General features: G+C 43.7%; 39 protein-coding genes and 1 pseudogene (2 of these 40 running past the window's edge). 22 read left to right on the plus strand and 18 right to left on the minus strand.

Annotation, left to right across the window (positions count from 1 at the left end):
* The 8 genes from BLW31_RS07205 to BLW31_RS07245 form a co-directional block, all read left to right on the plus strand.
* Nucleotides 1–3,580: the 3' portion of an alpha-2-macroglobulin family protein gene (locus tag BLW31_RS07205; RefSeq protein WP_010537463.1), read on the plus strand. Its footprint begins 2,069 nt before the window's first position; 3,580 of the gene's 5,649 nt are visible here — the last part of the coding sequence; its start codon lies beyond the left edge, outside the window; its stop codon occupies nt 3,578–3,580.
* A gap of 45 nt (nt 3,581–3,625) precedes the next feature.
* The gene (pbpC, locus tag BLW31_RS07215) at nt 3,626–5,944 is read left to right on the plus strand and encodes a penicillin-binding protein 1C (protein ID WP_010537462.1); all 2,319 of its coding nucleotides are present in this window, start codon (nt 3,626–3,628) and stop codon (nt 5,942–5,944) included.
* A 19-nt stretch (nt 5,945–5,963) separates the two neighbouring features.
* A complete protein-coding gene (locus BLW31_RS07220) occupies nt 5,964–7,139 on the plus strand; it encodes an MFS transporter (RefSeq protein WP_008766719.1) in 1,176 nt (391 codons plus the stop codon).
* A gap of 47 nt (nt 7,140–7,186) precedes the next feature.
* On the plus strand, nt 7,187–7,621 hold the full coding sequence (locus tag BLW31_RS07225) for a hypothetical protein (RefSeq protein WP_029425467.1): 435 nt from the start codon (nt 7,187–7,189) through the stop codon (nt 7,619–7,621).
* Between the two features lie 121 nt (nt 7,622–7,742).
* Nucleotides 7,743–8,615: a VIT1/CCC1 transporter family protein gene (locus BLW31_RS07230; RefSeq protein ID WP_008760477.1), complete on the plus strand. Its 873-nt coding sequence runs from the start codon at nt 7,743–7,745 to the stop codon at nt 8,613–8,615.
* Between the two features lie 94 nt (nt 8,616–8,709).
* On the plus strand, nt 8,710–10,137 hold the full coding sequence (locus BLW31_RS07235) for a Na+/H+ antiporter NhaC family protein (protein WP_010537461.1): 1,428 nt from the start codon (nt 8,710–8,712) through the stop codon (nt 10,135–10,137).
* Between the two features lie 67 nt (nt 10,138–10,204).
* A complete protein-coding gene (locus BLW31_RS07240) occupies nt 10,205–10,795 on the plus strand; it encodes a DUF4251 domain-containing protein (protein ID WP_010537460.1) in 591 nt (196 codons plus the stop codon).
* An 87-nt stretch (nt 10,796–10,882) separates the two neighbouring features.
* The gene (locus BLW31_RS07245) at nt 10,883–11,545 is read left to right on the plus strand and encodes a response regulator transcription factor (RefSeq protein ID WP_010537459.1); all 663 of its coding nucleotides are present in this window, start codon (nt 10,883–10,885) and stop codon (nt 11,543–11,545) included.
* A gap of 36 nt (nt 11,546–11,581) precedes the next feature.
* Here BLW31_RS07245 and mnmA read toward each other — a convergent pair whose 3' ends face one another.
* Nucleotides 11,582–12,649, minus strand: a complete 1,068-nt coding sequence (gene mnmA / locus BLW31_RS07250; RefSeq protein ID WP_010537458.1) for a tRNA 2-thiouridine(34) synthase MnmA — start codon at nt 12,647–12,649, stop codon at nt 11,582–11,584.
* Between the two features lie 338 nt (nt 12,650–12,987).
* Between mnmA and BLW31_RS07255 the strand changes: the two genes are divergently transcribed.
* On the plus strand, nt 12,988–14,445 hold the full coding sequence (locus BLW31_RS07255; protein ID WP_010537457.1) for a S41 family peptidase: 1,458 nt from the start codon (nt 12,988–12,990) through the stop codon (nt 14,443–14,445).
* 6 nt (nt 14,446–14,451) lie between these two features.
* Complete coding sequence (locus tag BLW31_RS07260) at nt 14,452–15,333, plus strand: DUF4595 domain-containing protein (protein WP_029425465.1); 882 nt, start codon at nt 14,452–14,454, stop codon at nt 15,331–15,333.
* Nucleotides 15,334–15,677: 344 nt separating this feature from the next.
* Here the strand turns inward: BLW31_RS07260 and BLW31_RS07265 are convergent, their stop codons facing one another.
* Nucleotides 15,678–16,496 carry an alpha/beta hydrolase gene (locus BLW31_RS07265; protein ID WP_010537455.1) on the minus strand — a complete coding sequence of 273 codons (819 nt, stop codon included), beginning with the start codon at nt 16,494–16,496 and terminating at the stop codon, nt 15,678–15,680.
* A gap of 26 nt (nt 16,497–16,522) precedes the next feature.
* The gene (locus tag BLW31_RS07270; RefSeq protein ID WP_010537454.1) at nt 16,523–16,957 is read right to left on the minus strand and encodes a putative signal transducing protein; all 435 of its coding nucleotides are present in this window, start codon (nt 16,955–16,957) and stop codon (nt 16,523–16,525) included.
* Nucleotides 16,958–17,053: 96 nt separating this feature from the next.
* On the opposite strand from BLW31_RS07270, the gene BLW31_RS07275 reads away from it, so the two are divergent.
* From BLW31_RS07275 to BLW31_RS07290, 4 genes are all read left to right on the plus strand, one after another.
* On the plus strand, nt 17,054–19,432 hold the full coding sequence (locus BLW31_RS07275; protein ID WP_029425464.1) for a TonB-dependent receptor: 2,379 nt from the start codon (nt 17,054–17,056) through the stop codon (nt 19,430–19,432).
* Between the two features lie 36 nt (nt 19,433–19,468).
* Complete coding sequence (locus BLW31_RS07280; RefSeq protein WP_022302112.1) at nt 19,469–20,254, plus strand: M48 family metallopeptidase; 786 nt, start codon at nt 19,469–19,471, stop codon at nt 20,252–20,254.
* 218 nt (nt 20,255–20,472) lie between these two features.
* Nucleotides 20,473–21,762: a hemolysin family protein gene (locus BLW31_RS07285; protein WP_010537451.1), complete on the plus strand. Its 1,290-nt coding sequence runs from the start codon at nt 20,473–20,475 to the stop codon at nt 21,760–21,762.
* A 62-nt stretch (nt 21,763–21,824) separates the two neighbouring features.
* On the plus strand, nt 21,825–22,301 hold the full coding sequence (locus BLW31_RS07290; RefSeq protein ID WP_010537450.1) for a copper resistance protein NlpE: 477 nt from the start codon (nt 21,825–21,827) through the stop codon (nt 22,299–22,301).
* Between the two features lie 69 nt (nt 22,302–22,370).
* Here the strand turns inward: BLW31_RS07290 and BLW31_RS07295 are convergent, their stop codons facing one another.
* Nucleotides 22,371–23,591: a glycoside hydrolase family 88 protein gene (locus BLW31_RS07295; protein WP_010537449.1), complete on the minus strand. Its 1,221-nt coding sequence runs from the start codon at nt 23,589–23,591 to the stop codon at nt 22,371–22,373.
* Between the two features lie 46 nt (nt 23,592–23,637).
* Entirely contained in the window at nt 23,638–25,290 is a 1,653-nt protein-coding gene (locus tag BLW31_RS07300) for a glycoside hydrolase family 43 protein (protein ID WP_010537448.1), read from the minus strand.
* Nucleotides 25,291–25,632: 342 nt separating this feature from the next.
* On the opposite strand from BLW31_RS07300, the gene BLW31_RS07305 reads away from it, so the two are divergent.
* A complete protein-coding gene (locus tag BLW31_RS07305) occupies nt 25,633–26,901 on the plus strand; it encodes an ATP-binding protein (protein ID WP_010537447.1) in 1,269 nt (422 codons plus the stop codon).
* 74 nt (nt 26,902–26,975) lie between these two features.
* On the opposite strand, the gene BLW31_RS07310 is transcribed toward BLW31_RS07305, so the two are convergent.
* The 6 genes from BLW31_RS07310 to BLW31_RS07335 form a co-directional block, all read right to left on the minus strand.
* Entirely contained in the window at nt 26,976–28,364 is a 1,389-nt protein-coding gene (locus tag BLW31_RS07310; protein ID WP_010537446.1) for an alginate lyase family protein, read from the minus strand.
* A gap of 29 nt (nt 28,365–28,393) precedes the next feature.
* Nucleotides 28,394–29,818 (minus strand): Ig-like domain-containing protein, encoded by a 1,425-nt coding sequence (locus tag BLW31_RS07315; RefSeq protein ID WP_010537445.1) that lies wholly within the window; start codon nt 29,816–29,818, stop codon nt 28,394–28,396.
* Nucleotides 29,819–29,849: 31 nt separating this feature from the next.
* On the minus strand, nt 29,850–31,565 hold the full coding sequence (locus BLW31_RS07320; protein WP_010537444.1) for a RagB/SusD family nutrient uptake outer membrane protein: 1,716 nt from the start codon (nt 31,563–31,565) through the stop codon (nt 29,850–29,852).
* Between the two features lie 12 nt (nt 31,566–31,577).
* Nucleotides 31,578–34,805, minus strand: a complete 3,228-nt coding sequence (locus BLW31_RS07325) for a SusC/RagA family TonB-linked outer membrane protein (RefSeq protein ID WP_010537443.1) — start codon at nt 34,803–34,805, stop codon at nt 31,578–31,580.
* Between the two features lie 150 nt (nt 34,806–34,955).
* On the minus strand, nt 34,956–35,471 hold the full coding sequence (locus tag BLW31_RS07330; RefSeq protein WP_010537442.1) for a sigma-70 family RNA polymerase sigma factor: 516 nt from the start codon (nt 35,469–35,471) through the stop codon (nt 34,956–34,958).
* A 1,081-nt stretch (nt 35,472–36,552) separates the two neighbouring features.
* Nucleotides 36,553–39,369: a two-component regulator propeller domain-containing protein gene (locus BLW31_RS07335; RefSeq protein ID WP_029425463.1), complete on the minus strand. Its 2,817-nt coding sequence runs from the start codon at nt 39,367–39,369 to the stop codon at nt 36,553–36,555.
* A 336-nt stretch (nt 39,370–39,705) separates the two neighbouring features.
* Between BLW31_RS07335 and BLW31_RS07340 the strand changes: the two genes are divergently transcribed.
* From BLW31_RS07340 to murQ, 3 genes are read left to right on the plus strand one after another with little or no spacing between them, the layout of a single operon-like run.
* Nucleotides 39,706–40,488, plus strand: coding sequence for a HipA family kinase (locus BLW31_RS07340; RefSeq protein ID WP_010537440.1), 783 nt, complete (start codon nt 39,706–39,708; stop codon nt 40,486–40,488).
* Nucleotides 40,466–40,849, plus strand: a complete 384-nt coding sequence (locus BLW31_RS07345) for a DUF3037 domain-containing protein (protein ID WP_010537439.1) — start codon at nt 40,466–40,468, stop codon at nt 40,847–40,849. Before BLW31_RS07340 ends, BLW31_RS07345 begins: the two co-directional genes overlap by 23 nt.
* A gap of 36 nt (nt 40,850–40,885) precedes the next feature.
* A complete protein-coding gene (gene murQ / locus BLW31_RS07350) occupies nt 40,886–41,713 on the plus strand; it encodes an N-acetylmuramic acid 6-phosphate etherase (protein ID WP_022302122.1) in 828 nt (275 codons plus the stop codon).
* A 16-nt stretch (nt 41,714–41,729) separates the two neighbouring features.
* Here murQ and BLW31_RS07355 read toward each other — a convergent pair.
* Nucleotides 41,730–41,915: pseudogene (locus tag BLW31_RS07355) on the minus strand (hypothetical protein); the annotation flags it as partial.
* Between the two features lie 379 nt (nt 41,916–42,294).
* Between BLW31_RS07355 and BLW31_RS07360 the strand changes: the two are divergent.
* On the plus strand, nt 42,295–43,137 hold the full coding sequence (locus BLW31_RS07360) for an aldo/keto reductase (RefSeq protein ID WP_010537436.1): 843 nt from the start codon (nt 42,295–42,297) through the stop codon (nt 43,135–43,137).
* 86 nt (nt 43,138–43,223) lie between these two features.
* On the opposite strand, the gene BLW31_RS07365 is transcribed toward BLW31_RS07360, so the two are convergent.
* Nucleotides 43,224–45,176, minus strand: a complete 1,953-nt coding sequence (locus BLW31_RS07365) for a glycoside hydrolase family 97 protein (protein WP_029425461.1) — start codon at nt 45,174–45,176, stop codon at nt 43,224–43,226.
* A 171-nt stretch (nt 45,177–45,347) separates the two neighbouring features.
* On the opposite strand from BLW31_RS07365, the gene BLW31_RS07370 reads away from it, so the two are divergent.
* Both BLW31_RS07370 and uxuA read left to right on the plus strand, forming a co-directional pair.
* Nucleotides 45,348–46,163 carry an SDR family oxidoreductase gene (locus tag BLW31_RS07370; protein ID WP_010537434.1) on the plus strand — a complete coding sequence of 272 codons (816 nt, stop codon included), beginning with the start codon at nt 45,348–45,350 and terminating at the stop codon, nt 46,161–46,163.
* Between the two features lie 49 nt (nt 46,164–46,212).
* Entirely contained in the window at nt 46,213–47,400 is a 1,188-nt protein-coding gene (uxuA, locus tag BLW31_RS07375) for a mannonate dehydratase (RefSeq protein ID WP_010537433.1), read from the plus strand.
* A 110-nt stretch (nt 47,401–47,510) separates the two neighbouring features.
* Here uxuA and BLW31_RS07380 read toward each other — a convergent pair whose 3' ends face one another.
* The 5 genes from BLW31_RS07380 to BLW31_RS07405 all read right to left on the minus strand — a co-directional run bounded on the left by BLW31_RS07380 (nt 47,511) and on the right by BLW31_RS07405 (nt 55,837).
* Complete coding sequence (locus tag BLW31_RS07380) at nt 47,511–47,882, minus strand: hypothetical protein (protein WP_010537432.1); 372 nt, start codon at nt 47,880–47,882, stop codon at nt 47,511–47,513.
* A 938-nt stretch (nt 47,883–48,820) separates the two neighbouring features.
* Nucleotides 48,821–50,257 (minus strand): glycosyl hydrolase family 28 protein, encoded by a 1,437-nt coding sequence (locus tag BLW31_RS07390; RefSeq protein ID WP_010537430.1) that lies wholly within the window; start codon nt 50,255–50,257, stop codon nt 48,821–48,823.
* A gap of 85 nt (nt 50,258–50,342) precedes the next feature.
* Nucleotides 50,343–51,494 (minus strand): OprO/OprP family phosphate-selective porin, encoded by a 1,152-nt coding sequence (locus BLW31_RS07395; protein ID WP_022302127.1) that lies wholly within the window; start codon nt 51,492–51,494, stop codon nt 50,343–50,345.
* A gap of 12 nt (nt 51,495–51,506) precedes the next feature.
* Complete coding sequence (locus tag BLW31_RS07400; RefSeq protein ID WP_010537428.1) at nt 51,507–52,874, minus strand: DUF5690 family protein; 1,368 nt, start codon at nt 52,872–52,874, stop codon at nt 51,507–51,509.
* Nucleotides 52,875–53,080: 206 nt separating this feature from the next.
* Nucleotides 53,081–55,837, minus strand: coding sequence for an endo-acting ulvan lysase-like protein (locus BLW31_RS07405; RefSeq protein WP_022302128.1), 2,757 nt, complete (start codon nt 55,835–55,837; stop codon nt 53,081–53,083).
* Nucleotides 55,838–56,417: 580 nt separating this feature from the next.
* Here BLW31_RS07405 and BLW31_RS07410 point away from each other — a divergent pair.
* A protein-coding gene (locus BLW31_RS07410; protein ID WP_022302129.1) for an NADH-quinone oxidoreductase subunit NuoF crosses the window boundary here: on the plus strand, nt 56,418–57,671 show its 5' portion. Its footprint extends 654 nt past the window's final position; 1,254 of the gene's 1,908 nt are visible here — the first part of the coding sequence; its start codon is at nt 56,418–56,420; its stop codon lies beyond the right edge, outside the window.

Here is a 57,671-nt window from a genome sequence, read left to right on the forward strand (position 1 = left end):
CTCTACGCAGGGTACAAACGGATTTTATACATTTGCCGTGCCCACACAAGCCGACGATCCCACCGGATTATGGAATGCCTACGTGAAAGTAGGAGGAACTGCCTTCCACAAGAGTCTGCGCATCGAAACCATCAAGCCGAACCGTCTGAAGATTACACTAGCTTTACCAACCATCCTTCAGGCTTCGAGCAAAGACGTATATGCCCCGCTTACTTCTTCATGGCTGACGGGAGCCACCGCATCGCGACTGAAAGCCAAGGTCGAAATGTCCTTATCAAAGGTCAATACGCAGTTCAAGAACTACGGGCAATACCTGTTCAACAATCCGGCAACGGACTTTACGACCGTCCGGGCGGATGTGTTCAACGGGGTGCTGGATGCGGAAGGAAGAGCAGGCGTCAATATACAGCTTCCGGTAGCAACGGGTGCTCCGGGCATGCTGAATGCAACGCTCACCACCCGTGTTTTCGAACCGGGAGGAGATGCAAGCATTTACTCGCAAACTGTTCCCTTCTCTCCGTTCACATCGTATGTGGGCATCAATCTGAACCAGCCGAAAGGAAAGTATATCGAAACAGACAAAGATCATGTGTTTGACATCGTGACGGTCAACGATCAGGGACAGCCGGTGAACCGTTCCAATCTGGAATATAAAATCTACCGGATCAGCTGGAGCTGGTGGTGGGAAAACGGTGAAGAGTCTTTCGGAACCTACATCAACAACAGTTCCATCACTCCCGTTGCCAGTGGTAACCTGCAGACCACAGGAGGAAAAGCCTCCTTCAAGTTCCGCATCAATTATCCGGATTGGGGACGCTATCTGGTGTACGTGAAAGACCGTGAAAGCGGACACGCCACCGGAGGAACCGTCTACATCGACTGGCCCGACTGGCGCGGACGTTCGAACAAGACAGACCCGAGCGGCATCAAGATGCTTGCTTTCTCACTGGACAAAGATTCTTATGAGATAGGAGAAACAGCCACGGCAATCATTCCCGCAGCCGCCGGAGGACGTGCGCTGGTATCCCTCGAAAACGGTTCGACCGTCTTGCAGCAGCAATGGCTCGAAGTGTCCGATCAGGGAGATACGAAACTCACCTTCAAGATTACACCGGAAATGGCTCCGAATGTTTATCTGCATATCAGCCTGTTGCAGCCTCATGCGCAGACAGTCAATGATCTGCCGATCCGTATGTACGGCATTGCTCCGGTATTTGTGACCAACCGTCAGACGATTCTGCAACCGCAGATCAAGATGCCGGAAGTGCTGCGTCCGGAAACTGACTTTAACGTGACTGTCAGCGAGAAAAGCGGAAAACCGATGACTTATACACTGGCGATTGTGGATGACGGTCTGCTCGATCTGACTAACTTCAAGACGCCCGACCCGTGGAACGAGTTTTATGCACGCGAGGCTCTCGGCATCCGTACATGGGATATGTACGACGATGTGCTGGGTGCTTCCGGCGGACGTTACAGTTCATTGTTCAGCACAGGTGGAGATGCCTCGCTGAAACCGGCAGATGCCAAAGCCAACCGTTTCAAACCGGTGGTCAAATTCATCGGTCCTTTCTATCTTGCGAAAGGCAAGCAACAGACACATACGTTGAAGCTTCCGATGTATGTGGGTTCTGTACGTGCGATGGTAGTTGCCGGACAGGACGGTGCTTACGGAAATGCGGAAAAGACTGCATTTGTGCGGACACCGCTCATGCTGTTGTCTACTCTGCCCCGTGTATTGAGTACGCAGGAAGAAATTACCGTTCCGGTAAATGTATTCGCTATGGAGAACCAAGTGAAGAACGTGACCGTATCGCTGGAAGCATCCGGCGCAGGCGTACAGATCACGGGCAATCGCCAGCAGTCACTCACTTTTGACCAGCCGGGTGACCAACTGGCATACTTCACTCTGAAAACAGGCAGCAAAACCGGAAAGGCAACCATCCACCTGACGGCAAGCGGCAACGGACAGCAGACCAAAGAAACGATCGAAATAGAAGTCCGGAATCCGAATCCGGTGGTTACCTTACGCAACAGCCAATGGATAGAAGCCGGTCAGGAGGCCGAACTGTCATACACACTGGCAGGTTCTTCTTCGGCTAACAATCAGGTGCAACTGGAAATCTCCCGCATTCCGTCGGTAGACATCAGCCGTAGATTCGACTTCTTATACAACTATCAACATCATTGCACAGAGCAACTGACTTCCAAAGCATTACCTCTCTTATTCGTCTCCCAGTTCAAGGCAGTGGACGAACAGGAGGCCGAGAAAATAAAGACGAATGTACAGGAAGCTATCCGGCAGATATATGCCCGCCAGCTTCCCAACGGCGGATTTGTATACTGGCCGGGCAACGCCGTCGCCGATGAATGGATCACTTCTTACACGGGTATGTTCCTGACACTGGCACAAGAAAAAGGGTATGCCGTTCATCCGAACGTACTGAACAAATGGAAACGCTTCCAGCGTGCCGCCGCCCAAAACTGGCGTATGCCGCAGGAAGCAAGCAACTGGCAGATATGGCAATCGGAATTGCAGCAGGCCTTCCGCCTCTATACCCTTGCACTGGCCGGTGCACCGGAATACGGAGTCATGAACCGCATGAAGGAACAGCCGGGACTCTCCATCCAAGCCAAATGGAGACTGGCAGCCGCCTACGCGCTGACCGGTAAGATGAAACCTGCCGGAGAATTAGTATACAACGCAGAAACGACCGTCATTCCTTACTCTTCCATGAATCTGATTTACGGTTCGTCCGACCGGGATGAAGCAATGATTCTGGAAACGCTCATTCTGATGAAACGGGATCGGGATGCGTTGCAACAGGCAAAGAAGGTATCACAGAATCTGGCACAGGAAAACTGGTTCAGCACGCAGTCTACCGCCTTTGCCCTGATGGCAATGGGACGACTTGCGGAGCAATTATCCGGTACACTGGATTTCACATGGAGCTGGAACGGCAAGCAACAGCCCGCCGTGAAATCTGCTAAAGCCGTATTTGAGAAGGAGATAGCTACTTCTCCGAAATCGGGAACAGTCTCTGTGAAGAATCAAGGCAAAGGAGCATTGAGCGTAGACCTGATTACACGTACCCAATTGCTGAATGATACGCTGCCAGCCATTGCCGATAATATCCGGCTGGATGTGAAATACACAGATATGGCAGGTTCACCGATTTCCGTGGAAGACATCAGACAGGGAACAGACTTTATGTCTGCGGTCACCCTATCCAATATCAGCGGTACTTCCGATTACGGCAATCTGGCACTGACCCATATTATACCGTCCGGATGGGAAATATATAATGAACGGATGATTGTTCCGGAAGCGTCCTCTTCCAATTCTAATGAAGCGAATACTCCGGAAAGTTCAGCCGATAAGTACACCTATAAAGATATTCGTGACGACCGGGTATTGACTTATTTCGATCTGCGACGGGGTGAATCGAAAACATTTACCGTAAGGTTGCAGGCAACTTATGCAGGTAACTTCATTCTTCCGGCCATTCAGTGCGAAGCTATGTATGATGCAGTGGTACAGGCACGCACCAAAGCGGGAAGAACGACTGTCAGCCGCTGACAAGACTCTGAACAATAAAACAGCATTGACAGATAGCATAAGTGCATGGGAAGCAAAATCTTGAATTTCTTCAAACGATTGTCCGTCACCCAAAAAGTAATACTTTGTATTCTTGCTTTTTTGGTGACAGGATATATCTTTTGTCTTCCCCGCCACCTGTTTCATGTCCCCTACTCCACAGTAGTGACGGACCGGAACGAGGAACTGCTGGGTGCACGCATCGCCTCCGACGGCCAATGGAGATTCCCTCCCCGAAACACGACTCCGGAAAAGATCAAGGAATGCCTCATCACTTTCGAAGACAAACATTTCTACCACCATTGGGGAGTCAATCCGTTCGCTATCGGAAGAGCTTTCTATCAGAATGTGAAGAATAAACGCATCGTAAGCGGAGGCAGCACGCTGACCATGCAGACCATCCGCCTGGCACGAAACGAATCGCGCACCTTCCGTGAGAAACTGATTGAAATGATCTGGGCCACCCGCCTGGAATTTCGCGCTTCCAAAGAGGAGATTCTTTCCATGTATATCTCCCATGCCCCTTTCGGGGGAAATGTAGTGGGACTGGATGCCGCCGCATGGCGCTACTTCGGACATTCTGCCGATGACTTATCGTGGGCGGAGTCTGCCATGCTTGCCGTTCTTCCCAACGCGCCCGCCATGATTCATCTGTCCAAAGGACGGAAAACGTTGCTTGACAAACGAAACCGCCTGCTGAAACAGCTTCTCGAAAAGAAAACCATCGATTCGTCTACCTACGAACTGGCTATCAGCGAGCCACTTCCCGATGAACCTCATGCGCTCCCACAAATCGCACCGTACCTGGTCAGCCGGTTCTATCAGGAACGAAACGGCGAATACTCCCGTTCGACCATCAACAAGGGCATTCAAACCCAAGTAGAAGATCTGGCGGAACGATGGAGCAACGAGTTCGGACGAAGCGATATCCGCAATCTGGCTATTCTGGTGATTGACATTCCGAGCAATCAAGTGGTGGCATACTGCGGCAACGTCCATTTCGACCGGAAACAAGGAGGAAATCAAGTGGACGTCATTCAGGCTCCGAGAAGTACGGGCAGTATTCTCAAACCTTTCTTATATTACGCAATGTTACAAGAAGGAAGTTTACTGCCGGATATGTTGCTGCCGGACGTACCCGTCAATATCAACGGATTTACGCCACAGAATTTCAGTATGCAGTTCGAAGGAGCTGTTCCCGCTTCGGAAGCTCTCGCGCGTTCATTAAATATTCCCGCAGTCACGATGCTGCAAAGATACGGAGTCCCGAAGTTTCATAGCTTCCTGCAACAGATCGGGCTAAAAACCATCAACCGTTCTTCTTCCCACTATGGTTTATCACTTATTCTGGGAGGAGCGGAAGCCACTTTATGGGATGTAACAAACGCATATGCAATGATGGGACGCAGTTTGTTGCAACTGCCGCAAACATCATGCAGCCTGTTGCTCCCGACAAGCCGAATCACAGAATCAACCGATCCTTTTCAGCCAGGCGCCGTATGGCAGACATTCGATGCCTTGAAAGAAGTCAACCGTCCCGAAGAGATTGACTGGAAATCCATTCCTTCCATGCAGACCATTGCATGGAAAACCGGAACAAGCTACGGATTCCGGGATGCTTGGGCGGTGGGTGTTACGCCCCGCTATGCAGTCGGCGTATGGGTAGGAAATGCCACCGGAGAAGGAAAACCCGGGCTGGTAGGTGCACAGACAGCCGGTCCCGTACTATTCGATATTTTTAATCTGCTCCCCTCTTCTTCGTGGTTTACACGTCCTGCGGGCATCTTTGTCGAAGCAGAGGTCTGCCGGAAATCGGGACATCTAAAAGGACGGTTCTGTGATGAAACGGACACACTTCTTGTTTTACCGGCAGGACTGCGGACAGAGGCATGCCCCTATCACCATCTTGTCACTTTATCAGCCGATGAAAGCCAGCGTATTTATGAAAATTGCGCCAACACGGAGCCTACGCTTCGAAAAAGCTGGTTCACACTGCCCCCCGTATGGGAATGGTATTACAAGCAACATCATCCGGAGTATAAACCGCTGCCTCCTTTTAAAGCCGGATGCGGAGAAGATACTTTCCAGCCGATGCAATTTATATATCCTCCGATGAACGCACGCATCAAACTGCCCAAGCAACTGGATGGCAGCAAAGGTTTCCTGACTGTAGAACTGGCGCACAACAATCCTAACGCTACCGTTTTCTGGCATCTTGACGAGACCTACCAAGCGCAGACACAGGACTTTCACAAAATCTCCCTGCAACCCGCCGCCGGCAAACATTCGCTGACGGCAGTAGACGGTGAAGGAAATACCATCTCCACCACTTTCTTTGTTGAGTGATATTCATTATCTTTGCGGCATGAAACAGTCATTGAAAGAAAACGGAGGGCTGCCGGCATCCATCCTGTGGACGCTCGCCATTGTGGCAGGAGTCTCGGTAGCCAACATCTATTATATCCAACCGCTGCTAAATATGATACGCCATGAACTTGGCATATCAGAATTCCGTACCAACCTGATTGCCATGGTCACACAGATAGGCTATGCAGCGGGACTCTTGTTTATCACTCCCTTAGGTGATTTGTATCAGCGGAAAAAGATTATCCTTGTCAATTTCTTTGTCCTGATATTCTCCCTGCTGACGATTGCTTTGGCAGATAATATCCATCTGATACTCCTTGCTTCGTTCTTCACGGGAGCCTGCTCCATGATTCCGCAGATATTCATTCCCATAGCCGCCCAGTTCTCCCGTCCGGAAAACAAAGGCAGGAATGTCGGGATCGTCCTATCGGGCTTGCTGACCGGAATCCTTGCTTCACGGGTGGTCAGCGGATTCGTCGGCGAACTGTTCGGATGGCGCGAAATGTATTACATCGCCGCAGCCATGATGTTCGTCTGCGCGATTGTCGTGCTCAAAGTCCTTCCCGATATTCAGACCAACTTCCGGGGCAAGTACGGCGACCTGATGAAATCCCTGCTGGCTTTGGTGAAAGAGTTTCCGCAGCTACGTATTTATTCCATCCGTGCGGCGTTAAACTTCGGTTCCCTTCTTGCCATGTGGTCCTGCCTTGCCTTCAAGATGGGGCAAGCCCCCTTTCATGCCAACAGCGACATCATCGGTTTGCTGGGATTATGCGGTGTGGCGGGAGCATTAACCGCCTCCTTTGTGGGGAAATACGTAAAGAGAGTGGGTGTCCGCCGCTTCAACTTCATCGGTTGCGGGCTGATCCTCTTTTCATGGCTACTCTTCTTCGTCGGAGAAAACACCTACCTTGGTATCATTCTGGGAATTATCATCATCGACATAGGTATGCAGTGTATCCAGCTCAGTAATCAGACCAGTATCTTCGAACTGTCACCCCGGGCCTCCAACCGCATCAATACAATTTTCATGACGACCTACTTCGTCGGCGGTTCCCTGGGAACCTTCCTCGCGGGTACATTCTGGCAATTGTACGGATGGCATGGTGTTATCGGAATTGGAGCTACACTGACCTGCATTTCTTTACTAATTACAACTTTGTCGAAGAAGTGAGTCAACAAAACGGAGCAGTAAACCGTTTAATACAAAAAAAGGGAAACATGAAATACGGAGTTAACAAAGAAATCTTACTTATCACAGCAGGCACCGTCTGGATTATCGCCGGTGCCAATATCTTGCGAATAGGCATCGTTACATGGCTTAATAACTCCGAAGGCTGGATGTTCAAGATAGGAGAAGCAACCATCGTCTTTCTGCTGTTCTTCGTATTAATCTTCAAAAGACTCTATTACAAGCATACCCAAAGGATCGAACGGAAAAAGGAACAGAAGAGCTGCCCTTTCTCCTTCTTCGATGTCAAAAGCTGGATCGTCATGATCTTTATGATCTGCCTTGGCATCACCATCCGCAGCTTCCACCTGTTGCCCGAAAGTTTTATATCTGTCTTCTACACAGGACTGTCCATCGCACTGATCCTGACCGGCGTACTCTTCATCCGTTACTGGTGGCTGAGGCGCAAGACGAATCCGGTGTAACAGGAGAGCATCTATATTCCAATAAAATATAAACTTATAATAAATTTTATTGTGCTGTCCGGCAAGGTAAAAAGAATTCTGTCTTTTTATTGTATCTTTGCGCGACCAAAAAAATAAAGAAATGATTCCAACCCAACAGGATATTGCCGAATTCACCCGCTTTCAACGAAACGAGATAACAGAAAGCATCTTATATGAACGGCTCGCATCTATCGAAAAAGACGAGAATAACCGCAAAACGCTCCGACTGATAGCAGCAGAAGAAAAGTCGCATTACGCTATCCTCAAGAAATATACAGGAAAAGAAATCGGTCCGGACTATAAGCGTATCGCCCGTTTCTACTTTCTGGCACGCATACTAGGTATCACATTCGCCATCAAATTAATGGAGTCCAGTGAGGAAAATGCCCATAATAATTATGATAAATATGCCCATATACCAGACCTGCAACGTCTGGCACATGAAGAAGAAGTGCACGAACAGAAGTTGATTTCACTTATCAATGAAGAACGGCTGGAATATATGGGATCGGTCGTACTAGGACTTAATGATGCGCTGGTTGAGTTTACAGGTGCACTGGCAGGTTTCACACTTGCCTTGAGTGACAGTAAACTGATAGCACTGACCGGCAGTATCACAGGGATAGCCGCTGCACTGTCAATGGCATCTTCCGAATATCTTTCTACCAAATCGGAAGGGGATGATAAGAAACATCCGGTAAAAGCTGCTGTATATACAGGAATCGCCTATCTGATCACGGTAGTGTCACTGGTTACTCCGTTTATACTGATCAGCAATGTAATCGTAGCTTTGGGAGTGATGCTGACCATGGCACTTATCATCATTGCCCTTTTCAACTACTATTATTCCGTAGCCCGTGGAGAAAGCTTCCGAAAGAGGTTTACGGAAATGGCTGTACTCAGTTTCAGTGTGGCAGGTATCAGTTTCCTGATAGGATACGCTCTAAAGACATTTACCGGAATCGATGCCTGAAATCAATAAAGCATCCGACATCATTGAAGGTCCGGTAGTTACATAATAAAGAAACCTAAACCACCAGATTAAATAATAAAGCGTTATATTTAGAATGAAGAAAGCTCCATCTCCCCTCGTATCACTATTGCCCATTGTCGTATTAGTGATATTACTATTCGCCACCATTCGTGTATTTGGCAGTGATGCCCTCAATGGTGGAAGTCAGGTATCGCTGCTTACTACCACCTCCATTTGTATCCTTATCGGCATGGCTTTCTACAAAATCCCCTGGAAAGACTACGAACTGGCAATCACGAACAATGTGGCAGGAGTGACAACAGCCATCATCATCTTACTGATTATCGGCGCATTAAGCGGTATCTGGATGATTAGCGGAGTAGTGCCCACTTTGATTTATTACGGAATGCAGATTATCCATCCCAGTTTCTTCCTGACATCCGCCTGTATTATTTGCGTATTGATCTCCGTTATGACCGGAAGTTCATGGACAACGATCGCCACCATCGGTATTGCCCTCATGGGCATCGGAAAGGCACAGGGATTTGAAGAAGGCTGGATTGCGGGAGCTATCATCTCCGGTGCCTATTTCGGCGATAAGGTTTCTCCCTTGTCCGAAACGACCATATTGGCGGCATCCGTCACGGACACGCCCCTCTTCCGTCATATCCGCTATATGATGATTACTACGGTGCCCTCACTGATCATTACACTGATTATATTTACGGTAGCAGGTCTGTCTCATGACGCCAGCAACACCCAGCACATCGCGGAAGTGGCAGCTGCCCTGAACGAAAAGTTCCATATCACCCCGTGGCTGCTGATTATACCGATAGCAACAGGCATATTGATTGCACGGAAAGTGCCTTCCATCATTACCCTGTTTCTGTCCACTCTATTGGCGGGCATTTTCGCTCTGATCTTCCAACCGGATTTGTTGCGGGAAATTTCGGGGGCTGCCGTTTCCAACTTCGACTCCCTGTTTAAAGGACTGATGATGACCATCTACGGCAAGACAAGCCTGCAGACCGACAATGCCGTTTTGACAGATTTAATTGCCACCCGTGGTATGTCGGGAATGATGAATACAATCTGGCTGATTTTATGTGCGATGTGTTTCGGCGGAGCTATGACTGCCAGCGGTATGCTGGGAAGCATCACATCGCTCTTCGTACGCTTCATGAAGAAAACGGTCAGCGTCGTATCGGCTACGGTTTGTTCCGGGCTTTTCCTCAACCTGGCAACTGCCGATCAATATATCAGCATTATCCTGACCGGGAATATGTTTCGCGATATTTATGCTAAAAAAGGTTACGAAAGTTGCCTGCTCAGCCGGACCACCGAGGATTCAGTAACCATTACATCCGTACTGATTCCGTGGAATACCTGCGGGATGACACAAGCCACTATTCTGAGCGTGCCTACGCTGGTGTACCTCCCCTATTGCTTTTTCAACATTATCAGTCCTTTAATGAGTATTGCCGTGGCAGCCATCGGATATAAAATTGTAAAACGCTCGTGAACAATCTGGCATACACTTTGTTTTTGCAATAAACGAACAACGTATTAAACCTAAACAAAAAAAAGTTATGAAAAAGTTTATTGCATTATTAGCATTAGTTTTAGTAAGTGCGAGCACAATGATGTATGCACAGGAAAGTAACGCAGCCATCCGCCGCGCAGACAGAAAAGCAGAAAGAGACGCAGAAAGAGCAAAACTTCGCGCAGAAGAACAAGTACAGGACATGGCAGCTTACCAGCAGGCTGTTCAGGCTTTGAAAAACAAACAGTTTGTTCTGGAAGCCAATCAGGTAATCTTCCGTAACGGTATGAGTGCTTTCGTGACTTCCAACACTAACTTCGTCCTGATGAACGGAAACAGAGCCACTGTACAGACAGCTTTCAACACTCCTTATCCCGGCCCTAACGGTATCGGCGGTGTGACTGTAGACGGTAACTCTTCGGACATGAAGATGAACATCGATAAGAAAGGAAATGTAAACTGCTCATTCAGTGTACAGGGTATCGGTATCTCAGCTCAGGTATTTATCAACATGAGCAGCGGTAACAACAATGCTTCGGTATCAATCAGCCCGAACTTCAATAACAACAACCTGACATTGAACGGTAACATCGTCCCACTGGATCAATCCAACATCTTCAAAGGACGCGCCTGGTAATCCGAACAGAAGAATATGATAGCAACTCCGCTACAAATCGCGCAAAATGCGTACATTTGTAGCGGAGTTTTTAATTTATCAATTCTTATGAGGGAATATATCATCGCAGACAACCAGGATATCAGTAAAGCAGGAATGATGTTTCTGCTAAGCCGCCAAAAGGATGTATCTGTTCTTTTAGAAGCCGACAACAAGGCTGAGCTGATTCAGCAACTGCGTCTGTATCCGCAAGCGGTGGTTATTCTGGATTATACTTTATTTGATTTCGCCGGAGCAGACGAACTGATTGTCTTGCAGGAGCGATTCAAAGAAGCCGACTGGATTCTGTTTTCCGATGAGTTGAGCATTCATTTTCTCCGGCAGGTATTGTTCAGCAGTATGGCTTTCGGAGTAGTCATGAAGGACAATTCGAAAGAAGAGATCATGACCGCCCTGCAATGCACTTCACGCAAACAGCGGTATATCTGCAATCATGTCAGCAATCTGCTGCTTTCGGGATCGGTCCCTTCTGCCCCATCCCCTGCCACCACAGAAGATCATCTGCTGACACAAACAGAGAAAAACATCCTCAAAGAGATCGCGTTGGGAAAGACAACCAAAGAAATAGCCGCAGAAAAGAATCTCAGTTTCCATACGATAAACAGCCACCGAAAGAATATCTTCCGGAAGCTGGGAGTCAACAATGTACACGAGGCTACCAAGTATGCGATGCGTGCAGGGATTGTCGACTTGGCGGAATATTATATTTGAGACAGCCGGCTAAAGATCGATCCCGGCGGAAAGCTGCTAACGGACAATCTCACCACTTCCCACACAAACTCCCGCTTCCTGATCATAAACGACCCCGAACTGACCGGGCGCAATGCCCTGCAACTTCTCGGAAGACAAGATACGGAACCGATTGCCCTCTTCCTGAATCAGCCTTCCCCTTGTAAATTCGGGAGTGTGACGAATCTTGAACGTAATATCAACCTCCTTTCCCGCATCTTTCCACGGATTATCCGTAATAAAGTGGAAATCATTGATCCGGAATTCATGCCCAAACTGCGTCTCTACTCCATATCCATGAGAGACATAGATGATATTTTCCTGCACATCCTTCTTTATCACAAACCAGGGACCGCCACTCAGTCCAAGACCTTTCCGCTGCCCGATCGTATGAAACCAGTAGCCGCGATGTGTGCCCACTCTCTTTCCGGTCTCCAGTTCTATAATCGCCCCTTCCTGTTCTCCCAAAAAGCGACGCACGAAATCATTATAGTTAATCTTCCCCAAAAAGCAAATCCCCTGACTATCCTTTCTCCGGGCACTGGGCAGTCCTGTATTGCGTGCAATCTCGCGTACTTCCTGCTTCATCAGCCCGCCAACAGGAAACATCAGTTTGGATACTTGCAGATAGTCTATCTGTGCAAGGAAATCTGTCTGGTCTTTAACAGGGTCTTTAGCTGTCCCCAGCCAGGTCTTACCGTCCCGCTGGACGGTAGTGGCATAATGCCCTGTCGCTGTAAAATCGAAATCCTTTCCGACACGCTGCTCAAAACAACCGAACTTGATGAGTTTGTTGCACATCACGTCCGGGTTCGGCGTCAGTCCTTTTCTGATTTTATCAATCGCATAAGCAGCCACGTTCTCCCAGTACTCTTTATGCAAATCAACCACTTCCAACGACAAGCCATACTTACGGGCAATGGCGGCAGACATTTCAATATCTTCTTCAGCCGAGCAATCCATATACTCCGCTCCATCCATACCTATCTTGATATAGAAAAGAGTCGGACGGTATCCTTGCTCACAAAGAAGGTGAACGACGACAGAGCTATCGACACCTCCGGATAATAATGCAGCTATATTCATCATAATTATTCATTTAACACCAAAGAAGTGCTAATATGCCAATGTATTATGATCATAATCATCGACAAATTAGCACACAGGCAAATCTGTTTCATCAAATCTTTGTCAAAGTCAGGTTGTGGTCCATCCAAAAATCATTAACTCTATATCACTCTCTTCGGATTCTAATTATTCTCTTTATTCTCTCTCTATTATATTAATACCTGTCATTCATTTCCGATGTTGCAAAGATAAGGCGGGATTTGCTAACAGCCTATCACATATTGAAGGCATTTTTATACCATAAATGTGGTAGATAAGCAAAGTATTTCCTACATTTGCACACTGAAAAGCTTTTTATGATGACGAATTTACGTAAAATACTACTCATACCTGCTCTGATCGTCGTATCTGTCAGCAGTTTCTTTTCTTGTGGTGTAGACCGCTGGCCGGAATATGCCCACCTGACCGAACTGGATAGCTGGATGTATGACATTATGCAAGAGAACTATCTGTGGTATCAGAATATGCCTTCCTACAATGACGTTAATCTATTTCTGGACCCCGCTTCCTTTCTATCCAAAGCGAAATGGGACCAAGACAGCTATTCTTTTGTAGACTCTGTGATGGAAGCTCCATTGCCAACCTATGGATTCGACTATTCACTTGTAAAAAGCCAAGATAACGATACGGCATACAATGCCCTGATTACCTATGTTATCCCCGAATCGCCCGCAGCAAAGGCCGGTCTTCAACGTGGCGACTGGATTATGAAAGTAGATACTTCCTACATCAGTAAGAAGTATGAAACACAACTGCTGCAAGGCACGATAGCGAGAGAGCTTTCTATGGGGATATGGAAGGAAGTTGAAGTAGAGCCCGAAGAAGGAGAAGAAGTTCCGGAAGAGCCGGTAATGGTATACAAAGTAGTACCGAACGGCATTACGCTGGATTTGGGAGCAGTCCAGTCTATCGAAGACCAGCCAGTACATAAATACGAAATTCTGACCTTAAATGATGGTACCAAAGTAGGCTATCTGATGTACAACAGTTTCACTGCCGGCACTAGCGCCGATCCGGAAAAGTACAACGACAAACTACGCGAAGTCTCTACCAAATTTAAAGAAGCCAATGTAAAGGCCACCATACTCGACCTTCGCTACAATGCGGGAGGATCTCTGGATTGTGTTCAGTTATTAGCTACCATCCTCGTTCCGAATGCAAGAATGGGTACCCCTATGGCTTACCTGGAGTACAATGACAAAAACATAGACAAGAGCACTACCATCGATTTTGATCAGGAAGTATTGAAAACCGGTACCAACCTGAACCAGAACGTATTGATAGTGATTACCAGCGGCACAACAGCCGGAGCAGCGGAAATGCTGCTGACCAGTCTATACAAAAAGGACCAGTACCCTAACATCATTGTGATGGGCAGCGCAAGTAAAGGACAAACTGTAGCCACCGAACAGTTCATCAATGAGACTTACCGTTGGTCTGTCAATCCTGTGGTATGTACCGTCTACAATTCAGATCACGTCGCAGGCGAAGAACCATTCATTCTTACTCCGAGCGATCAATTCAAGATAAGTGAAACGTCCATTGACGGAACGACCAACTACAGCCAGTTTCTTCCTTTCGGTGATCCCCAAGAGAGAATGCTAAGCATAGCCATTCAGACGCTGGAAGGAACTTATCCGCCGAAAGACGAAGATAAAGAAGAAGAAACTCCAAGCACGAAGAGCTTCAAGATAGAAAAGAATGTCAGTAGTCCTGCCAGCAGACGGTTTGCCGGAGGATTACGGATTAAATAAGCGGTAATGAGAAAGATACTCCTCTTAGTCTGCATGATGACAGTCATATTCGGTTGCTCGGATGATGAAGAAAAGGCATGGACAGAAATTGAAATCCCGACTCCTGCAATGAGCAGAATGCTGTTAACTGAATTCTGCAAGTCTGACGGAATAGGAGTATCTGACGTTACGAAAAGAGAAGAGTTCTCTTATCAAGAGAATTGGCTGACGGATTATATCTATTCACAGGAGGTTTCTATTGCCGACCTGACGGAAACCATCACTAACCCGATAGCAGTTCGATACGAGAATAACAGAGGCAGTGTCACCCTTACCGACGAAACGGGCATCCAACGCAAATATACTTTAAACGAACAAGGATACGCTACACAGTGTGAATACACTTCGTTCGGTCAGAAGAGAGAATATACCTTTTCCTATACAGACGGTTATCTGACACTGGTAAAGGAAACCCTGCCCAAAGAAGGAAGCAGCGAAGCAGCCACTACACAAACCCTTTCACTGAAATACGAGCAAGGAGACCTGGTCTCTGCAACTTGTCCTTCGCTGACCAACGAATCATTCACCGGGTACGGAGAGCTGCAAACCCATTATGAACCCGGAAAGGATATTAATTATTATCGCCTGCCCTGTCCGGTACTGGCAGATACTTATCCTCTCTCCTTTCATCGTGAAGCGATGTTTGCAGGGATACTGGGCAAACCGACACAGCATCTCACCGTTGCCTCCTATCCTGACCAGACGGATGATACCTACACCGAAAGAACCGAATATTCATATAGCTTTGACAAGAAAAACAAACCTACCGGCTTACATATCCAGACTAAATATGGTAACGGTAAAAGCATGAATTATATAAACCGTACCATCAATATTTCCATCGAATAACCCCGTTTTTGTCAAGAGCAGAATTACAGATTCTTAACTCACGGTTCCCCTTTTCGTGAACGAAAGGCACATTTGCCGTAACAAAGCATCGGTTTTCACTTAACAAAGCATCTGTTTTCACCTGACAAAGCATCTAATCTTGCTTGACAAAGCATCTAATTTTCATCAGAAAGCAGGCAAAAGTCAACCCAAAGCCGAGGTAAAGTCATTTTTCCCCCCGACTAAACACAAAAAAAGGAGAAAGTTCCCACTTCCTCCTTCTATCGTAGTTTAATTTCAATCTACTATATGATTATGCATCCAAAGATACGACATCCGGATGCTAAAGTCAAGCTTTTCCCGTTTTATTTCTTGAAGAACTTATCAAAGAACAAAATCTGGTAATCGATAGAGTTATTCCAATACTCTCCGGTATGCCCTCCGGGACGAGTGATAAAGTCATGGTCGATTTTCTTTTCTAACAAGCGGTTGTGCAAATCCTTATTCACCTGAATGAAAAAGTCTGCTTCGCCACAATCAAAGATAATCGCCAGATCTCCATTCTGTATTTTATCAATCTGGTTGATAACAGTATGTGTATCCCATATTTCCTTGTTAGATTCATAGTCTCCCAAGCGTTTTGCCATATCCCAGTTCTTCGGGAACGGGCGAATATCCACACCGCCACTTGTGCTTCCACAAGCGCCAAAAGTATCTTTATGACGGATAGCCGTCCACAAGCCGCCATGTCCACCCATACTCAACCCTGTAATGGCACGTCCTTTACGGTCGGCGATTGTCTTGTAATGTCCGTCTATGTACTTCACCAGTTCCGATGAAACAAACGTTTCATACCGGAAAGACGGATCTTTCGGACTATCCCAGTACCAGCTGGTACTTCCGTCCGGACAAACAAAAATGATGCCTTTCTCATCCGCTATCTGAGGCAGATTGGGTTTGATTTCAATCCATGTCTTGGCATGACCGCCAAAACCATGCAACAGGTACACAGCAGGACATGATACAGCTTTCTTTCCCAGGGCTGCATCAGGAGTTACTACCACCACCTTTATTTCCTTATTCATGGAAGGGCTTTTCACTAATAAAGTATCTACTCTGGCTGCAAAAGAAGGTGCCAGCCAAACTAACAAAAGAGCAATTAATAGAAGTCTATTCTTTTTCATTGTGTTTATAAATATGTTTAGTCAGATCATTCTTCGTCGTCTTCCGAAGGCTGAAATTCAGAAACAGGCTTATCAAAAGTCTTATGACACTGTTTGCAGGTATATTCCCAGTGGTTGCTTCCCGGAGGCGCCGCAGCCAGCATAGAAAGCACAGCCGCACCTATCGCACGCAGTTTCTTTCCTTTTCTCAACACCAGTTTAATGTCAGATGATCCACAACACGGGCAGAGAGTCAGTTCTTCGGGCCAGCTCTGATTCTGTTTCAGCACCCGGACAGCTTTGTCATAATCTTCATCTACCACCAAGATATCCACTCCTGCGATGCTGCTCACATAACTTCTATACAGAAACGAGAAGTTCTCATTGTGCAGAACAGATTCAATACCTTCATTCTCTAACGCTCCCTGCAGGATGTGTGCCTCCATTGCGTCATTACAGGTTATCAGTTTTACGGTTTTCATATTCAACCTAATTTGATTGTTCCCGCAAAAATAAAATATAAAAATGAAATGTGAAACTATTTTCCATTAACTTTGCAGTTACTAAACTACAATAACATGAAAAGACTCCTGTCAGTTCTGCTACTTTGCCATATAACAATCTCCTTCCTATGGGCACAGCCTGTCCATCAAGTGAAAGGTACAGTCATTGACAAATCCAGCCGCCAGCCTCTGGAATTTATCAATGTAATGATTGTCGGACTAAACAAAGGAGGAGTGACGGATGCGGAAGGAAAGTTTTCGATAGAACAGGTTCCTCCCGGCATCTACCGCCTGCAAGCATCAGCTATCGGATACAAAACCGTCACTACCCCCGAATATATTCTATCGACCAGAGATCTGCACATACAGATAGAAATGGAAGAGAACCAGACGGAGCTTGAAGGAGTAACCATTACCGCCTCCCCCTTTCGCCGCGACATTGAAAGTCCGGTCAGCCTGCGTATCATCGGATTGCAGGAGATAGAAAAGAGTCCGGGAGCCAATCGGGACATTTCACGCATCGTACAGTCTTATCCGGGAGTCGCCTTTTCGCCGATAGGATACCGCAACGACCTGATTGTACGCGGCGGATCACCTTCCGAAAACCGCTTTTACCTGGACGGAGTAGAGATTCCCAATATCAACCATTTCAGTACACAAGGAGCATCGGGCGGTCCGGTAGGTATTCTCAATGCCGATCTGATACGTGAAGTGAACTTCTATACCGGAGCTTTTCCGACGGATAAAGGAAATGCGCTCAGCTCTGTGCTCGACTTCAAATTGCGTGACGGAGACATGGAACGCAATTCCGTGAAAGCCACTCTCGGAGCTTCCGAAGTATCTTTGGCTTCCAACGGACATCTGGGTAAAAAGACTTCCTATCTGGTTTCCGTCCGTCAGTCCTATCTGCAATTTCTGTTTGACATGCTCGGTCTGCCCTTCCTGCCCACCTTTACGGATGCACAGTTTAAGCTGAAAACAAGGTTCGACGCACAAAACGAATTGACCGTACTGGGACTGGGCGGCATTGACAAAATGAAGTTAAACACCAAAGCCGACGATGAAGATAATGAATATATACTCAGTTACCTGCCTAAGATTCAGCAAGAGACATTCACACTTGGCGCTGTATACCGGCATTATGCAGGGGCACACGTACAGTCGGTCATCGCCAGCCACAGTTATCTGAACAACCGGAACACCAAATACCGGCAGAACGACGAAAGTAATCCGGACAACCTCACGCTCCGTCTCCGTTCTACGGAGCAGAACACTCAGTTCCGTCTGGAAAACAGCTCTTCTTTCCGCAACTGGAAAGTGACTGTCGGAGCCAATCTGGACTATAGCCAATATAGCAACACCACTTTCCAAAAGGTGTACACCGACCATGCGCAGACATTTGACTATCACACCTATCTGGACATCATGCGCTGGGGACTTTTCGGAACGATCAACTATACTTCGATAGACGAACGCTTTACGGCTTCGCTCGGTCTGCGTGCCGATGCCAATAATTACTCGGCAGCCATGAAGGATATGACCGATCAGCTCTCTCCCCGCCTGTCGCTTTCCTATCAACTGACGGAACACTGGTCGCTAAGCGGAAATGCGGGACTTTACTACCAGCTGCCTCCCTACACCGCTCTCGGCTTTAAAAACAATAACGGACTCTATGCCAACAAATATGCGCTCCGCTATATGCAAGTCAGTCAGGGAAGCATAGGCATCAACTGGCGAAAAGGTGATACCTTCGAAGTATCCCTCGAAGGGTTCTACAAAGACTACGACAAAATCCCCCTTTCCGTAGCCGACGGCATTCCGCTGACCTGCAAAGGAAACGATTACGGAGTGATAGGCAACGAACTGCTGACTTCCACCGCACAGGGACGCTCATACGGAGCAGAGCTTCTCCTCAAATGGCTGATTGCCAAGAAGCTGAATCTGGCCTCCTCCTTCACGCTCTTTAAAAGCGAATACCGTAACAATAAAGAAAGCGAATATATCGCCTCCGCATGGGACAACCGCTTCATCTTCAACTTACGGGGTACTTATAACCTCCCCCGACATTGGAGCGTCGGGATGAAAGTCAGCTGCATAGGCGGTGCTCCCTACACTCCTTATGATGCCGACAAATCCTCTCTGGTAACAGCCTGGAACGCTCAGGGAAAACCGTATTACGACTATACCCGATATAACGAAGAACGGCTTCCGGCCTTTACTCAGGTAGATATACGCATAGATAAAACATTTTACCTGAAACGCTGTATGCTGGGCTTCTATATCGATTTGCAGAATATTGCAGGCAGCAAACTGAAACAGGCGGATGTATTGATGAGCACAGGGGTAATTAAGAATCCGGACGCACCCATAGCCGAGCAGCGGTATGTCATGAAGTCCGTCAAACAGGAAAGCGGTACACTGCTGCCGACTTTAGGAATTACATTTGAATACTAACACTATTATAATAATAACGAACTAAAATTCACTATGATGAAAAAACAAATTGCATTAGTGGCCCTGTTATTTCTGGGCATGAGCTGTTTCAACGCTTCGGCACAATTCGGAAAAAAATTCAATGTAGGAAAAGCTCTTCAAGCAGGCAAGGATGCCGTGCAGGCAATCACCTTATCGGATGCCGACATCGCTGCCATGAGCAAAGAATACATGGAATGGATGGACAAGCATAATCCACTGGCCAAACCGGACAGCGAATACGGAAAACGTCTGGAAAGACTGACCGGCAACATCAAAGAAGTGGATGGCATGAAAGTAAACTTTGGCGTATATGAAGTAGTGGACGTAAACGCTTTCGCCTGCGGCGACGGCAGTGTGCGTATCTGTGCCGGACTGATGGACGTCATGAACGACGAGGAAGTAATGGCAGTCATCGGTCATGAAATCGGACACGTTATCCATACCGATTCTAAAGATGCCATGAAGAATGCCTATCTCCGCTCGGCAGTAAAGAATGCGGCAGGAGCAGCCAGCAGCCAAATCGCCAAACTGACCGACTCTGAACTGGGAGCAATGGCAGAAGCACTTGCCGGTGCGCAATACTCACAAAAACAAGAGTACGAAGCCGATGCCTATGGGGTAGAGTTCTGCGTAAAAAACAACATCGACCCTTATGGCATGTACAAATCACTGAATAAACTTCTCGAATTGTCCAACGGAGCTCCCGCATCTTCCTACATGCAGAGAATGTTTTCTTCACACCCCGACACAGCCAAACGTGTAGCCCGTGCTAAAGAACTGGCTGATAAATACAAACAATAAGAAAGACTCAAAATCAGAAATAACTAAAGAACATATTCCGGGAGCATTTACTTTGCAATCCCGGAATATGTTCTTTGCTTATTAAACACCCTTCATTTCAAAGCATACATTACTATTCCGCACCAATTGTTTATTAAAAAATCATTAATATACAGTACATATTTGCATGACGTCGTGATTTCATGTAATTTCGAAGCAATAATCATTTTAATCCATTTATGGAATTTCTTATTATACTTTTCTTACTTGTACTGAATGGCATCTTTGCCATGTACGAAATTGCGCTGGTATCTTCCAGCAAAGCACGTCTTGAAACTCTCGCCGGAAAAGGCAATAAATCTGCACGTGGAGTACTGAAACAATTGGAAGAACCGGAAAAGTTCTTGTCCACTATCCAAATCGGTATCACCCTTATCGGTATCGTATCCGGTGCCTATGGTGGGGTTGCCATCGCAGACGATCTTGTTCCGTTCTTCTCTCTCATACCGGGAGCAGAAGCCTATGCCCGCAATCTGGCAATGATTACCACAGTAGTAATCATCACCTACCTCTCTCTTATCATCGGCGAGCTGGTACCCAAATCCATTGCCCTCAGCAATCCGGAACGGTACGCAACTCTGTTCAGTCCGATTATGATTTTATTGACGAAAGTTTCCTACCCGTTCGTCTGGCTGCTTAGTATCTCCACTCGTCTGCTGAACAGAATCATCGGCGTGAAGAATGAAGAACGCCCGATGACACAGGAAGAAATCAAGATGATTCTCCACCAAAGTTCGGAACAGGGAGTGATCGACAAAGAAGAAACGGAAATGCTGCGTGACGTATTCCGCTTCTCGGACAAACGCGCCAACGAACTGATGACGCATCGCAGAGATCTTGTCATCTTCCATCCCGACGATACGAAAGACAAGGTGATGAAGACCATCGAAGAGGAACACTACAGCAAATATCTGTTGGTAGACGAGCGAAAAGATGAGATTATCGGTGTGGTATCCGTAAAAGATATTATTCTGATGGTAGGCAACAAAAAGGAGTTCAACCTGCGTGAAATAGCCCGTCCGCCACTGTTTATTCCGGAAAGTTTATATGCAAATAAAATATTAGAGCTATTCAAGAAGAACAAAAACAAGTTCGGAGTTGTTGTTAACGAGTATGGTAGTACAGAGGGTATCATCACCCTGCACGACTTGACCGAAAGTATCTTCGGAGACATCCTTGAAGAGGATGAAATGGAAGAAGAAGATATCGTCAGAAGGCAGGATGGTTCGATGCTCGTAGAAGCCTCGATGAACATCAAGGACTTTATGGAAGAGATGGGAATCTTATCTTATGAAGATCTGGAAGACGAAGACTTCACTACCCTCGGAGGATTGGCAATGTTCCTGTTGGGCGGTATCCCGAAAGCCGGAGATATCTTCACCTACAAGAACCTGCAGTTCGAAGTGGTGGACATGGACCGTGGACGAGTAGACAAACTGCTGGTCATCAAACGGGACGAAGAAGCATAAAGAAAATAATAACCCGAGCAATATTAGCTCACTATATTTATATTAACTTAAAGCACTTAACGATGAAAAAAGTAATTATGTTAGCAGCAGTCGTAGCTGCTTTGGCATCTTGCCAATCAAAAGCCAACAAAGCCGCAGAGGCAGAAGCAGACAGTCTTTCCATAGAAATGGCTCCGATCACAGAAGTGACCGAAGTTTATGAAGGAACACTTCCTGCAGCCGACGGCCCGGGTATCGACTACGTATTAACACTGAATGCTGCAACTGATGGTGTAGATACCACGTATACTCTGGATATGACTTACCTCGATGCAGAAGGTCAGGGTAAGAACAAAACCTTCTCTTCGAAAGGAAAACAACAGACTGTCCAAAAAGTAGTGAACAAAAAACCTACCAAGGCTGTTAAGCTGACTCCGAATGACGGCGAAGCTCCAATGTACTTCGTAATCGTCAATGACACTACCCTGCGTCTGGTAAACGATAGTTTGCAGGAAGCTGTCAGCGATCTGAATTATGATATCATCAAGGTAAAGAAATAAATAACCTAAACCCTAACCAGTAAATAAAATGCTCTGCGAATGACCGGTCTTCGCAGAGCATCTTTATTTCTATCCCAGCACTCCTTTCCCTTCCTGCAGGCGTTTCAGACGAAGCAACGCTTCGATATAATAATAATCCGCATAAATAATAGAAGCATCTATTTCCGAATGCGCCGGCCAGTGTCCCGTGCTATGAAGCAGGAAAGCGGGATTGCTCTTACCACTCTGATAACGGTCAGAGCTTAAGCTTGCCAGCATTTCTATGGCGGCATCTTTATATCTTTTTCCTTTACCGTTCGGAAGATAGGTGGATAGTTCGAGCAATGCGGAAGCAACTACCGAAGCTGCCGAAGCGTCGCGGGGAGCATCCGGAATCCCCGGTGCGCTGAAGTCCCAATAGGGTATCTTATCCTCCGGCAGGCGTTCCAGATAGACATCCGTCACTTTCTGTGCAAAGTCCAGATATTTAGGATCTTTGGTTTCACGGTAGACTACCGTATAGCCATAAACAGCCCATGCCTGTCCGCGTGCCCACATGGTGCTGTCTGCATATCCCTGATGGGTGACTCCCTTGATCAGATTTCCTGTAATGGTATCGTATACCGCTACGTGATAGGAGGTATAATCCGGTCGGAACTGGCATTTCATAGTCTTATCGGCGTGGGATACCGCAATATCATACAGGTAAGGATTGCCCCCGTTCTTGGATGCCCAAAAAAGCATTTCAAGGTTGATCATATTGTCCATGATAGTATTGTGGGGCCAGTTGCGCGGTTCCACTTCGCGAGGCCATGACAGCATGGTGCCGACTACCGGATTAAATAAAGTAGCCAATGAGTCAGCCGTATCCAGAATTACCTGTTTATAAGCGGGATTCTTGGTCAGACGATATCCGTTGCCATAGCTGCAGAAAACGAGAAATCCCAAATCATGGTCATAAGCCGGAATACGGGAAAGGAATTCCAGTGAAGCGGTGAATTTCTCGGCTTCTTCCAGAATGTGCTTATCTTGTGTGTACTCGTAGTCATACCACAAGACACCGGGCCAGAAACCGGCACACCATTCTTCCTTCGTTGCTTTCCGACAGTTCCAATGATGCTCATCCGCCATGATGTTACGCGGCATCATCGTATAGTCTATCCCTGAATCTCCTTTCAGTTCGACCAATGTACGTTGGGTCTGTTCTGCGCAATAGCCTAAAGCCTTATTCACATCCAAAGTACCGGAAGTCCGATGGGCACAAGCACAAAAGCCTAGCACTACAACCAACCCTGCTACAATCTTCTTCATTTTTCGTTCTTATATCTTCGTGTTAGTTCTTATTTTCTATTCTCATTTATTCGTTCGTCATCCGGAACCAGTCGACATCTGCCCAGCCTCTGTTTCCGTCATTAGGAGTGACACAGAACAATCCGACCTTGGCTCCAATCCATTTTCCCTGCCGGGCTGTGAAAGCATCGCCTACTGTGGTATATTTCTTTCCGTTCAGGCTATAAGCAAAGGTACAAACGGCCCCTTTGGTTACTTTCACCCTCAGATAAACGGTCTTCCATTCATTATCGGCAACACCCGGCATCTTCAGATATTCTACCGGAAAGCTCGCCAGTTCTTTTACTTGTTCGGGATTCTGTTGTTCCGCATCTTTGCATACGGCTTGCTGCAGGATAAATTTATCGCCGGCCTTACGGACAGACAAATAACTATAATCCCATCCCATCACGATGATACCTGCCTGTTCCCCATCCTGCTTAGCTGTAAACGTCAGCTTGGCAGTAGCTGTAAACTCCTCCGCCGGAAACTTCTGCATCAACAGATTGGGGACTTCCCAGAAGTTTACGAATTCTTTGGAAAGGCTGCCTGCGTATAGCCGGATATACCCCAAGTCGGTGGTAAAGCCATAAGTATCTTTCTTATTGGCATGCCATTGCCATTGCAACCCCAGATGGCGGGTATTGAATTCATCGCTCTCCGGAGGGGTCGCTACCGGATATGTTCTTCCTACATTCGGTTTCTTATAAGTAGTTACAGGTTCTCCACAGCCATCCATGTCCTTATCGGCTCCGATGACAGGCCAGTCATTGATCCACTTCATCGGATTCAGGTGAATAACACGTCCATAAGCACCCTGATCCTGGAAATGTACAAACCAGGATTCCCCTGTATTCGTATCTACCCAACCTCCCTGATGAGGACCGTTGACCGTCGTCTTTCCCTGTGCCATTACAATCTTTGACTCGTAAGGACCATAGATATTTCTGGAACGAAGCACCAACTGCCAGCCGGTAGCAACTCCGCCGGCAGGAGCAAATATATAATAGTATCCGTTCCGCTTATAAAGTTTCGGACCTTCTACCGTATGATTCTTACCGTCGTTTCCATCGAACACCATCACCGGGTCAGAAATCACTTCTGTTCCTTCGGCATTCAGTTCGCAGATGACCAGAATACTGTTCACTCCACTACGGCTTCCCGCGTAGGCATGTATCAGATATACTTTCCCGTCTTCATCCCAAAGAGGAGTCGGATCAATCATTCCTTTCCCCGCCTTTACCAATACCGGTTTAGTCCATTCCCCTTCCGGATCTTTTGCTTTTATCAGATAGATGCCGTAATCCGGATCACCCCAATAAATATAGAATTCTCCGTTATGAAAACGGATTGCCGGTGCCCATACTCCTTTGCCATGCTGCGCTTTATCAAAGAACTCTTGCGGTTCCTGAACCGGCAGGGCGTAATTCACAAGTGACCAGTTTACCAGATCATTGGAGTGAAGTATAGGAAGTCCCGGGATGCAGTTAAAGCTGGAAGCTGTCATATAGAAGTCATCTCCCGCCGCGCACACATCCGGATCGGAATAATCGGCATAAAGAACCGGGTTCTGATAAGTGCCGTCGCCCTTGTCAGCCACCCAGGTCCTAGAAATTTCCTGTGCACTTGCCACAAAACAGCAAGCCATCATTCCTGCTATAAACAGAGTCTTTTTACGCATATTACCTAACTAATCAATTCATTCAAAAAAACTAAATGTTATTCCTAAAAACAGGCTCTTTTCACCTTTATAAAAAGCTAACCGCTCCGAAAACTGAATTCATTATCTTATTTCAACAATCTATTTACTGACCTATTTGCTTATATATACGAAGAGAGTTAGGTAATTACCTAACTCTCCCATGAATATTTTCCTATTTATCGATGATTCATCCATCACACATTTACTCTTTTTAAAGAAAATAGTTTTCTATAGAGAACGATTCTTTTCAAAAATCGTCTTCTATAGAAAACTATTAATTATCTTTGTACAGTTATAATTCCATCAAAACAGCAATTATATATGGAAAGAGAAATCATCCGCAAGATCATTATTGAGGGACAGGAATTCGTAAATGAAATACCTTTGATAAAACGTCCTTTCTTTTTTGAGAAGAATGGAAATTATGTATTTGTCGGTATCAGACAAGCAGGAAAGTCCTATCTACTATATCAACGTATCCAGCAGTTAATAGAAGAAGGGCATAGTATTGAAGAAATGGTATACATTAACTTCGATGACGAACGTTTGCGCCAGTTCACCACTCATGATTTCGACCTCATTCTACAAGCCTATGCCAGCATGTTTAATCTTCGTCCTATACTCTTTTTCGACGAAATACAGAACATAGAAGGATGGGAGAATTTCGCCCGGCGATTAGCCAATCAAAAATATAATGTCTATATCACCGGAAGCAATGCCAAAATGTTAAGTCGTGAAATCGCAACAACCTTGGGAGGACGTTATTGGAACGCTGATGTATACCCCTATTCTTTCTTCGAATATTTAAAAGCTAAAAATATCACTTTGGCTACCAACTGGATGTACGGAAAACAAAGTGCGGAGGTAAGTAAGCTATTCAATGATTATTTTTCATTCGGCGGATTTCCTGAATTGGTGGATATTATTGCAAAAAGAGCTTGGCTAAATGACGTATACAGCAAAATATTTTTCAGTGATTTAATCGTACGCAATAAAATAAGAAACGAAGAAGCTATGGGATTGCTGGTCAAACGATTGGCAGAAGGTGTCAAACAGCCCGTATCACATACAAGATTAGCCAATTTGATTAGCACTGCGGGAATAAAGATTAGTAAAGCGACAATTATCGATTTCATAAAATATTTAAAGGAATCATGCCTACTTTTTCCGTTAGAGAACTATGCAGCGAAGTTTGCTGAACGTAATTCGAATATGAAATATTATTTCATTGATAACGGATTGCTTCACATATTCCTGACCGATGCTAATACCAGTCTACTGGAAAACATAGTGGCTATACAACTCTATAAAAAATACGGAAATGAGGTCTATTTCTATAACCAGAATATTGAAGTAGACTTCATTATTCCGGAGCAAAAGACTGCATATCAGGTCAGTTACTCTTTAATGGACGAAAATACCTATCAGCGGGAAACTGAAGCATTAATCAAACTCAATACAGTTTTTCCAATGGAACAAATGTATATCATTACCAAAGATGAAGAGCGTACTATTGCTCATGAAAAGGGCATAAACATAGAAGTTATCCCTGTTTGGAAGTGGCTGTTAAATGAAACAATTATAAAATGATCGAGTTACTTAGAAAAAGGTGCCCTCCTGAGAGTGGAGACCACCTTTTTCTAAGTAACTCGTAAATCCTAAGATTATTCTCTATATAGCATCAGTGTTCCCCAACCTAGCTGGTCAAAAGCTCCACTGTTAGTTCCATAACGGCTACTTCCATCTGCACCTGCCTCGGGACGCATTTTGTCAGCGGCTTGTTTGGCATACTTATACCCACTACTTACTTTCTTAATCTTCGCATAGTGATTGTAATAAATTTCCCATCCCGGACGAAGACTTCCACGTCCCGTATCATCCGCTACTGACGTATGAGTAGTACCATGATTCTTATCGGAACATGCACAATCAATGCAATACTTATATGGATTAAAAGGCATTTGTTGTTTTGTCAACAGCCATGCCCCATTTGCATTTTTCTGATCAGCTCCATCACGCAGATTGAAGAGTGCCGTATATTCACCCATCTTCATCATGGCATTATTATCGGCAGCAAAAAAATCAAGTTGCGGAGTGGTAGGATTACATTGATAAAAGGTATAAGCCATCTGACAAAGATTTGCAGTAACGGCTACAGACATCATAGCATGTCCCTGGTCACGACCACTTTCCTGATTCTGAGCAATCTCTTCACCGCTACCCAAAGGATCTGTAAATGTTCCCTGAATCAACTTACCTATATAACCATTACCTACACCATTATAGAAATAATTCACCACATAGTTCACCATGTCATCATTTTCAGTCAAGATGCCAATAGCCATATAAGAACACATATTTACCAAATCCCAGTTTGACCAATAGTGGTCACTACACTGGCCTCCATGTCCTTTCATAAATTCAATGTTCTTTGCGGCAAACACATCTACTATCCATTTCTTGAAATCAGTTTTATCCTTATCCGCCCAACCGTCATAAGTCTGCATAATCTCGGCAGCATTAGCAAAAGTATATCCCTGTGCACCAGCAGCCAGCATCTGATTGGCATCATTTGATTTGATTCCCTTACATTTATCAGCCCAGTCATTCATTACTTTAACAGAGGTCGCTGCATACTCTTTGTTGCCTGTTAGTTTCCACAATAAAGCTAATTGATAGGCAGCTGCTGCATCACGCATGGCATTCGCATAGTTCTCACTGCTTTCGCCGGTACCGGTAGGGTCACCCCTCACAATCCATTCTGTAGGACTAGCACTATAAGAAAGAGAAGTATATGCACTATTTTTCAATATCTCAAATTCCTCTTTCACAGCCTGCGGTGCCGTACCATCGTCCAGCATCGTCTTGACACGAGTAAAATCCGCATCATTAAACATCGCACAAGGGTGTTGATATGTATATTCTCCTTTCACCTCTTCATAAGGCATAGGCCAGCTATCTATATCTGTCGTTCCGTCTTCTATTTCACTGGAACAGGCAGTAAAGCCCATTACCAGTAAAAGTCCAAGTACAAATATTAAATTCTTTTTCATCGTTATTTTCATTTTTGGTTATTATTCAACTACTTACCTGCTGCAACTTCCGCCTCAGCAAAGTTTTCCATTTCTGCTACACTCTTGAAGGTACGGACCCAATACACATTATAAGTATCCGAAGTTACATTGGCTTCAGGAATATCTGCAACTTTTATCTGAAAAGTCTTGAATCCTATCACACCTAAATCATACTTATTCAACGCCGCTATGTCATAATAAATCAATCGGGTCCCATCAGCCAGTGTAATACCATCATTACATTTAGGTCCACCAATATTTACTCCTGACAAAGCAACCGCATCCAAAGTATTTGCCCCCCCCTTAGGTATATCACAACGCATTGCAAATACCGGATAAGTAGCTATATCCAGATACAATGGATTCTTATCATTCACCGGAAGTCTCAAGTCAGCACGTCTCTTTGATCCGCTCCCTAATGTTACGACCAACTTGCCATCTTTACGTTCAATCTTAGGACCATTAGTAGCTTGTCCCTGTACGGTCCACTCACCAAACTCATTCCGTGTATCCCAAATCCACCAACCGCTTTCTACAGAAATTGTGGTAGAGGCTGTTTCACCCGTAGCCCTGCAAGTGGCCGTAATCACTGTTGTACCGAAGCCTTTCGGTGTAACAATACCCAAATCCACCGTTGCTACATTTTCATCACTTGACACCCAGTCAACAGAACCCAATGTCGCATCAGCCGGTGTATAAGTAACATCCAGAGCTATATCTCCCATAGAAACACAAATCATATCAGTATAGGGTTCAATAGCAACATGTTCCACCGGAATATATTCAACAACTTTCAAGACATAGGAGCCATATACACCACTATGGTCATGTGTCAAAGCAGAAATTGTCACTTCTCCGGCCTTCAGACAGTTCACCAACCCTTGCGAAGAAACAGTAGCTATGTTTTCGTCACTGCTCTTCCATGTCAGATAAGAGTATGTGTGGTCAGCCGGTAATACTTGCGCTTCAAACTGGATTTTGTCCGTTTCGTAAATCACTTCTCCTTCCCGTGGATTTGTGAGTGTCAGACTGGTAGCTTTTATAATCTCGGGAACAATTTCCACTTTTACCGAAGCGGTTGCCCCAAAGCCAATCGGAGGAGTGGCACTGATAACAGCCGTACCTTCTGCCACACCGGTTATAGTCCCATCCTGTGACACACGTGCAATACTCTCATCCGTTGATTTCCATACAATTGTACGGTCTTCCAAATCATCCGGAGCTTCTACGGAATAGACAATGGTAGAATCCATGCCAATAGCCAACGGCAATGTCGCACTCACATCAAAAGTAATGGAGTTTATCAATTTCGCTTCAGACATGGCAGGAGTAAACTCTTTCTCCTTGTCACATGCAGTCAATACCATGCAAGCAGTAAGCAGGCAAGCAGACGCACCATACAAGTTTTTATATATTGAATATCTATTTTTCATACCTGTTATTTTTAATGAATAAAACGATCTGTTATTCTCCCCAACCAGGATTCTGTTTCAAATTCGGATTAAGCTGTAATTGGTCTGTAGGCAATGGATACAAATAATGTTTATCCTCCCATTTACGCCCGCTTTCTATGATCAGGAATCCATCACTATTCTTAGAATAAGAAGCATTCGGCCATCTGGTCTGATACTCCGTACCTGTCCACTTGATACCCAAAATATTCTGCGGCATTTCTGTTTCAGCTGTCTTCCAACGCTTCAAATCGTCAATGCGGAATCCCTCGTTAAAGAGTTCGACTGTACGTTCCCGACGGATTTCAGTACGCATATCTAATCCGTAGGTTTGAGCAAAACTATTTGTTAACTTTGGCATCTGAGTGTTGATACGATTGCGAACCAAATTCAAAGAAATATTCAAATCTTCATCAGAGATGGTCTCATCACGCTCAAACACCGCCTCGGCATAGTTCAGCAGCACTTCCGCATAGCGGATGATAGGATAATCATAGCCTTCATAATTTGTATTCACAGCACGTTCAGTAGCCCACTTCTGATTGTTATAACCACTACCACTGGTCGGAATCAATCCTTTAATGGAAGCCGATGCTCTATCTGCTGCATCACCTGTCCAATTGACACGAGAGTTTTCATTGCTCCAAAAATAGCCATAAGGCTTACATAATGTATAAATCATACGATTGTCGCGATTCAGATATTCGCTTTCTATTTTATCGTATCCCATAAACATATTAGGAGACTTGTCAATAGGAAGTCCGTCCTGGCAAAGATACAATGCTGCAAACTTGTGAGAAATCATTTGTGCATTTGCCAAACATTCTTTCGTGATATTCTTATTAATCGGATTCAGTGTTTCATCATGACGACGGGAGAAAATATATTCCGTGTTAGAGCTTTTTTGAAGTCCGGCAGGATTAGATTTTACATCCTCTAAAATAAACATATACTTCTGTGCGCTATCACCCAAAATAACAGGTGCATACAAACTGAATTTCTTACTATTAATCACTTCTTTAGCTGCATTGGCAGCAATATCCAGCAACTCTTTTCCACGTACCGTATTCCCACGGAATTTCTGCCAGGTACCTTCATATAAAGCTACTCTTGACAAAAATGCCCAAGCTCCTTCACTACCTACCCGACCACTCTCTACAGCGGAAGTAGCAGAAAGCAAACCGGCAGCATCCTTCAGATCTTGAATAATTAAGTCCGCCACTTCACTACGGTCATTACGAGAAGCTTTCAATTCCGGGTCAGTTACATCCAACGGTGTTTTAGTGATGATAGCATCACCATAGAGTTGCAATAACTCAAAATAGCAGTAAGCACGGAAAAATTTCGCTTCACCCACATACTGTGCGATATCAGTCGGATTATCGTAAGTTTCGGCTTTCTGTAAAAGTATATTCGCACGACGGATACGGTTGTAATTATCTGTATAATTATTGTCTGAAGCCGGAATACTATTTGTACCATTACTATACACATTCGTCCCTCCTTTGTCTACAATAAGATCAGAACGTTTATCAGAATGAGGCGCATCATATACGCTGTTTGAAAAGTCACGAGTCCAACTATAAAACTGATTAGCGAACAACTTATAATCTGTGACTGAGTTCCAGTAGTTACCATCAGCAATTTGGGCTTTCGGGTCCAAATCAAGGCATGAATGTGTCAGACATCCCAATATCAGTATCAATATTGCTTTTAATGTATATTTCATATTTGTTTTCAATTAAAAGGTTAAGTTTAATCCAAAAGTTACGGTACGCAAGAAAGGATAGCGCTTTGCATTGTCCACTTCACGGTTTGCTTCAGGGTCCCAACCATCATTGATGTTACTATGTTCCCAAAGGTCTGATCCAGTCACATAAATACGTGCCTTCGACAGTACTTTAGTCTTCGCCAATAATGAAGAAGGCAAAGAATAACCTAATGTCACATTCTTCAGACGGAGGTAGGCGCCATCTTCTACCGACCAAGATGAGCACTGATAATTATAGTCATTTATTTCAGACTTATTAGTCAGTGAAGGATAATAAGCTCCTGTATTATCCGGATTCCAAGTATTGCCTATAAATTGATTGCTACCATTCTGATAAACTGCGCGCATCGGAATTCTCCAAGTACTCTTTTCACGCCAGACAGTACGTTTTCCAGCACCCTGAAAAACAATAGACAAGTCTAATCCTTTCCATTCGAGTCCTGCATTCACTGAAAACTGTACCTTCGGATCATCTGTCCCTAAATAAACAAAGTCCTCCTCCGTCAATTTTCCATCTTTATTCACATCTTCAAACATGTTATCACCCAAACGTAAATTATCCAATGTACCAATTGTACTATTGTTTTTATATTGGTTTACATACTTTTTCAACTGCTCTTCCGTCTGTATCTTTCCACAATAACGAAGTCCAAATACAGAATTTAATGGATAACCTTCACGGTCGGAACGTACACCACTCTTTATTGCACCACTCCCCCCATTGTCAGTGAGTTCATTAGTTGTGTAAGTGAAAGTACCACCAAGGTGATAATTTACCTGACCTATTCTATCAGACCAGTTAATCATTCCTTCCCATCCATGAGCCTTAAAAGCTCCATAATTTGCTGTAGGTGCCTTATCACCCAGAATCCCCGGATAAATAACATCAATCAACATGTTGTTACTCTTCTTCCAAAACATCTCAGCAGTACCTGTCAACCGATGGTTAAGGAATCCAAAGTCAAGTCCGATATTATAATTATGAATACGTTCCCAAGTACGGTCAAGGCTTGGTAGTTTTCCACTGGTATCTACATAAGAAACTTTTCCATTACCAATCAAAGCACCTTGGCTTGGTTTAAAATTATAAAGTTGTGTTCCGTCGTAACGATCTATACCTGCTTGATTACCCACACTACCGTAAGAAGCTCTCAACTTGAATTCATCAATAAATTCAAGTTCTTTTATAAAATCCTCTTCAGAAAGCCGCCATCCCCCAGAGGTTCCCCAATAGAATGCCCAACGGTTCTCGGGTTGGAATTTTGAAGAACCATCATAGCGGAATTGAGCTTCCAGCATATATTTAGAGCGATAGTTATAGTTAGCACGCCCAAAGTAAGACATTACAGCCTCCTGCCATTTTGAGGATTGTGTATTCTTATCCTCACTAACCAAATAAATCAGGCCATTATTGCTATTAGGAACTTCCAAAGATGGTAAGATACCAGTTGTACGAAGATACGTATATTCATACTCTTTCATATTATATTGCAAACCAGCCATCAACTTCACATCATGAACATCGGCAAATATATGCGACCAGTCTACTCGCCCTGAAATAGAATAGAAATCTGTCCGTGAATTACTCTTCGTATACGAGCTTGCATCTTCCGTCGGGTCTGTACGTACTACCCGATCACCTGCATAATTATACCATTCGATCGATTTCTTCTGAGTATCCCTAGTTGCAGTGGAAGTGTTGTAGCCGGCTATTACGGAAGTACTCAAATCTTTCGTGATAGAATAATTGAATGTCTCACTGATATTAATAGCCGAGACTTTAAGTTTGTTATCTCCTCCCAATTCACAATACCAGTTAGGAGCACCCCACGTACCCCAGGCATACGGCTTGCCATCAACTGTTGCCGAAGGAAATCCCGGTTGCTGTGCACTGGTAGTCAGAGCAGAACCGACCTGTGTCGGAGCAACCTGATCCTGGCGGTTGTATGCTATTACTGATTCGATAGACATCTTATCCGAGAGTTTGAAAGTATTCGTCAATCGTAGGTTATAGCGGCTATTATTGTTATTTCCCCATTTCAAGTTGCTGTCATCAAACATATAGCCTAATGATAAACGGTATTTCGAATTATCGGAACCTCCCGAAATTGCCAATTCGTGTTGGGTAGAGGCTGCTGTCCCCCACATAATATCCTGCCAATTAGTATCAAAGAATACAAAATCAGCAACATCAGTAAAAGCACCCGTCCCGAATGGATTAGCTGTATGATCTAGGTTAATGTACTGATTTTTATAAGCCAACGCCAGCTTGGCATATCGTAGCCAAGTATCATCTTCTGTATACCCGTCATTAGTACGAGCATCTATTACAGCCGATGCCCATTCACCAATGTTCATTAAATCGGGAGACAGCCCGATAAACTTAGCCGTCACCGAACCACTATAATCCACTTGCACCTTACCCTCTTTGGCTTTCTTAGTAGTAACCAACACTACTCCACCTGCGGCCTTACTACCGTAAATAGAAGCGGAAGCATCTTTCAGAAAATTAATAGATTCAATATCTGAAGGATTTAACAGACGTAGTTCGTTTACACTTTCATATTCCACCCCATCAATAATAACAAGTGGACTGGTCGTATTCTTGGAAACAGCACCACGCAAACTCATTCCCCAGCTTTCGTCGCCCGGAGCCGAAGAGTTTCGTGTGATGATGACACCCGGCACCTGACCTTGCAGCGCCTGTACCGGACTTGACATGGTTCCTTTATTCTCTAGCATCTTATCACTGACCACCGTCACAGAACCTGTCATAGTCGCTTTTTTCTGTGTTCCATAGCCGACCACGACCACTTCGTCAAGCACTTCACTGTCTTCTTGCATCTTCACGTTGATCACCGTCTGACTGCCTACTTCTATCATCTGCTCTTTATAGCCGATATAAGAAAACTTCAGTTTAGCACCTTGCGGAACGTTCAGAGAATAGTTTCCATTAATATCCGTTATGGTACCTCCAGTCTGGCTCACCACACTCACATTCACACCGATCAGCGGCTCACCTGTAGCATCTACCACTTGCCCTTTCACCTGTTTCTGCACTTGTGACACTACCAGGTTATCATTTACATTCGCATAGCCCCATGCGCTTGAAACAGGACATAGGCCCAGCATCAATCCCAGAGCGACCACTATTGTCTTGCCCGGCTGCGAATTAAAAGTTAATCCTCTTTGTTTCATAATATTAAATTTGAGGTTTAAAAATAGTATTAAATTCTTGTTCTCTAAAATAAGATGAGGCATCTACACACCTTTGGTTTGATTTTAATTCCTTTTCCATAAGCACAAAAGGTTATTTATTAATGAATAAATTATATACGGTTGGATATTTTAGATACAACTTCTAAAGAAGTTACGCATATCACGACGTCCGAGAAACAGATGGTTTTCCACAGTCCGGCAGCTTAAATTCAGTTCGGTAGCAATTTCGGGTGAACTCTTGTCTTCAAAACGGTTCAGTGCATAAACCAGGCGACGTTGTTCGGGCATTGCCTCCAAACGCATCTGTTCCATCTCCATCAGATTACTGACAATGATGTTTTCTTCTGTTTCGTTGGTAGAAGTAGCCGTGAAATCGTACAAATAGCTGTCTATTTCCTGTTTCTTATAATAACGGCGTATATAATCGGTCACGATATTACGCGCAATAGTAAAAAGGAAATATTTCACTGTGTCCGGACGAAGCATCTGCTTATAATCCAGTAAACGTACGAATACATCCTGCGTCAAATCCTCCGCTTCATAGCGGTGAGTTATACGATAGGTAATATAGTTTAAGATTACCTGATGATATTCCTCGTAAGAACGAGTGATAATGTTGTCGGAAGAGTTAATTGTTGTCTCCATAATACTATCTTTTTCGGTTTCGATCACGATGCAAATATAGAGGTGATTTAAAAAGAATCCATAAGAAAAACGGGCAGATGGATTGCAACGTATCCAAATAGACTAATTAAAACATAAAACACTAATAATCAAAAGAATACTCATTCTTCATATAGAGTCTCATTTCATAATATGAGACTCTATTTATAGTTTTTCGCCTATATTTTCCTGCTCCTTCATGCGTACAAGACTAAAAGATTGTCTTTGTTTGATAGCCAAAATTCTTTCTTTTAATATGAGAGATTAACTATCATAAAAGAAAGCAATCAGCTGTAAACATTAAAGACCACACCACTTTTTCCTATTAACATTTATTATGTCAGTGGAAATTTGTATAAAGTATCAGTCGTCCTCTACACCTTATATTATAACAGATTAATTACTAACCGATTATGATTTCATATTTTCCAATTACAAAAAATCTACTGACAGCACTGACAACTGACACCTTAATGCCTATTTTAATAGTAAAACAGTATTATCCCATTAGGTAAATGTAAATATAAGACACTAAACAATTATTATATTGTTCTCAATTATCAGTAAAACTCTATTTTAAGCCCTAAAAAAGGAGCATAGTATTATATTACTACAAGTAAACAAGTAGAAATCTACTGACAATAAAATTAATAAGTAGAAGGGGAATAGATGATTCATTTTTAATAAATTCGCATATAACACTATAAACCAAATACTTACAAATATGCCGTTATTTAAATTCACTGACAAAGAGGCACTAAGGTGTCAGTGGCAGTAGCAGTAGCAAAAACGAGAAGCGGATTAGGTACATATAATTTACATTTAACATACGAAGTTTAGAGTACTGCTCTATCTATATGAACACTGAACGACAGAAGTACGACAGATAAGGAAATGAAGTATAACAAACATGTGGATGAAGTACAACAGATACGCAAATGAAGTACTACATACAAGTAAATGAAGTACTACATGCTAGTGAATGAAGTACTACATGCTAGTGAATGAAGTACTACTATCAAGCGGATGAAGTACTACTATCAAGCGGATGAAGTACTTGTTTCTACTCTTCTTTCGCCGTTCCTCCAATACTACGAATATATTCGTTGGGAGTAACTCCCGTACTCTTCTTGAAAGAACGGAAGAAGGAAGCGCGGGAACTAAAACCGCAGAGTTCGGCTAATGCGGCGAGCGTATAGCGGGAATATTTGCTATCCACTACCAATCTTTTGAATTCAGCTACACGATAGTCATTAATAAAATCATAATAAGACTGATTCAAATACTGATTCAGCAGATAAGACAGAGAATGAGAGGAAGTACCTAACGCTACTGCCAGATCCCCCATTTTCAAATCAGGATTAATATAAGGCCGTTCCTTTTCGACATAAGCTACAAGCTTTTCATAAAGCTCTTTGCATTCCGTTTCACTCAGACGATTTGTTTTATATTTCTCTTCGACAGGTTGCTCCTGATTGTTATCTCCACACACTTGCTTTTCGGAAAAGCCATGTTCGTTCTCTTCCTGCCCTTCTGCGGGCGACAAAGCCGGTGACTTCACCAAAGTACTTAATCGTTTCCACAAGTAATATCTTACCAGCAGCACAATCAATACTAACGCAACGACAATCAATCCCCATCCCCACCAGGGAACCATAGGGCGCACTGTCACCTCGCAACTGGCTTCCGACTGGTCATTGCCCGGCAAACGGACACGGAAAGTATAGTCTCCGGAAGCAAGTCCGTAGTATGATACCTCACTCTGTGCAGTCAACAGTTTCCAGTCATTATCCACTCCATCCAGCCGATACTCATATAGCAAAGCAGAAGGAAGTCCATAGGCAAAATCCGTAAAATTGAAAGTCAGATTATTCTGGTCATATTTTAAAGAAGTTTCGGTTATAGAAACGCCGTTTGCCTGTATATCCGTAAACACGATAGGACGAACCTTGCCGCGCAATTCATCTACCTCTTTAGGGTCCACACAAATCAATCCCTTAGTATTACCGAACCATAATAGTCCGTTTTCATCCTTATAAGCGGCTCCATTGGTGAAAGTGGGTCCGGGCACTCCATCATTAAAAGTAAACGCGTCATAATCCTCCTCGCCATCCTTCATCCGCAATAAACCATCATTGCAACCAATCCACAACCACCCCAGGTTATCTTCTACAATGGACATCAGCGAATTATCCGGGAGAGTGGAAAGAACGGATTTCTGCCGGAAGCGATCCATTGTCAACGATGAAATGAACAGGCTCCCTTTCTCACGGATGAAGAAAAGATTATGTTTTGAGTCTTCATAGATGGTCCTTACCTTATCACGATGCACAAACCCTTCCGGGAAGACATTGGAACGGAGACTTTGAGATGCAGGATCGTAAATGCACATTCCGGTTTCGGTTGCAATCCATCCTTTTCCGGTAGAGTCGAAACTAATCTCATAAACATTTCCTTCTGGCAGCTGGGAGTTGGAACTTGTATAATTTTTAATTTGCTTTGCCGATTTATTATAGCAGAATACGCCTTGAGACGTTCCCACCCACAGATTACCTTTTTCATCAGGCTTTATGCAGAAAATATGTCCTTTATGGAATAACTCGGAATCTCCTTCTTCAAAATAAGTAAGAGCAAGTGTCTGGGGATTCAGCACCATCATTCCTCCTCCATACGTACCGATATAATATTCTCCTTCGTAGAAACTGATCGTAAGTATCAGGTCGGAAGTCAGTACAGGTCTTACAAAGCTCTTTACGGTTCCTGTAGATTCGTTGATATAAAACAGCCCGTCACGCGAACCGATCACTTTTTCCTTTCCACGATTCAGGAACGAACGAACCGACAAATTGGTGGAATTAAATAGAGGAGGAAAAGAATAAGTAGAAAACAGTCCGTTCTGATAGAGTGAATAATCAAGTCCGGCCTGAAAATGCCCTACCCAAAGTGCTCCACGGTTGTCTACCAACAACGAATAGATTGAGTTACTGCGGATTCCTTCCTTATCGCGTATATCATGGCAAAAGCTACGGGTGACACACTGATCTTTATGAGAAAGAAAATGAACTCCATTACCGTCAGTAGCTATATACACATTCTCTTTTCCGTCTCCGGAGATATCGGAGATCACATCACATCCCAAAGAGGGAGCATGAGAGAAAGTGGACGTTTGGATGTCGAAACGAAGTACTCCCTGGCTCATAGTACCTATATAGAGCGTTTCCCCTATTCGGGTAAGACACCGGAAATAATCTGTTTCGGGTACATTTTCGCGGAAATGCCAGGAAGAAACTTTTCCATCTTTTAATGAGTAAGAAAACAATCCTTGCACGGTAGCCATCCAGAGCACACTTTTATCTTCGTTCAGACAAAGGTCCATGACACGGTTACAGGCGGCCAGCACATTCGGGTCTGTTTGTATCTGGATGAGTTGCCCATCTTTCTGAATAAAAAGTCCTTTTTCGGTTCCCAGATATAGCACGTCGTTGTCTGCCAAAAGGGTGTTTACGGCAAAGTCTATTTTCTCCGGCACGATTCGTTGTAATTCACCGTTGCTGCGGTTCAAACGCCAAAGTCCCACGCCGTTTCCTACCCAGAGTTGTCTGTTAGAAGTCTCTGCTATGCAGTTCACACGTTTCTTTCTTCCCGACTCAATGCCACGGAATTCAAAATGTTTCACTTTGACACCGTCAAAACGGTCGAGACAGTTATCCGTCCCTAACCAAACGAAGCCCTCCGAGTCTTTATAAATAGCGTTCACCAAGACTCCGGAAAGCCCGTCGGACATAACTATATTACGAAATACGTAGTCCCGGGCTTGCAAGGTATCGCTACAAGCCAGATATATGATTAGAAGAATCAAATATTTAATCGTGCTTTTCACTTGTCAATCATCATTAATTGCATGAAACATAAGACAAAGATAGCATTTCTTCCACAAAAATAAGAATCGCCTCTCCATATTTGCTAAACGTTTATAGACAAATACGAAAGGAAGAAAACATTTACTCAATACAATATAATAAATTATCAGTATCTTTCTTTATCCGCTATTTCATTCGTTTCTGCTTTCCAAAATAAGATACGGATTATCCTCGCCTGATACTTAACAGCGCAAAATTATTTAATTAAGCTACAAATCATTAATTAAAAGAACATTTTCTAAGAAAAATCCCTCAAAACCATTTATCTTTATTCCCGAATTTAAGAAAGGAGCTACATGGATTTACGTACGGCAAATGTAACAAGATATATTCTTCCGCTGAGAGAGGGAGGATCATTGCCCGCTTTGGCCGAAGCTGACGATGAATTTAAATATGTAGTCAAGTTCAGGGGAGCAGGACACGGAACGAAAGCACTGATCGCCGAACTGATAGGAGGAGAAATAGCCCGTGCACTAGGTTTCAGGGTGCCCGAGATCGTCTTTCTCCACCTGGACGAAGCCTTCGGACGCACAGAAGCAGATGAAGAAATACAGGACCTACTTCAGTGGAGCCGCGGACTGAATATCGGATTGCATTTTCTTTCCGGCGCACTGACTTTCGACCCCATAGCACATTCCGTAGACGGGAAAACGGCCTCACAGGTGGTATGGCTGGATGCACTGCTGACCAATGTAGACCGTACCATCAAAAATACGAATATGCTGATGTGGCATAAAGAATTATGGTTGATCGACCACGGCGCGTCACTCTATTTCCACCATACATGGACCAACTGGCAGAAGCTGTCGCTTAGTCCGTTTACACAGGTCAAAGACCATGTATTATTGCCGTTTGCCGACCAGCTGGAAGAGACAGACGCAGCATTCAAACGTATTCTTACGCCCGAAAAAATCCGTGAAATAGTCAATGCTGTCCCCGACGACTGGTTGAACTGGACCGAAGGCAGCGAGACTCCGCAGGATTTGAGAGATATTTATATTCAATTTTTAGAAGAAAGGATCAAGCACTCCGAACTTTTTGTAAATGAAGCACAAAATGCAAGAAAGGTACTTATATGAATATGCGGTGATTCGATTCGTTCCGAAGGTAGAACGTGAGGAATTTATCAATGTAGGTATTGTTTTGTTCTCCAAACAACGTAAGTACCTGAAATCTCTATATACGATAGATGATAACAAACTCAGTCTGTTTTCTTCGGAAGTGGATACGAATTGCCTGAAAGAAGGACTGAAAGTGTTCGACAAAATTTGCCAGGGCAATAAAAACGGAGGGACTATAGCTCAGATGGATATCCCGGACAGATTCCGTTGGCTGACTGCCGTTAAGAGTTCGTGCATTCAGGTTTCACGCCCGCACCCCGGATTCTCTGAGAATCTGGACGCCACACTGGAACGGCTGTTTAAGGAACTGGTGCTATAACTAACCGAGTATTCCGGAAACAATAATTGAATGGTTATGGAATTTATTAAGATAACAGAACAACCGTCACTCTATAATGACCTTGAAAAGAAACCGATAGGGGAAATTCTTCAGGAAATCAATGCTGAAGACCATAAAGTAGCAGATGCAGTGGAAAGAAGCATTCCGCAAATAGAGAAACTGGTCAGTCAGATCATTCCCCGGGTAAAGAAAGGCGGACGCATCTTCTATATGGGAGCAGGAACAAGCGGGCGGCTGGGAGTACTGGATGCTTCTGAAATTCCTCCTACATTCGGCATGCCCCCTACGGTAGTGATCGGACTGATTGCAGGAGGTGATACCGCCTTACGCAATCCTGTAGAGAATGCGGAAGATGACACAAAACGCGGCTGGGAAGAATTGCAGCAATATAACATCAACACCAAAGATACAGTCATCGGAATTGCAGCTTCCGGTACCACCCCTTATGTGATCGGTGCCATGCATGAAGCGCGCAAAAACGGCATACTGACAGGATGCATCACCAGCAACCCCAACTCACCTATGGCAACCGAAGCCGATATCCCTATCGAAATGATTGTCGGTCCGGAATATGTAACAGGCAGTTCACGAATGAAATCGGGCACCGGTCAGAAGATGATTCTGAACATGATCAGTACTGCTGTCATGATCGGGCTAGGACGTGTCAAAGGAAACAAGATGGTCAATATGCAACTCACCAATCAGAAACTGATTGACAGAGGAACACGGATGCTTATCGACGAATTACACCTGAATTACGGAGAAGCCCAATCATTATTGTTATTACACGGCTCTGTAGAAAAAGCAATAGAAGCCTTTCACAATGAGGATGAATTGACGTAAAACGAATAAAGGGCTGTTAACGGGCAGTAAGACAAAAGCTCTGTTCTACAGCTTCAGCTGTCTGTACCTTCGGTTCCGTACTACGTCCATATTGCCAGGCTACGACTGTTATCTTTACCGGAAACTTTGTACGAGGAGGAATCCGGGTGAACACCAGTTTATTGCCCTTTATCTCAGCCGGTTCTTGCTTTACATAATAATAACCCCCTTTATTTCTACAGACCATTGCCAAGGAGCCGCGGCTATTACGGAACTCATCGCCAATACAGCCAACAAAGCGAAAAGAAAATATCTATTCATAATGCTTCTTTTTATTGATTTAACTCCATATATTACGAACATGTAGAACAAAATACTCAAAAAACAACTATATATAATGAGATATGGATGCAAAGATAGAGTTATCACACTAAAAAGGAGAATAACCTTGGGCTGAATAAACAAAGCTATCCGTAAAAATGGTAGCAAAACCCGTAATCTATATAAGAATAGATTACTTTACAGAAACTAACTTTGCATACAGGAAAATATGGATTATGAGGAATTAGATACGAACTGATTTTAATTTAATATACTCGATTATGGAAAAAGTAAAATTGAACAATGGCATTGAAATGCCTATTTTAGGTTATGGTGTGTATCAGGTTACTCCTGAAGAATGTGAACGTTGCGTGTCTGATGCAATCAGTGTAGGATACCGCTCTATCGATACGGCACAAGCCTATCATAATGAGGAAGGGGTCGGAAATGCAATCAGCAAATGTGGTGTTCCACGCGAGGAGCTGTTTATCACCACCAAAGTATGGATATCAAATGCCGGTTATGACAAAGCAAAGGCTTCCATCGATGAGTCCTTACGTAAGTTGCAGAGCGATTATGTCGACCTCTTGTTGATTCATCAGCCATTCGGTGATTACTATGGCACTTACCGCGCAATGGAAGAAGCGTACAAGGCAGGAAAAATTCGCGCTATCGGCGTCAGCAACTTCTATCCGGACCGCTTCGTGGACCTTGCAGAGTTTTGTGAGATTACTCCTGCTGTCAATCAGGTGGAAACACATGTCTTCAACCAGCAAGTGAAGTTACAGGAAGTAATGAAAGAATATGGTACGAGAATTATGTCATGGGGACCTTTTGCCGAAGGACGGAATGACTTCTTCACGAACAGCACTCTCCAAGAAATCGGAAAAGAATACGGAAAATCAGTGGCACAGGTTGCATTACGCTATCTGATTCAACGGGACATCATAGTCATTCCTAAATCGACTCACAAGGAACGAATGGCTGAGAACTTCAATGTTTTCGATTTTACTTTGTCACCGGAAGATATGTCTGCCATTGCTTCACTCGATAACGCTGAAACCCTCTTCTTCTCTCATTATGACCCGGAAATGGTAAAATGGCTGATTAATTACGGAAAATAAAGAATTCCCCCCTTTCATCGCTTTTGTTTTTACGAAGCAGAATGAAGGGGGGATTTTTATATGATAACTGAATACTATTTATAAGATCATTTCTCTATCGGAGTAAAGTGCAACGCAGCCCCGCCACTCGCCTTTAACTTCAATATAAGTTTGTCTCCGGCTTTCACCTTCTTATGTGCCGTACGCACTTTGGTACCTGTATTCAGTTTATCGTCATCCTCATACAAATGAGCGGTATACTTTTTACCCGGTTCCAGAAAATCCGTCATCACTGTAACGGTACGAGCTTCCGTATTTGTCATCGCTCCGACAAACCAGTCATTACCTGAACGGCGTGCCTGAATAATATATTCACCTATTTCTCCATCCAGCGCACGACTGTCATCCCATACACTCGGAATAGCTTTCCAGAACTCCAATTCTTCCTCTCCTTTATAGAACTCCGGTCTGTCATACCAAAACATGAACTGCAACGGACTATAGTACACTGCTGCCATAGCTAACTGATGAGCTTTCGTATTTTTCACCCGTCCGTTGAAATAGCACAGAGTATAATCGGCTGCACCAGCCAGAAAACGGGTAAAAGGCAGGATGGTGTTATGTGTGGCATCTGGCATTTCTTCGTTTCCACGGATACCTTCCTGTGTCATCAAGTTCGGATAAGTACGGCTAAACCCGGTCGGACGATATTCATCGTGAATATCTACCATCATTTCATACTCGCCACACTTGCGTACAGCATCGTGTAGCCAGGTACTCCAATGCTGATTGCCGATTTGTACGAAACCGAATTTTATACCTTTCAGTCCCCATCGCTTATACAACGGCAATAAAGAATCTAACTGCTGCACCAGCGCGCGTTGATTGACATATACCATCAAGCCGATTCCTTTCGATTCGGCATACTTGCACAGAGCCGGTATATCAAGGTCTTTATCGGGAGAAACCGTAGAAGCATCCGAACTCATCTTCATCTCCGGTCCGTACCAGCCTGCATCCATATGTACATACCGAATGCCACGTTCTGCCGCAAAATCAACAGCAACCTTTACTTTATCCTGCTTCAGATCGCCTGCACGAAAAACTTTTCCCGGTTTAATCCAGGATGTATCTGCCAGTTTACAAGCAGGATTCAGATTCAGGACGAGATCATTATGGTTAATCAGGTCGACAGAACGTTCACCAACCATAATAACACGCCACGGAGTACTGTATGGAGATATAACATCGACACTACTATACAGACTTGTCACCAAAGTTGAAGGTTTTTCTGCGGACAAACGGAATTTACCACGCGCATAGTCCACCATTTCCGCTTCCAGCAACGCTACGGATAATCCGTCAGGCAGTTTTAAGGTCAACGGACGTTCGCTCTCTTCTTCTCCCCATCCTTCCAGCGGACGAAGCTCATAAGGTCCCTGTGCCCAACGTTCATAATAAGCTTTTGTACCCTGGGGCATTGTGAAACTGGTCTGTTCATCTGTGATATGGAGGAAAAGTCCATTGGTTGTTTCCGGAAAATGATAACGGAAAGCGACTCCTTCGTTGTGAGCGCGAACGATAATGTTCATCAAGTAGTTTTTACGTTTATCATAACCATCTTCCTTTTTACCTTCCCCTTCGCCTTTACTGAACTTCAAAGTCATTTCATTGTAATGATCGCGAATCACAGAGCGTTCTCCATACACAGGTTTCCATGACTCATCGATTTCCCGGCGTTCAGCACCCGTCATTTTCAGATTTTCACACCAGAAATGGCAAGTATCATTCGGAACGGCCAATGCAGACTCAAACAACTGATTCTTAATCTGTATTCCCAGTTCGCTCTCTTCCACCACAGGACGGTCTTTATAGGTCAGTGTGTAATACATTCGTGTATTATCCTTCCCCAACGCACGTTGATAAAATGTAAAACGATAGGCTCCGTCAGGCGATATTAATACCTGACGAGTCTCCGTCATCACATTTTGTGCCTCTATCAGCACCGGTATAGCCAGCAATAAGATCAAGATAATTTTCTTCATTCTATGTAAGTTCATGTTTATTCATTTTCTAATATATACGAACAAGATGATTATTCTACTCAATTCACTTTCTTTTCTTTCACACAAATCTGCAAATATAAGCAAATATCTTGCAAAAATAAGCATAACATCACATCCAAAAAGCAGCTACTTTTGCAACAATTCAAATAAATGATAAATAAAACTATGAACGAATTATTTAGTATTGCCGGTAAGGTAGCTGTCATTACCGGAGCAGGAGGTGTATTGGGCGGTAACATTGCCCAACACTTTGTACAGCAGGGAGCTAAAGTCGTAGCTATCGATATCCGACAGGAACAACTTGACAATCGCGTAACCGAATTAAAGCAATATGGTGATGACGTAATCGGTATTATCGGCAACGTACTGGATACTGCCAATCTGGAAAAAGTAGCCGAAGAGATTGTTGCCAAGTGGGGACGGATTGACATTCTTTTGAATATCGCAGGTGGAAACATGCCGGGAGCGACTCTCGAACCGGACCAGCACTTCTATGATATGGATATTTCTTGTTGGGAAAAAGTGACTAGTCTGAATATGAACGGTACAGTCTATCCATCCATGATTTTCGGCAAAGTGATGGCTAAACAGAAACAAGGATGCATTATCAACGTATCTTCGATGGCGGCTTACAGTGCTATCACTCGTGTGCCTGGCTATTCGGCAGCGAAAACAGCCGTAGCCAACTTTACACAATGGCTGGCAAGCGAAATGGCCCTGAAGTATGGTGACGGTATTCGTGTGAATGCCATTGCGCCGGGATTCTTCATAGGCGATCAGAACCGTCATGTACTCATTAATCCCGATGGTTCGCTGACCGACAGGAGCAAAAAGGTTTTAGCTAAAACACCCATGAACCGCTTTGGCGATATTAAAGAATTAAATGGTGCCGTACAATTCTTGTGCAGTGAAGCTGCCAGTTTTGTAACCGGAGCAATGTTACCTATCGACGGTGGTTTCAGCGCATTCAGCGGCGTATAAATTGATAGTTCTGAATTTATTATTCTAGTTCCTCAAAAGAAAAGAAACTATGATGGAAAAAACATGGAGATGGTTCGGGAAAAAAGACAAGATTACCTTGCCAATGCTCCGTCAAATAGGTGTAGAAGGGATTGTCACAGCTTTGCATGACGTACCCAATGGAGAAATATGGACAACAGAGGCTATCAGTGATTTAAAGTCATATATCGAGTCATATGGACTTCGCTGGTCTGTAGTGGAAAGTTTACCTGTATGCGAAGCGATCAAATACGGGGGAACAGAACGTGAACAGCTGATAGAAAACTACAAAGTCAGTCTTGCCAATTTGGGTAAATGCGGAGTAAAAACTGTTTGTTATAACTTTATGCCGGTTATCGACTGGATACGCACAGACTTGCAGCATCCTTGGGCGGATGGTACCAGTTCGTTGTACTATGACCGTATTCGTTTTGCTTACTTCGATATCAGAATATTGGGACGTGAGGGAGCAGAGAAAGATTACACCGAAGAGGAGCTTCATAAAGTAAATGAACTCGACAAAGTGATCACTGAAACAGAAAAAGAAGCTCTAATCGATACCATCATTGTTAAGACTCAGGGCTTTGTCAACGGTAACATCAAGGAAGGGGACAAAAATCCGGTCGCTATCTTCAAACGATTGCTTGCTCTGTACAAAGATATCGACCGGGAAACTTTGCGTGAGAACATGCACTATTTCCTGACCGCAATCATGCCTGTATGTGAAGAATATGATATCAACATGTGTGTACATCCTGATGATCCCCCATTTCAGGTATTAGGATTACCACGTATCGTTACCAATGAAAAAGATATAGAATGGTTTCTGAATGCCGTGGACAATCCACACAACGGTCTGACATTCTGTGCCGGCTCTCTGAGTGCCGGTGAGCATAATGACACACGTGAATTAGCAAAGAAGTTTGCTAAACGCACTCATTTCGTCCACCTTCGCAGCACTGCCTCCATAGCGGGAGGAAACTTCATAGAAAGTTCGCATCTTGCAGGAAGAGGACATATCATTGACCTTATCCGAATCTTTGAGAAAGAAAATCCGGGATTACCTATGCGCGTCGATCATGGCAGAATGATGCTGGGAGATGAAGACAAGGGGTACAATCCAGGCTATTCTTTCCACGGACGTATGTTGGCTCTGGCGCAAGTGGAAGGGATGATGGCCGTGGTAGATGATGAAATGCAGCGTCAGATGGAGTTATGATTCTTTTTCACCAGACATCCTATACAGATAAAAAAGAAGGGAGAATGTCGTATTTAACATCTCCCTTCTTTTTTATTTATATAGAAACGGTCATATTCTTCTAAAATGATTTATTTCTTTTGTGCTTCCTGGAAATCCGGTATGCGTTTCACATCCGCACCTTTCATTACACCTTTTTTAATCGCTTCATTGGTTTCTGAAATTTCTTTCTTAACACGCTTATAATATTCTTTGGTCAGTCCCTTCTCTACTGCTTCAGACTCTGTAGCTGCCCAGAAATACTGATAATCCATCAGCATCAAATCAGGAGCAACAACTTTAAAGAATATGCTGTCTCCTTCAAATTTTTCACGTAAATCACCTAAATAAATAGTATCTGCCGGATTTACTTCTTGTGTACTTGCATTTTTTTGTGAACTACTGCCACCGCAAGAGGCTAACAATAAACCTCCAAATAACGAAATAAAAACTAATAATTTCATATATCTATCATTTATAATATAAAACATGCTCAACGGTTCAACTATCAGGATAAGAATATCATCCTGTTACAGAGTGCACAAAAATAGTAATTTATAATATCATAATGATCATTCTCCTGCTCTTTTTCTATATTTTTCTACAAATTACTAGGGTAATACCCTTATTTCTCCTTAAAAAATGCTTCGCACATACTTATATCAGAGTCTATGATACTAAAAGAATGCGGCAAACCTACCGTTTCCCAATCTTTATCATTGAAAGAGCTATATTCGGCACCCGGAGAATCAAGGAGTAACAAAGAGTTTCCTACAAAATTAACTGTTTTTCTTCTACTATTTCCCAAAACATCTATTTTTTCTCTTAGGAGAGTATCGTATGGCTCAAACATCACATCCTGTATTGCCTTGGTTCTGATTGACCGGACTTTCTCTCTGGAATATAGGCAGATAAGTTCTGCTTGACTGGAGACAAACTTCCTTTTGATTAATAGCAAAGCTATCTTTATCGGCAATCAATCTATAAACGCAAGCTTTGTTTTTACAAATGCAACCTTTGTTTTTATAAACGCAACTTGCGTTTATAAAAACAAAGGTTGCATTTTAAGTTTGGAATAAGCGCAAAAAGAGTTTGGTATTAGAGAAGAAGAAGTTTATCTCCAATACAACCGAACTTATCTGCCTATATTCAAGAAAAGAGATATTAATGAAAGATGAAGAGCTGTTTCACCTTTATACCTTTGATATACCCATTCGTAATAAAGCCGTCTTTTCAACAATCTTTTTACTATATTCATTTCAAACTTTGTATCTATTATACAATTTGAAATATGCGCAAAACTATGTTTTATTCCGTATTACGAATAATAAAAGAGATTTGCCTACCCGACCCCTAAACCATTCGATAACAACGCATGTATTCACGAACTTCGGTTTTAACTTTACTCAAAGGAGTCACTCGTGAATACAATATTTTCCACATGAGGCCCTACGTAAATACGTGCCATGTCAGAAGTCTTGTACCACTGAGGTTTGTCCAGCATATGATCATCAATCAGTTTTCCATTTATTCTCAAGTTTTCGAAACGTATGTTCTTTACTTTACGTTTCTCATCATATCCTTCAATAATAGAAAGTTCCGCATTCTCTCCGGTATAGGATATATTCTTAAACAAGACGTCTTCAATACCTCGTCCAGGGGCTGTACAGTATTTCTCATTATAAAAGATACGTAAATTGACAAGTTGCCCCTGACGGAAATTCTCAACACGGATGTTTTCGAAACGAACATTGCGTATTAGATTATTATCACCGGCATTAATAGCCATACATCCTTGATAATCTATCTGTTTCTCACGATGGTCCAAAATATCAATATTGATATAATTCAGATCTTCCAGAACTTCGGGTGCTTTTGAATTACCATGGATTCCAATAAAAATAGGATGGGCCACATCTGCCCAAAGGGTGGAATTCTGCATGGTTATGTTCCGACAACCTCCTTCAAATCCCAGACGGGTTCCATACACAGTAGTACAATCATCTGAGTTGCGGCAGAAAACACCATCAAATAATACATTATTGCTCGCAAAAACATTCATGCCATCTCCCCATCCATAATAACTAATACTTTTGACATTACGGATCGTGACATTTTCCGATCCTCCTGTTGCACACTGTGTAGCTACAATTCCTTCTACATAGACATTACGGGAATTTGCTATACGAATGCCTCCTTTTATGGAATAATCGATAATTCCTCTTCCCAGCAATTTTACATCATGCACATTTTCAATCAGAATACGCCCCATTAAGACAGCTCCTCCCGCCAGATAGACAGTCTTACCGGAAGGAACTTTCAATTCTCCATTTTCTACTGTATGTATTCCAGGACCATAGTAAAGTATTTCCGGATCATCTTTGTCAGGGATCATTCTTTCCGGATGTCCTGCAAATAAGTGAAGATTATGAAAAATATCTCCGTTCACTTCCACTGACAGATTTCGCGGACGTTCTAATGTAAAAGTAACGGTATTACCATTGATCTGAAACGGGATATCATACGAAAGAGGACGGACTTTTGCTGTCTGCACTTCTCCCCAATTATAGGTTACAGCCACTTCTACCTTCCCTGTAAAATCAAAGGTTGCCATCGAAGCACGTTCTACATAATGTTTCGTATCTCTTACCTCATCTACCTTGATAAGGTAGGTAGACAATGTGTTCCATTCTCCATCCAGCTGACGGACTTTAACTGTAAAATCACTATTTAAGGCAACTCCTGCCGGAGCATTCCAAGTTACAAGCGTGTCTTTGGCAAAAACACAAGTCACACTACCCAATAATGCTGCAAATAATAAGAATACATATTTTTTCATGATAGTATCGAATAAAAATCTTTTTATAATACTACGAACAATAAAGAAAATCTACCTATTCTCTATCCGATTTATTCATGAAAACTTAGAAGATGAATTGAAATCGTCCCTGCAAAACACTAAAGTCGTTTTTATCAATTACCTTCACATTCGCTCCGGGAAGGAAATAGCTATAGTTCAGTTTGATTGCGATATGTTTATTCAGATAGTAATTAAGTCCTACGGAGAAATCTTTCTGCCTGCCTCCTTCAATTCCCGCAGAGGAATCATTCAAAGTGAGATAATTAAATCGCGCGCACAGTTCAAGGCTTTTTCCTTCCGGTCTTCCCGGACACGCCACTTCTTCATCATACAGATAATGATGCCCCAGCAATAACCAGGAACATTGTATATACGCTCCCTGTGCCACATAATCTCTAAAATTATGTTGTCTATTGACATGAGTACGGATGTATTCACTCTGCAGAAAGAATTTATGATAATAAATGAGCAACTCCGTTCCTATTTTAAACTGTGATACTGCATTATCTACATTTGCCACGACCAATGTACGATTATCAATGGTACTCACTCCCACAGATTTATAAGTGAATGTATCCTTATTTCCATCTTCCGGAAGTACACCATCCGGTGTACGACGGGTGGCAGCCACTCCCAGATGAATTAGTTTTCCTTTTTCATAAACAGGACGATACACCAAACGGGTATCAATGGCATATCCCTGCGACACATTTTTCAAGTTACTTAAATCATTATCGGTAAACAATCCGCCACACAGATAGTAATGTTTTGCATTATAAGAATAAGCCACTCCCATACGCCGACTATTCGTTAATGCCAGAACAACACCCGGTGATTGATTAAAGCGAAGATCAAACGTACTGCAAAGCATATCCAGACTAAACGGTTCATAGAACTGACCGACCTGAATGGAATGCTTCTTATAAGAATAGGTGGCAAAGGCATCCTTAATCGCAGCTTTATTCCCTGCATATCCCATCTCCAGTTTCATCTTCCAATTCCGGTAAGTAGCCTTCATACCTATACGAAGATCGTTAAACTCCGTTCCGTTTCCAAAATCCACCGGATTCTTTAAATAGATACCGCCGTCCATCAACATGCGTCCGGTTATCTTATACTGTATCTCATCCGTAGCATTTTGAGCTGTGATCGTCGGAACGACCAGCATAGACAACAAAAAAAGAAAGAATATCAAGCTATATTTCATTCGTTTCATCAGTCCTCTTTTTCAGATTTGTGACAGGGTAGATTCCATTCCTTCACCCACAAACTTTATCCCCCCGGATAATCCTGCTTCCCGTTCTTTCTTCAGTAGCTTCTCTTTTTTATAGCGCTGTATCAAATAAATCATGGAGCAAGTAAAAGCAACCGTGCAGATCAGCCCCACATAACCGGACAACAGATTGTAAAACTCCAGCCAGTTAATTTCTGTATGGGCAAACTCTTTAAACATCAGTACCAATACAGTGCCTGTATAACCGATGAAGTCAATTGTCACAATGAAAAAGCCTACATTGCCTTTTATCTTGAAACAAGCAATAAAACGGTCGAAGAAGATACTCTGAAAACAAAGATAAGCAACGTAAAGACACAGACTCTGCACAAACAGCCAAGTGATGGCATCCAATTGCAGAGAATCATAGTTGAACGAAACAAAACTCATCGTAGCTGTCCCCATCACTACCAGTCCAAGCAAAACGACCAATACTTTTATATTGCTTCTGACAAAAACCATTGCTCCGAATAAAGCGAGAATGATTAATGTGACCACCGTATCCACTTGTGCAAACATCCACGAAGAATGCCCGCTCATATCAATAATCTTCACAAGAAAATCTTCTTTTATGTCTCTAAGCACTACTAACATCAAATTGGCGACAAACAGTAAGATGAGGAAAGGCATGAAATCAATGAACAGTTCTTTCCGCTGTCTCCCATTCAAGGTGACCCGATGACTTTTTTGCTCGATATCCTGCTCAGTCGGTTGCGGTAAGCGGGTTAAGCTATAGCCTAGCAATGCCAACAAAGGAAGTGCAAAAGCACCGATCAACGCCGGCATCCAGAACTCACTGACATTCAAAGTATTCATCACAAAAAGTCCGATCGACTTCGCTGTCCCCGAACTGATCACAATACTGATTCCTAACAGACTCGCCAGAATATCCGTCGTCCTGCGCCCTTCAATAAAGCTGAAAATTACTCCCCACATACATCCCAATGAAAGTCCATTAAAAAACATTGCAAACATATTATAAGGAGCAGGAAGTAATCCAAATGCAACCAGCGACAGTTCTGCCACAGCAATAGAGACAAGAATAAACTTCAAACGATTCTCCCTTTTCAATTCGGATATCAATTTGATACCGATAAACTTAGCTATCAGATAGCCCAAAATCTGAATAATGGTAACCAAAACTTTATAGTCAAGACCGAAAGCTTCCAATCCGTCAAAAGTAGCAGCTGTAAATGGTTTGCGGAGCGCGTATACCAGAGAGTAAGAAAGAAGAGCTGCTCCGCCAGCCCATAAGATAAAGAGTAAATCAGACAGTTTCTTGTTAGCACTTAGTTTCAACTTTGCCTCAGTAATCGTTTTCATACTTTTCGTTTTTGATTTCTGAGGCAAAAGTAGCGTGGAACAGCGAGGAGATAAATGAATTATAGAGATTCATTTTCTTCATTATCAAGCAGAATCCGAGGTAATATTAATGTAATGTTTATGTAACTGCTTTTTCTTATAAATGGAATAAAAAAGAGATTTAACAGTCCTTTTTTATTCCATTATTTCATCTTATGAAATGATCCTTATTGCACAGCCAATAAAGTCGATTTAGACGTTACTCCGGATTGTACGTTTTTTCCGTCAATCATTATTGTGCAGGGAGCAGAAGAAAGAATATACCATTTTCCCTGCTTCTGTTCAAGCAACACATTAGCAGCTGCTGAAGTCCGGATACTAACATCCGGTGTAATCAACTGCGTCCCATTTCCCAAAAAGAATGTCCGGTTTCCCGCATATTCGTTACTGATTACAGCGTAGTCCGCTTTCACTTTCATCCCCCGATAGGTAGCGGTTTGCGACGAATCGGACAAAGAGAAAATATGATCTGTACGTCCGTTTTTACTTTCGACACAGATACCTGCAAAGTCTTTCAAACCGGCTTCTTCCGCATCAAAAAAGGAAACTGCCTCAATAGCCGAAGGTTCTTTCCGCGTACTAGGTTCATAAACAGCGACAAAAGGACGGTTCCATGCCTCTCCATGCTGGCGGGCGACAAAAGTCAAAGTAGGTTGCTCCTTTATATTATAAGGCATACCGGGAATACGGCTCAACCCTTCAGTCATCGGTGCCAATGCTGTGAATACTTCCCGTTCCGGCTCCCCCTTCATCCAAAGGTTCATAGAAATATCATCTCCGTCTTTATCCTTCATGTCAATTGTAAAAGTCACTTTCACATCTTTATCGGTAGCAGCCACCTTCTTATCATATAAGTAGGAATAAGCATAAAGATGAGCCCCTGCGAAAGCTAATTCTTCGGTAGGCTGTAAATTCAAGTCTGTACCATCAGCAGCCGTAAGCGTCATTGTCTGCCCTAAATTATGGTAGAAATAATCGTGCATTTTATCGCCTCCCTGTTCTTTCCGGCTTCGGAATACATCGATATAATACCCTGTCTCCGGCCCGGTAGTAACAATACTCATCATGCGAGTCTGATCTGCCCGGCTTTCCGGCTCCCGGAAAGCCACATTGCTATATGTGACGGAAGTAAATCCGCTTCCCGATTCAGCCGTGGCCGGAAAACAAGAAAGTAAGTCGAAAGAATGATTACTTTTCATCACCGGATAACTCGAAATACCATCTACACAAACTGTATTATGACTAGGAAACTGAGAGTAATATTCAGCATAATCCAGACCACTATATAAGAAAAGTCCGATACCCGCATCCGGTCCCAACACATATCCTTTCCCGTAAAGTTCCATCGAAATCCCGTTCGCATGCATATGATTACCTTCACTTGCATTCAACGAAATCATCAGACTGTTGCGTGAATCCATTCCATTCCGCTGTACCAGCCATGATACATTGGGAGCATAGAATAAAGGAGATACATAGTCTTCTATTTTCCCCGCCTGTACTTTCGGGTCCAGTACTAACGGTTTGTCTTCAAAGAACGAATTGACAGATACCCGGACATTCTTCTTACCCTCTTTTTCGTTGTCGGCTACCGGATTCAGACATTTCAACAAAGCTGTAAAGTAACGTTCTTGTTCCTTTTTTCCGTTCGCCTGCGCATTCTGTATCATCCGGATAAAGAAGTTCGTATTCAAATAACCCGGATGCGTATCTCCAAAACCACAGATCATCCTATTAGGAAAAAGATACTGAGGAGTAGCCGCTACAGCTTTTGCCAATACAGGCATTGCTGCTACCAAGTCATATTGCAGATTATGGTCAAACTGATTAGCGAAGTTCGCATAGTCATTGATTACTACGCTACTGTATCCCGGGCATTCCGCCCATATTCCTGTTTCGGAGTCAAAGCCATAATCAGCCAGCTTAGTCAGACTCCACTGGCGGATGCTCGAACGATTCATCACGTAGTCAATATAGTATTCGCGTCCTTTTCCATCCGTATACTCTTTATTATCTTCCAACACCAGTCCCACATTCATGACATATCGTGCCTGCAACAAATCCCAATTATTATGAGGTACTCCATTAGCTATAATATTATCTGCCCATTTCTTCAATGCTCCGGCATAAATTATCATCTTGTCCGGATAGTTGGATTTCAGATAATTATACAGGAAGTCATACAAAGGAACGACAATATGCAGGGCATCTTCATGAATCACTTCAAACGACGTCAACCCTACCAATGTCTGCTGATGCCCGTGATTCAGGTCAACAGGTACCTTTCTATAATAAATCCCCGTCATATAAGTATCGAAGACACCGGCAGCCAGTTTTGCATACTTTTCCTCCCCCGTCATCCAGTAGAGGAAAGCGGCATCACGGGCAATTCCCAGTATCTCACAATTCAGATTCTCAATATTACGTCCGGTCTTGGACGGATGTACACTCTCCAGCGGACGACCTTCCAAGGCATTGTTGCAGAAAGCCACATTTCCGTCTTCATTATCATCATAAGGTACTATATCCTCGAGTTTAGGGCGACCGTGTGTGGCAGCCGTTCCCCGTGTTCCGGTATAACGTACGGTCGGAGCAGGCGCCTTTTCACCTCCGGCATGGTCGAACACTTCTCCCTTCACGTAGACTTCCGTCGCATGCAACTTCCAATACATTGCCAAACGGGATAATAACCAGTCCGGCTGACTTTCCGTACGACGTGTATATACATCTGTCCGTTCTTTCAGCTTATTAAAGACATCTTGTGCCCATGCCTCTTTCTTTATTAACTTCCATGTCTCTTTCTTTCCTTCCGGAGTAGTCAGTACTCTCGGATGCTCCTGCGGCATTTTTTCCGGCAATGGAATTTCTTGCCCGTGTATATTCAGGAAAAACAGCATACACAATCCTAACAAAATTCGCCTCATACTTCCATTTCTTAATTTACGTTTGCTATGTATTTAATACGAAAATAAGGAATTATTTACCTAACCGGTATCGGATGAGTTGTTTTTATTTTCACAGATGCCGATCCCCTGTTCCCCCGGATTCTTATATATGTTCAAAAAGATAGCCTGCAAGCATTCTACTTACAGGCTATCACAATCCCCTTTTTTCCCTTTATATCAGGGAGACAACTTACGTTTCCCCGTCCTGTCGAAACCCTTGCTGTACATTCTTACCATCGAAACTACAAAAAGTTCGGGCAAGAACCATTTCCCCATTCAGACTCAGCTCCGGCAGGACTCTATAAGTTACTCTACAATATTCTTGCGAATCTCCCCAACTATTGTCGGATTCATATGGGTATTCGCCCTTTTCCGATGCGAAGATAATTTTTTTGTATCATTATTATAGTTAATACAGTCAACGAAAAGTGTTAAAAATAAAGATTTCATACCATACTTCCGCAGGCTTACACCAAACAGGAATATTTATTTTCGCCAAACAAAGCTCCAATTCCAAACAAAGAATTATATTTGCAGAAATCTAACAATTCTGATACTTATGAAAATACTATCTATCCATGATTTACAAATAATCAGGAAGAGAGCGGAGCACAATCTTTCATTGCGCGAAGAAAGTAATGAAAAAGTTTCCGAAAAATGTTGCGGCCTGGCGTCCGGAACAAAACATCTCCAGATTCTTATATGCGGAGGTACCGGTTGTAAAGCTTCTTCCAGTCAAGGCATCATGGAAAATCTTCAAAAAGCCATTGAAAGAAACGGGATTACTGACAAAGTAGATGTCATCACAGTAGGTTGCTTCGGCTTCTGCGAAAAAGGTCCCATCGTAAAAATCATTCCGGACAATACATTTTACACCCAAGTCACTCCCGAAGATGCGGAGGAAATCATCAGTGAACACATCATCGGAGGACGAAGAATCGAACGGCTGCTCTACACAGACCCGAAAACCGAACAGACCGTCAGTGACTCCAAACACATGGACTTCTATCGGAAGCAACTTCGTGTCGCATTGCGCAACTGCGGATTTATCGACTCCGAAAATATAGAAGAATACATCGCCCGGGAAGGATACTTCGCATTAGCCGACTGCCTGCTCTGCAAACAGCCTGCCGACGTCATCGACGTTATCAAGCGTTCCGGACTACGGGGACGCGGTGGTGGCGGATTCCCTACAGGATTGAAATGGGAATTTGCCGGAAAACAAGTATCAAATGTAAAATACGTTGTCTGTAACGCCGACGAAGGTGACCCCGGCGCATTCATGGACCGCTCCATCATGGAAGGCGACCCTCACTCTATTGTAGAAGCAATGTGCATTTGTGGTTATTCCATCGGCTCCTCCAAAGGATTGGTCTATATCCGCGCCGAATATCCGCTTGCCATCAACCGTCTTAAAAAAGCGATTGAGCAAGCTCGTGAGTATGGATTATTGGGAGATCACATTCTGGGAACAGATTTCTGTTTCGATATAGAGATACGTTATGGAGCAGGGGCTTTCGTCTGCGGTGAAGAAACCGCCCTCATACACTCGATGGAAGGAAAACGGGGTGAACCGACTTTAAAACCTCCTTTCCCCGCAGAATCCGGTTATCTGGGCAAACCAACCAACGTGAACAATGTAGAGACTCTTGCCAATATTCCTATTATACTGACGAAAGGAGCCGAATGGTTCGCCTCTATCGGAACGGAACGTTCCAAAGGAACGAAAGTATTCGCTCTTGCAGGGAAGATCAACAATGTCGGACTCATCGAAGTGCCAATGGGAACCACTTTGCGGGAAGTTATTTACGAA

This window comes from Bacteroides faecis MAJ27 (assembly GCF_900106755.1).
GTDB lineage: Bacteria > Bacteroidota > Bacteroidia > Bacteroidales > Bacteroidaceae > Bacteroides > Bacteroides faecis.

Bases quoted from the DNA above. Each gene is read 5' to 3' on its own strand.
- pbpC (WP_010537462.1), top strand. From the start codon at position 3,626: ATGGGAAGCAAAATCTTGAATTTCTTCAAACGATTGTCCGTCACCCAA.
- BLW31_RS07220 (WP_008766719.1), top strand. From the start codon at position 5,964: ATGAAACAGTCATTGAAAGAAAACGGAGGGCTGCCGGCATCCATCCTG.
- BLW31_RS07225 (WP_029425467.1), top strand. From the start codon at position 7,187: ATGAAATACGGAGTTAACAAAGAAATCTTACTTATCACAGCAGGCACC.
- BLW31_RS07230 (WP_008760477.1), top strand. From the start codon at position 7,743: ATGATTCCAACCCAACAGGATATTGCCGAATTCACCCGCTTTCAACGA.
- BLW31_RS07235 (WP_010537461.1), top strand. From the start codon at position 8,710: ATGAAGAAAGCTCCATCTCCCCTCGTATCACTATTGCCCATTGTCGTA.
- BLW31_RS07240 (WP_010537460.1), top strand. From the start codon at position 10,205: ATGAAAAAGTTTATTGCATTATTAGCATTAGTTTTAGTAAGTGCGAGC.
- BLW31_RS07245 (WP_010537459.1), top strand. From the start codon at position 10,883: ATGAGGGAATATATCATCGCAGACAACCAGGATATCAGTAAAGCAGGA.
- mnmA (WP_010537458.1), bottom strand. From the start codon at position 12,649: ATGAATATAGCTGCATTATTATCCGGAGGTGTCGATAGCTCTGTCGTC.
- BLW31_RS07255 (WP_010537457.1), top strand. From the start codon at position 12,988: ATGATGACGAATTTACGTAAAATACTACTCATACCTGCTCTGATCGTC.
- BLW31_RS07260 (WP_029425465.1), top strand. From the start codon at position 14,452: ATGAGAAAGATACTCCTCTTAGTCTGCATGATGACAGTCATATTCGGT.
- BLW31_RS07265 (WP_010537455.1), bottom strand. From the start codon at position 16,496: ATGAAAAAGAATAGACTTCTATTAATTGCTCTTTTGTTAGTTTGGCTG.
- BLW31_RS07270 (WP_010537454.1), bottom strand. From the start codon at position 16,957: ATGAAAACCGTAAAACTGATAACCTGTAATGACGCAATGGAGGCACAC.
- BLW31_RS07275 (WP_029425464.1), top strand. From the start codon at position 17,054: ATGAAAAGACTCCTGTCAGTTCTGCTACTTTGCCATATAACAATCTCC.
- BLW31_RS07280 (WP_022302112.1), top strand. From the start codon at position 19,469: ATGAAAAAACAAATTGCATTAGTGGCCCTGTTATTTCTGGGCATGAGC.
- BLW31_RS07285 (WP_010537451.1), top strand. From the start codon at position 20,473: ATGGAATTTCTTATTATACTTTTCTTACTTGTACTGAATGGCATCTTT.
- BLW31_RS07290 (WP_010537450.1), top strand. From the start codon at position 21,825: ATGAAAAAAGTAATTATGTTAGCAGCAGTCGTAGCTGCTTTGGCATCT.
- BLW31_RS07295 (WP_010537449.1), bottom strand. From the start codon at position 23,591: ATGAAGAAGATTGTAGCAGGGTTGGTTGTAGTGCTAGGCTTTTGTGCT.
- BLW31_RS07300 (WP_010537448.1), bottom strand. From the start codon at position 25,290: ATGCGTAAAAAGACTCTGTTTATAGCAGGAATGATGGCTTGCTGTTTT.
- BLW31_RS07305 (WP_010537447.1), top strand. From the start codon at position 25,633: ATGGAAAGAGAAATCATCCGCAAGATCATTATTGAGGGACAGGAATTC.
- BLW31_RS07310 (WP_010537446.1), bottom strand. From the start codon at position 28,364: ATGAAAAAGAATTTAATATTTGTACTTGGACTTTTACTGGTAATGGGC.
- BLW31_RS07315 (WP_010537445.1), bottom strand. From the start codon at position 29,818: ATGAAAAATAGATATTCAATATATAAAAACTTGTATGGTGCGTCTGCT.
- BLW31_RS07320 (WP_010537444.1), bottom strand. From the start codon at position 31,565: ATGAAATATACATTAAAAGCAATATTGATACTGATATTGGGATGTCTG.
- BLW31_RS07325 (WP_010537443.1), bottom strand. From the start codon at position 34,805: ATGAAACAAAGAGGATTAACTTTTAATTCGCAGCCGGGCAAGACAATA.
- BLW31_RS07330 (WP_010537442.1), bottom strand. From the start codon at position 35,471: ATGGAGACAACAATTAACTCTTCCGACAACATTATCACTCGTTCTTAC.
- BLW31_RS07340 (WP_010537440.1), top strand. From the start codon at position 39,706: ATGGATTTACGTACGGCAAATGTAACAAGATATATTCTTCCGCTGAGA.
- BLW31_RS07345 (WP_010537439.1), top strand. From the start codon at position 40,466: ATGCAAGAAAGGTACTTATATGAATATGCGGTGATTCGATTCGTTCCG.
- murQ (WP_022302122.1), top strand. From the start codon at position 40,886: ATGGAATTTATTAAGATAACAGAACAACCGTCACTCTATAATGACCTT.
- BLW31_RS07360 (WP_010537436.1), top strand. From the start codon at position 42,295: ATGGAAAAAGTAAAATTGAACAATGGCATTGAAATGCCTATTTTAGGT.
- BLW31_RS07365 (WP_029425461.1), bottom strand. From the start codon at position 45,176: ATGAACTTACATAGAATGAAGAAAATTATCTTGATCTTATTGCTGGCT.
- BLW31_RS07370 (WP_010537434.1), top strand. From the start codon at position 45,348: ATGAACGAATTATTTAGTATTGCCGGTAAGGTAGCTGTCATTACCGGA.
- uxuA (WP_010537433.1), top strand. From the start codon at position 46,213: ATGATGGAAAAAACATGGAGATGGTTCGGGAAAAAAGACAAGATTACC.
- BLW31_RS07380 (WP_010537432.1), bottom strand. From the start codon at position 47,882: ATGAAATTATTAGTTTTTATTTCGTTATTTGGAGGTTTATTGTTAGCC.
- BLW31_RS07390 (WP_010537430.1), bottom strand. From the start codon at position 50,257: ATGAAAAAATATGTATTCTTATTATTTGCAGCATTATTGGGTAGTGTG.
- BLW31_RS07395 (WP_022302127.1), bottom strand. From the start codon at position 51,494: ATGAAACGAATGAAATATAGCTTGATATTCTTTCTTTTTTTGTTGTCT.
- BLW31_RS07400 (WP_010537428.1), bottom strand. From the start codon at position 52,874: ATGAAAACGATTACTGAGGCAAAGTTGAAACTAAGTGCTAACAAGAAA.
- BLW31_RS07405 (WP_022302128.1), bottom strand. From the start codon at position 55,837: ATGAGGCGAATTTTGTTAGGATTGTGTATGCTGTTTTTCCTGAATATA.